58 protein-coding genes, 2 tRNA genes and 1 other RNA gene (2 of these 61 only partly in view) are annotated in these 54091 nt (G+C 71.2%); 35 read left to right on the top strand and 26 right to left on the bottom strand.

Annotation, left to right across the window (positions count from 1 at the left end; all coding sequences use genetic code 11):
• A protein-coding gene (locus ACGFIB_RS31360; protein ID WP_393376693.1) for an amino acid ABC transporter ATP-binding protein crosses the window boundary here: on the top strand, nt 1-154 show its 3' end. It extends 590 nt beyond the left edge of the window; only the last 154 of its 744 coding nucleotides appear in the window; its start codon lies off the left edge, out of view; it ends in the stop codon at nt 152-154.
• 2 nt (nt 155-156) lie between these two features.
• Here the strand turns inward: ACGFIB_RS31360 and ACGFIB_RS31355 are convergent, their stop codons facing one another.
• Nucleotides 157-1485: an MATE family efflux transporter gene (locus ACGFIB_RS31355; protein ID WP_393376691.1), complete on the bottom strand. Its 1329-nt coding sequence runs from the start codon at nt 1483-1485 to the stop codon at nt 157-159.
• Between the two features lie 336 nt (nt 1486-1821).
• Here ACGFIB_RS31355 and dnaB point away from each other — a divergent pair, with 336 nt between their 5' ends.
• Nucleotides 1822-3144 (top strand): replicative DNA helicase, encoded by a 1323-nt coding sequence (gene dnaB / locus ACGFIB_RS31350; protein WP_357238782.1) that lies wholly within the window; start codon nt 1822-1824, stop codon nt 3142-3144.
• Between the two features lie 20 nt (nt 3145-3164).
• Here dnaB and ACGFIB_RS31345 read toward each other — a convergent pair whose 3' ends face one another.
• Entirely contained in the window at nt 3165-3731 is a 567-nt protein-coding gene (locus ACGFIB_RS31345; RefSeq protein WP_357238468.1) for a PadR family transcriptional regulator, read from the bottom strand.
• A gap of 94 nt (nt 3732-3825) precedes the next feature.
• Between ACGFIB_RS31345 and ACGFIB_RS31340 the strand changes: the two genes are divergently transcribed.
• On the top strand, nt 3826-4383 hold the full coding sequence (locus ACGFIB_RS31340; RefSeq protein WP_393376689.1) for a hypothetical protein: 558 nt from the start codon (nt 3826-3828) through the stop codon (nt 4381-4383).
• Between the two features lie 14 nt (nt 4384-4397).
• Nucleotides 4398-5741, top strand: coding sequence for a carotenoid oxygenase family protein (locus tag ACGFIB_RS31335; protein WP_393376688.1), 1344 nt, complete (start codon nt 4398-4400; stop codon nt 5739-5741).
• Nucleotides 5742-5940: 199 nt separating this feature from the next.
• On the opposite strand, the gene ACGFIB_RS31330 is transcribed toward ACGFIB_RS31335, so the two are convergent.
• Nucleotides 5941-6312, bottom strand: coding sequence for a hypothetical protein (locus tag ACGFIB_RS31330; RefSeq protein ID WP_357238474.1), 372 nt, complete (start codon nt 6310-6312; stop codon nt 5941-5943).
• 38 nt (nt 6313-6350) lie between these two features.
• Here ACGFIB_RS31330 and ACGFIB_RS31325 point away from each other — a divergent pair, with 38 nt between their 5' ends.
• Nucleotides 6351-6938, top strand: coding sequence for a TetR/AcrR family transcriptional regulator (locus tag ACGFIB_RS31325; RefSeq protein WP_357238476.1), 588 nt, complete (start codon nt 6351-6353; stop codon nt 6936-6938).
• Nucleotides 6939-6954: 16 nt separating this feature from the next.
• Here the strand turns inward: ACGFIB_RS31325 and ACGFIB_RS31320 are convergent, their stop codons facing one another.
• The 5 genes from ACGFIB_RS31320 to ACGFIB_RS31300 all read right to left on the bottom strand — a co-directional run bounded on the left by ACGFIB_RS31320 (nt 6955) and on the right by ACGFIB_RS31300 (nt 10812).
• Complete coding sequence (locus tag ACGFIB_RS31320) at nt 6955-7689, bottom strand: metallophosphoesterase (protein WP_357263943.1); 735 nt, start codon at nt 7687-7689, stop codon at nt 6955-6957.
• A 62-nt stretch (nt 7690-7751) separates the two neighbouring features.
• Nucleotides 7752-8234 (bottom strand): SRPBCC family protein, encoded by a 483-nt coding sequence (locus ACGFIB_RS31315; RefSeq protein ID WP_393376686.1) that lies wholly within the window; start codon nt 8232-8234, stop codon nt 7752-7754.
• Between the two features lie 78 nt (nt 8235-8312).
• Nucleotides 8313-9104, bottom strand: a complete 792-nt coding sequence (locus ACGFIB_RS31310) for a helix-turn-helix domain-containing protein (protein WP_393376684.1) — start codon at nt 9102-9104, stop codon at nt 8313-8315.
• 74 nt (nt 9105-9178) lie between these two features.
• The gene (locus tag ACGFIB_RS31305; RefSeq protein WP_393376682.1) at nt 9179-9928 is read right to left on the bottom strand and encodes an ABC transporter permease; all 750 of its coding nucleotides are present in this window, start codon (nt 9926-9928) and stop codon (nt 9179-9181) included.
• Nucleotides 9925-10812, bottom strand: coding sequence for an ABC transporter ATP-binding protein (locus ACGFIB_RS31300; RefSeq protein ID WP_393376681.1), 888 nt, complete (start codon nt 10810-10812; stop codon nt 9925-9927). Before ACGFIB_RS31300 ends, ACGFIB_RS31305 begins: the two co-directional genes overlap by 4 nt.
• Nucleotides 10813-10944: 132 nt before the next feature.
• On the opposite strand from ACGFIB_RS31300, the gene ACGFIB_RS31295 reads away from it, so the two are divergent.
• From ACGFIB_RS31295 to dnaN, 3 genes are all read left to right on the top strand, one after another.
• A complete protein-coding gene (locus ACGFIB_RS31295; protein WP_393376679.1) occupies nt 10945-12444 on the top strand; it encodes a sensor histidine kinase in 1500 nt (499 codons plus the stop codon).
• Entirely contained in the window at nt 12435-13082 is a 648-nt protein-coding gene (locus ACGFIB_RS31290) for a response regulator transcription factor (RefSeq protein ID WP_142573445.1), read from the top strand. The genes ACGFIB_RS31295 and ACGFIB_RS31290 overlap by 10 nt, the downstream gene beginning before the upstream one ends.
• 82 nt (nt 13083-13164) lie before the next feature.
• Nucleotides 13165-14256, top strand: a complete 1092-nt coding sequence (dnaN, locus tag ACGFIB_RS31285; protein WP_357263961.1) for a DNA polymerase III subunit beta — start codon at nt 13165-13167, stop codon at nt 14254-14256.
• A gap of 96 nt (nt 14257-14352) precedes the next feature.
• Here dnaN and ACGFIB_RS31280 read toward each other — a convergent pair whose 3' ends face one another.
• From ACGFIB_RS31280 to upp, 6 genes are all read right to left on the bottom strand, one after another.
• Nucleotides 14353-15042, bottom strand: coding sequence for a FadR/GntR family transcriptional regulator (locus ACGFIB_RS31280; protein WP_142573449.1), 690 nt, complete (start codon nt 15040-15042; stop codon nt 14353-14355).
• Between the two features lie 96 nt (nt 15043-15138).
• Nucleotides 15139-16461, bottom strand: coding sequence for a helix-turn-helix domain-containing protein (locus ACGFIB_RS31275; RefSeq protein ID WP_357263964.1), 1323 nt, complete (start codon nt 16459-16461; stop codon nt 15139-15141).
• Between the two features lie 138 nt (nt 16462-16599).
• On the bottom strand, nt 16600-17130 hold the full coding sequence (locus ACGFIB_RS31270) for a PH domain-containing protein (RefSeq protein WP_142573453.1): 531 nt from the start codon (nt 17128-17130) through the stop codon (nt 16600-16602).
• A complete protein-coding gene (locus ACGFIB_RS31265) occupies nt 17127-17303 on the bottom strand; it encodes a hypothetical protein (protein ID WP_167748364.1) in 177 nt (58 codons plus the stop codon). The genes ACGFIB_RS31270 and ACGFIB_RS31265 overlap by 4 nt, the downstream gene beginning before the upstream one ends.
• 76 nt (nt 17304-17379) lie before the next feature.
• Nucleotides 17380-17598: a hypothetical protein gene (locus ACGFIB_RS31260; RefSeq protein ID WP_142573455.1), complete on the bottom strand. Its 219-nt coding sequence runs from the start codon at nt 17596-17598 to the stop codon at nt 17380-17382.
• Nucleotides 17599-17793: 195 nt separating this feature from the next.
• Nucleotides 17794-18432 (bottom strand): uracil phosphoribosyltransferase, encoded by a 639-nt coding sequence (gene upp, locus ACGFIB_RS31255; protein WP_393376676.1) that lies wholly within the window; start codon nt 18430-18432, stop codon nt 17794-17796.
• A 138-nt stretch (nt 18433-18570) separates the two neighbouring features.
• On the opposite strand from upp, the gene ACGFIB_RS31250 reads away from it, so the two are divergent.
• The 4 genes from ACGFIB_RS31250 (at nt 18571) to ACGFIB_RS31235 (ending at nt 20209) form a co-directional block, all read left to right on the top strand.
• Complete coding sequence (locus ACGFIB_RS31250) at nt 18571-19059, top strand: tRNA adenosine deaminase-associated protein (RefSeq protein WP_142573460.1); 489 nt, start codon at nt 18571-18573, stop codon at nt 19057-19059.
• 15 nt (nt 19060-19074) lie between these two features.
• A complete protein-coding gene (locus ACGFIB_RS31245; protein ID WP_142573461.1) occupies nt 19075-19557 on the top strand; it encodes a tRNA adenosine deaminase-associated protein in 483 nt (160 codons plus the stop codon).
• Nucleotides 19554-20060 (top strand): nucleoside deaminase, encoded by a 507-nt coding sequence (locus tag ACGFIB_RS31240; RefSeq protein WP_357263970.1) that lies wholly within the window; start codon nt 19554-19556, stop codon nt 20058-20060. The genes ACGFIB_RS31245 and ACGFIB_RS31240 overlap by 4 nt, the downstream gene beginning before the upstream one ends.
• 61 nt (nt 20061-20121) lie before the next feature.
• Nucleotides 20122-20209, top strand: a tRNA-Ser gene (locus tag ACGFIB_RS31235).
• 192 nt (nt 20210-20401) lie between these two features.
• On the opposite strand, the gene ACGFIB_RS31230 is transcribed toward ACGFIB_RS31235, so the two are convergent.
• Together ACGFIB_RS31230 and ypfJ are read right to left on the bottom strand one after the other, a co-directional pair.
• Nucleotides 20402-20698 carry a type II toxin-antitoxin system VapB family antitoxin gene (locus tag ACGFIB_RS31230; protein ID WP_142573463.1) on the bottom strand — a complete coding sequence of 99 codons (297 nt, stop codon included), beginning with the start codon at nt 20696-20698 and terminating at the stop codon, nt 20402-20404.
• Nucleotides 20699-20754: 56 nt separating this feature from the next.
• Complete coding sequence (gene ypfJ / locus ACGFIB_RS31225; RefSeq protein WP_142573465.1) at nt 20755-21615, bottom strand: KPN_02809 family neutral zinc metallopeptidase; 861 nt, start codon at nt 21613-21615, stop codon at nt 20755-20757.
• Between the two features lie 156 nt (nt 21616-21771).
• Here ypfJ and ACGFIB_RS31220 point away from each other — a divergent pair, with 156 nt between their 5' ends.
• A complete protein-coding gene (locus ACGFIB_RS31220) occupies nt 21772-23310 on the top strand; it encodes a dolichyl-phosphate-mannose--protein mannosyltransferase (RefSeq protein ID WP_393376674.1) in 1539 nt (512 codons plus the stop codon).
• A gap of 7 nt (nt 23311-23317) precedes the next feature.
• On the opposite strand, the gene ACGFIB_RS31215 is transcribed toward ACGFIB_RS31220, so the two are convergent.
• Nucleotides 23318-24175 carry an MBL fold metallo-hydrolase gene (locus tag ACGFIB_RS31215; protein WP_393376673.1) on the bottom strand — a complete coding sequence of 286 codons (858 nt, stop codon included), beginning with the start codon at nt 24173-24175 and terminating at the stop codon, nt 23318-23320.
• Between the two features lie 10 nt (nt 24176-24185).
• The gene (locus tag ACGFIB_RS31210; RefSeq protein ID WP_393376671.1) at nt 24186-25034 is read right to left on the bottom strand and encodes a LysR family transcriptional regulator; all 849 of its coding nucleotides are present in this window, start codon (nt 25032-25034) and stop codon (nt 24186-24188) included.
• Nucleotides 25035-25139: 105 nt separating this feature from the next.
• Here ACGFIB_RS31210 and ACGFIB_RS31205 point away from each other — a divergent pair, with 105 nt between their 5' ends.
• Nucleotides 25140-25865 (top strand): SDR family oxidoreductase, encoded by a 726-nt coding sequence (locus tag ACGFIB_RS31205; protein ID WP_393376669.1) that lies wholly within the window; start codon nt 25140-25142, stop codon nt 25863-25865.
• A 98-nt stretch (nt 25866-25963) separates the two neighbouring features.
• Here the strand turns inward: ACGFIB_RS31205 and ACGFIB_RS31200 are convergent.
• Nucleotides 25964-26049 (bottom strand) — tRNA-Ser (locus tag ACGFIB_RS31200).
• Between the two features lie 85 nt (nt 26050-26134).
• Here ACGFIB_RS31200 and ffs point away from each other — a divergent pair.
• The 7 genes from ffs (at nt 26135) to ACGFIB_RS31165 (ending at nt 32548) form a co-directional block, all read left to right on the top strand.
• Nucleotides 26135-26230, top strand: an RNA gene (gene ffs / locus ACGFIB_RS31195) — signal recognition particle sRNA small type.
• Between the two features lie 42 nt (nt 26231-26272).
• Complete coding sequence (locus ACGFIB_RS31190) at nt 26273-28459, top strand: DNA polymerase III subunit gamma and tau (protein WP_393376667.1); 2187 nt, start codon at nt 26273-26275, stop codon at nt 28457-28459.
• Between the two features lie 175 nt (nt 28460-28634).
• On the top strand, nt 28635-28985 hold the full coding sequence (locus ACGFIB_RS31185) for a YbaB/EbfC family nucleoid-associated protein (protein WP_191053132.1): 351 nt from the start codon (nt 28635-28637) through the stop codon (nt 28983-28985).
• A gap of 3 nt (nt 28986-28988) precedes the next feature.
• A complete protein-coding gene (recR, locus tag ACGFIB_RS31180) occupies nt 28989-29588 on the top strand; it encodes a recombination mediator RecR (RefSeq protein ID WP_142573477.1) in 600 nt (199 codons plus the stop codon).
• The gene (locus ACGFIB_RS31175; protein WP_142573480.1) at nt 29581-30111 is read left to right on the top strand and encodes a DUF5063 domain-containing protein; all 531 of its coding nucleotides are present in this window, start codon (nt 29581-29583) and stop codon (nt 30109-30111) included. Before recR ends, ACGFIB_RS31175 begins: the two co-directional genes overlap by 8 nt.
• Nucleotides 30112-30209: 98 nt before the next feature.
• Complete coding sequence (locus ACGFIB_RS31170) at nt 30210-31484, top strand: aspartate kinase (RefSeq protein ID WP_142573482.1); 1275 nt, start codon at nt 30210-30212, stop codon at nt 31482-31484.
• Nucleotides 31481-32548 carry an aspartate-semialdehyde dehydrogenase gene (locus ACGFIB_RS31165; RefSeq protein WP_142573484.1) on the top strand — a complete coding sequence of 356 codons (1068 nt, stop codon included), beginning with the start codon at nt 31481-31483 and terminating at the stop codon, nt 32546-32548. The genes ACGFIB_RS31170 and ACGFIB_RS31165 overlap by 4 nt, the downstream gene beginning before the upstream one ends.
• A 16-nt stretch (nt 32549-32564) precedes the next feature.
• On the opposite strand, the gene ACGFIB_RS31160 is transcribed toward ACGFIB_RS31165, so the two are convergent.
• Nucleotides 32565-33221: a hypothetical protein gene (locus ACGFIB_RS31160; RefSeq protein ID WP_393376666.1), complete on the bottom strand. Its 657-nt coding sequence runs from the start codon at nt 33219-33221 to the stop codon at nt 32565-32567.
• 153 nt (nt 33222-33374) lie between these two features.
• On the opposite strand from ACGFIB_RS31160, the gene ACGFIB_RS31155 reads away from it, so the two are divergent.
• The 9 genes from ACGFIB_RS31155 (at nt 33375) to ACGFIB_RS31115 (ending at nt 41380) form a co-directional block, all read left to right on the top strand.
• Entirely contained in the window at nt 33375-34022 is a 648-nt protein-coding gene (locus ACGFIB_RS31155; protein WP_229689485.1) for a TetR/AcrR family transcriptional regulator, read from the top strand.
• Between the two features lie 60 nt (nt 34023-34082).
• The gene (locus ACGFIB_RS31150) at nt 34083-35039 is read left to right on the top strand and encodes an LLM class F420-dependent oxidoreductase (protein WP_357238511.1); all 957 of its coding nucleotides are present in this window, start codon (nt 34083-34085) and stop codon (nt 35037-35039) included.
• Nucleotides 35040-35128: 89 nt separating this feature from the next.
• Entirely contained in the window at nt 35129-35464 is a 336-nt protein-coding gene (locus ACGFIB_RS31145; RefSeq protein WP_142573491.1) for a YkvA family protein, read from the top strand.
• 87 nt (nt 35465-35551) lie between these two features.
• Nucleotides 35552-36289, top strand: a complete 738-nt coding sequence (locus ACGFIB_RS31140; RefSeq protein WP_393376664.1) for a DUF1684 domain-containing protein — start codon at nt 35552-35554, stop codon at nt 36287-36289.
• A 71-nt stretch (nt 36290-36360) separates the two neighbouring features.
• Nucleotides 36361-37923, top strand: coding sequence for an ABC transporter substrate-binding protein (locus ACGFIB_RS31135; RefSeq protein WP_393376663.1), 1563 nt, complete (start codon nt 36361-36363; stop codon nt 37921-37923).
• Nucleotides 37924-37945: 22 nt separating this feature from the next.
• Nucleotides 37946-38923 carry an ABC transporter permease gene (locus ACGFIB_RS31130; protein ID WP_142573497.1) on the top strand — a complete coding sequence of 326 codons (978 nt, stop codon included), beginning with the start codon at nt 37946-37948 and terminating at the stop codon, nt 38921-38923.
• Nucleotides 38920-39765, top strand: coding sequence for an ABC transporter permease (locus ACGFIB_RS31125; protein ID WP_393376662.1), 846 nt, complete (start codon nt 38920-38922; stop codon nt 39763-39765). The genes ACGFIB_RS31130 and ACGFIB_RS31125 overlap by 4 nt, the downstream gene beginning before the upstream one ends.
• Nucleotides 39762-40610: an ABC transporter ATP-binding protein gene (locus ACGFIB_RS31120; RefSeq protein WP_393376660.1), complete on the top strand. Its 849-nt coding sequence runs from the start codon at nt 39762-39764 to the stop codon at nt 40608-40610. The genes ACGFIB_RS31125 and ACGFIB_RS31120 overlap by 4 nt, the downstream gene beginning before the upstream one ends.
• Nucleotides 40607-41380 carry an ABC transporter ATP-binding protein gene (locus ACGFIB_RS31115; protein WP_357238522.1) on the top strand — a complete coding sequence of 258 codons (774 nt, stop codon included), beginning with the start codon at nt 40607-40609 and terminating at the stop codon, nt 41378-41380. The genes ACGFIB_RS31120 and ACGFIB_RS31115 overlap by 4 nt, the downstream gene beginning before the upstream one ends.
• Here the strand turns inward: ACGFIB_RS31115 and ACGFIB_RS31110 are convergent, their stop codons facing one another.
• The 3 genes from ACGFIB_RS31110 to ACGFIB_RS31100 all read right to left on the bottom strand — a co-directional run bounded on the left by ACGFIB_RS31110 (nt 41381) and on the right by ACGFIB_RS31100 (nt 43919).
• Nucleotides 41381-42577, bottom strand: a complete 1197-nt coding sequence (locus ACGFIB_RS31110; protein ID WP_142573504.1) for an amidohydrolase family protein — start codon at nt 42575-42577, stop codon at nt 41381-41383.
• Between the two features lie 69 nt (nt 42578-42646).
• Nucleotides 42647-43432: an SURF1 family cytochrome oxidase biogenesis protein gene (locus ACGFIB_RS31105; RefSeq protein ID WP_357238524.1), complete on the bottom strand. Its 786-nt coding sequence runs from the start codon at nt 43430-43432 to the stop codon at nt 42647-42649.
• A 31-nt stretch (nt 43433-43463) separates the two neighbouring features.
• The gene (locus ACGFIB_RS31100; protein ID WP_223867871.1) at nt 43464-43919 is read right to left on the bottom strand and encodes a winged helix-turn-helix transcriptional regulator; all 456 of its coding nucleotides are present in this window, start codon (nt 43917-43919) and stop codon (nt 43464-43466) included.
• Nucleotides 43920-44115: 196 nt separating this feature from the next.
• Here ACGFIB_RS31100 and ACGFIB_RS31095 point away from each other — a divergent pair, with 196 nt between their 5' ends.
• Entirely contained in the window at nt 44116-44706 is a 591-nt protein-coding gene (locus ACGFIB_RS31095; RefSeq protein ID WP_142573507.1) for a TetR/AcrR family transcriptional regulator, read from the top strand.
• A 21-nt stretch (nt 44707-44727) separates the two neighbouring features.
• On the top strand, nt 44728-46206 hold the full coding sequence (locus tag ACGFIB_RS31090) for a DUF7059 domain-containing protein (RefSeq protein ID WP_393376771.1): 1479 nt from the start codon (nt 44728-44730) through the stop codon (nt 46204-46206).
• A 247-nt stretch (nt 46207-46453) separates the two neighbouring features.
• Here the strand turns inward: ACGFIB_RS31090 and ACGFIB_RS31085 are convergent, their stop codons facing one another.
• Complete coding sequence (locus ACGFIB_RS31085; RefSeq protein ID WP_393376658.1) at nt 46454-49450, bottom strand: AfsR/SARP family transcriptional regulator; 2997 nt, start codon at nt 49448-49450, stop codon at nt 46454-46456.
• 226 nt (nt 49451-49676) lie between these two features.
• Between ACGFIB_RS31085 and ACGFIB_RS31080 the strand changes: the two genes are divergently transcribed.
• Entirely contained in the window at nt 49677-50219 is a 543-nt protein-coding gene (locus tag ACGFIB_RS31080; RefSeq protein WP_357020557.1) for a hypothetical protein, read from the top strand.
• Nucleotides 50220-50296: 77 nt separating this feature from the next.
• On the opposite strand, the gene ACGFIB_RS31075 is transcribed toward ACGFIB_RS31080, so the two are convergent.
• Entirely contained in the window at nt 50297-50953 is a 657-nt protein-coding gene (locus ACGFIB_RS31075) for a GNAT family N-acetyltransferase (protein ID WP_142573513.1), read from the bottom strand.
• 182 nt (nt 50954-51135) lie between these two features.
• Nucleotides 51136-52701 carry an FAD-dependent oxidoreductase gene (locus tag ACGFIB_RS31070; RefSeq protein WP_393376657.1) on the bottom strand — a complete coding sequence of 522 codons (1566 nt, stop codon included), beginning with the start codon at nt 52699-52701 and terminating at the stop codon, nt 51136-51138.
• 73 nt (nt 52702-52774) lie between these two features.
• On the opposite strand from ACGFIB_RS31070, the gene ACGFIB_RS31065 reads away from it, so the two are divergent.
• Nucleotides 52775-53446: a TetR/AcrR family transcriptional regulator gene (locus tag ACGFIB_RS31065; protein WP_393376655.1), complete on the top strand. Its 672-nt coding sequence runs from the start codon at nt 52775-52777 to the stop codon at nt 53444-53446.
• 303 nt (nt 53447-53749) lie between these two features.
• Nucleotides 53750-54091, top strand: the 5' portion of a protein-coding gene (locus ACGFIB_RS31060) for an HNH endonuclease signature motif containing protein (protein WP_393376654.1). It continues 2568 nt past the right edge of the window; the window shows 342 of its 2910 coding nt (coding positions 1-342); its start codon is at nt 53750-53752; its stop codon lies beyond the right edge, outside the window.

Here is a 54091-nt window from a genome sequence, read left to right as displayed (position 1 = left end):
GATGGGCTTCGCCCGTGACATCGCCGACACCGTGTGCTTCCTCGAAGGCGGCGTGCTGCTGGAGAGCGGTCCGCCCGAGCAGATCTTCAGCGCGCCGGAGCACCCCCGCACCCAGGCGTTCCTCAAGCGCGTGCTGGAGGCCCGGCGCATGTGACGTCAGGCGGCGGTCCGCGAGGCGCCGGTGACCATCCAGGCGGTGCCGTACGCGCGAAGCGCGAGCGTGACGAGCCGGGCGGCCATCCAGGCGCCCAGCGCGAGCCACAGGCCGACCAGGCTGCCGGCGACGGCGGCGAACGGCAGGTAGGCCAGCGTCGTCCACAGCCCCGCCCAGGCCAGGTAGCGCTGGTCGCCCGCCCCGATGAGGACCCCGTCGAGGACGAACACGACGCCCGCGACCGGCTGCAGGAGCGCGACCGGCCACAGCACGGCGAGCAGCTCGGCGGCCATCTCGCCGTGCGCGTCGAACAGGGCGGGGACAAGGGGGCGCGCCAGCAGGACGGCCGCGCAGAACGCGACGCCGCACCCGACGCCCCACACGACCATGCGCCGGGTGGCCGCCCGAGTGCCCGCGGTGTCGCCCGAGCCCAGGGCGCGGCCCGTGATGGCCTGCCCCGCGATGGCGATGGCGTCGAGGGCGAAGGCGAGGAACGTCCAGATCCGGGTGGCGATCGTGTGCGCGCCGATCTGGTCGTCGCCCATCCGCGTCGCGAGCGAGGTGGCGACGAGCAGCACGGCCTGCAGGCATGCCGTACGGACGACCAGGGCGAACCCCGCGGCGCCGGCGGCCCGCACCCCGGCGAGGTCGGGCAGCAGCGAGGCGCCGTGCGCGCGGGCGGTCCGCACGACCAGCGCGAGGTAGGCCGCGGCGGCCAGGGACTGCGCGGCGACCGTGCCCCAGGCGGACCCGGCGATCCCCCAGCCGAGGCCGAGCACGAACCAGATGTTGAGCAGCGCGTTCAGCGTGAACGAGGCGACCGACACGGCCAGCGGCGTGCGGGTGTCCTGCAGCCCGCGCAGGACACCGGTGCCGGCGAGGACCAGCAGCATGCCGGGGATGCCGAGGAGGCTGATGCGCAGATAGGAGACCGCCTGCGCGGCGAGCTGGCCCGTCGCTCCGAACAGGTGTACGATAAATGGAGCAAGAGGCCAGCACGCCACACTGACGGCCAGGCCGATGATCGCGGCCAGCCACAGGCCGTCCATCCCCTGGCGCATCGCCTGCCTGACGTCCCCCGCCCCCAGCCTCCGCGCGACCGCGGCCGTGGTGGCGTACGCGAGGAACACGCACAGCCCGACGAGGGCCGACAGGGCGGCGCTGGCCACACCGAGAGCGCCGAGCGCAGGATCGGGGAGGCGGCCGACGATGACGGAGTCGGTGAGCAGGAAGAGCGGCTCGGCCACCAACGCCCCGAACGCCGGGATCGCGAGCCTGAGGATCTCCCTGTCGTGGGCACGGCCGTGTCCCGTTGCGGAGGTAAGTGGCATAAATCTAGTTTGCGGCTTACGGACCCATGCTCGATCGGTATCACGAATCTCCGGTGACTTTCTTTCCTCCACAGGCCGTGGATATCGAAATCCCAGGTGGGAGCGGGCTTTCCCGATGTTGTCACCTCGCTGTCCACAGGGTCGTCCCCAGGGTTTTCCCATGCCATGGGAGCGGACTGCACACGTTGTCCACAGGATTGTCCACCGGTCGAGTTGCCGTCCGGCCCTGGGGCCGAGGAGACTTGCGCACCGGGTTGGGGTTGCTGTGACCGCTGGGCAGGGGGTGTGAGGGTGAGCGTGCTCGACTTCCCGGGGGGACCGGGAGGCTCCGATTCGATGTTCGAGCGGACGCCGCCGCACAACATCGAGGCCGAGCAGTCGGTGCTGGGCGGCATGCTGCTGTCCAAGGACGCCATCGCCGACGTCATCGAGGTGCTGCGCGCCGACGACTTCTACCGGCCGGCCCACCAGATCGTCTTCGAGGTGATCACCGACCTGTACGGCCGGGGCGAGCCCGCCGACTCGGTGACCGTCTTCGACGAGTTGCAAAAGCGCGGCGAGGTCGCCCGGGTCGGTGGCGGCGCCTACCTGCACACGCTGACCGCGATCGTGCCCACCGCCGCGAACGCCGGCTACTACGCGAAGATCGTCCGCGAGCAGGCCGTCCTGCGCCGCCTCATCGAGGCCGGCACCCGCATCGTCTCCTACGGGTACGGCGGCCAGGGCGAGGAGGTCGACGACCTGGTCGACCGTGCGCAGGCCGAGATCTACAAGGTCACCGAGCGCCGCACGTCCGAGGACTACCTCCCGCTGTCGGAGATCATGCCGTCGGCGCTGGACGAGATCGAGGCCATCGGCAGCCGTAGCGGCCAGATGGTCGGCGTCCCGACCGGCTTCCAGGACCTCGACGCCCTGACCAACGGCCTCCACCCCGGCCAGATGATCGTCGTCGCCGCGCGTCCTGCAATCGGAAAAAGCACCCTTGGTCTAGATTTCGCCAGATCTGCGGCGATCAAGCATGGGATGACCACTGTCGTCTTCTCGCTGGAAATGTCGCGCAACGAGATCACCATGCGTCTGCTGTCGGCGGAGGCGCGGGTGGCGCTGCACACCATGCGCTCGGGCACGATGAGCGACGACGACTGGACGCGGATGGCCCGCCGGATGGGCGAGGTCGCCGAGGCGCCGCTGTTCATCGACGACTCCCCGAACATGTCGATGATGGAGATCCGGGCCAAGTGCCGCCGCCTCAAGCAGCGTCACGACCTGCGCTTCGTGATCGTCGACTATCTCCAGCTCATGAGCTCGCCCAAGAAGACCGAGAGCCGCCAGCAGGAGGTCTCGGAGCTGTCCCGGGCGCTGAAGCTGCTGGCCAAGGAGCTCGAGGTGCCGGTCATCGCGATCTCCCAGCTCAACCGTGGTCCCGAGCAGCGTACGGACAAGCGTCCGCAAGTGTCGGACCTGCGTGAATCGGGCTCGATCGAGCAGGACGCCGACATGGTCATCCTGCTGCATCGGGAGGACGCGTACGAGCGGGAGTCGCCGCGCGCGGGCGAGGCGGACCTGATCGTGGCCAAGCACCGAAACGGCCCCACGGCCACGGTCACGGTGGCCTTCCAGGGCCACTACAGCCGCTTCGTGGACATGGCCACTCACTGACGCTCCCCGGCCTGCCCGGCCTATTTCTGTTCCATTGCCTTCTCTTGCTCGGGTGCCTTCTCCCGCTCTAGGGCCGCCACCCGTCCGGCGGCCCACTCGGCCCACTCGCGCTGCGCGGCGGTCAGGCGCAGGCCCCACTCCAGCGCGATGTCGCCGTACAGCCGCAGCGCGTCGTCGCCCTGGCCGATGACGAACTCACGGATGCCGAGGAGCTGGTCGTGCTCGTGGACGGCACGCTCGGCGAGCCGCTCCAGGTAGCCGCGAGCGGCGCCGGTGCCGACCTGGTCGAGGAAGAAGACCCGAAGCAGCATGTCGCTGCGCCGGTTCACGGCCGGCGACACCTCGACCAGCCAGTGGCGCAGCTCGGCCCGGCCCTCCTCGGTGATCTCGTATTCCTTCCGCCCACGCGGGCCCTCCGCCGCGACCCGCACCAGTCCTTCCTGGGCCAGCCGGCCGAGCTCGGCGTAGAGCTGGCTCTGCGTCGCGGGCCAGACGTTCTCCAGCGACAGCTCGAAGGTCTTCAGCAGGTCGTAACCGCTCGCGGGCCCGGCCGACAGAAGGCCGAGCACGGCATGACGAAGGCTCATGGGCCGATCTTACATTCCTGTGTTGACATGTCGATAACGGACGTTCTACGTTCGACATGTCACTAATGGAATGTCGAGCCTAAGGAACCCCCCGGTGCTCCGCTACGTCCTCACCTTCCTCCCGTGGATCGCCTTCGCCGTTCTCAGCACGAACGGCGAGGCCAGAATCGGAGCCGCGGCCGCGCTCCTGGTGGCGATCGTGCTGCTCGCCGTCGACCGCAGGGCGGGGCGCGGCTGGGACGAGATGGTGATCGAGCTCAGCTCGGGGGCGTTCTTCACCGGTCTGACGCTCGCCGCGTTCACGGTCACGCCGGCGCCCTTCGGCGAGTACGGCCCGGCCGTCTCGGTGGCCTGGCTGGCTCTCACCGCCTGGGGGTCGCTGGCCATCGGCAAGCCGTTCACGCTGGGCATCGCCCGTAGGACGACCGCTCCCGAGGTGCACGCGACCCCGATGTTCCACCGCGTCAACGCCGTCATCACCGCCGTGTGGGCGGTGGGCTTCACCCTCAACGCCGTCGGCCTCGCCCTGTTGTTCGCCTTCGCCCCGCACGCCACCGCCGCGATCATCGCGGTGAAGGTCTGCGGCTTCGCGCTCCCCGCTCTGTTCACGGTCCGCTACCCCCGGATCGTCCGCGCCCGCTACGCCGCCTGAAGGGAATCACCGAGATGACCGCCTCCTACCTGACCGGCCGCCTCGCCCCCGTCCCCGACGAGATCGACGCCCTCGATCTGCCGATCGAGGGCGCGCTCCCGCCCGAGCTCACCGGCCGCTACTTCCGCAACGGCCCCAACCCCCGCCCGGGCGAGGACGGCGGGCACTGGTTCGTCGGCCACGGCATGATCCACGGCGTCCGGCTGCGTGACGGGCGGGCCCAGTGGTACCGCAACCGCTGGGTCCGCACCACGCGCCTGGCCGGCGCGCCGTACGTGCACGAGCGCGGCGTCGACCTCGCGGCCGTCCCCGCCAACACCCACGTGATCCGGCACGCCGACAGGATCCTCGCGCTTGTCGAGAACGGCCTGCCGTACGAGATGACGCCGGAGCTCGACACGGCCGGCCCCTGCGACTTCGGCGGGCGGCTGGCCACGGCGATGACCGCGCACCCGAAGGAGGACCCGATCACCGGGGAGCTGCACTTCTTCGGGTACGGCTGGGCCGAGCCCTACCTCACCTACCATCGTCTGTCGGCCGACGGCGAGCTGGTGGAGACCCGGCCGGTGGATGTGCCGGGTCCCACCATGGCCCACGACTTCGCGATCACCGAGCACCACGTGGTGTGGCTCGACCTGCCGGTCGTCTTCGATTTCGACCTGGTGGGCCGCGGCATGCCGTACCGGTGGGACGACGCGTACGGCGCGCGGCTGGGCGTGATGAGCCGCGGGACCGGTGACGTGCGGTGGTTCGAGATCGACCCCTGCTACGTCTTCCACGTGGGCAACGCGAGCGAGGACGAGCGCGGGCGCGTCGTCGTCGACGCGGTGCGCTACTCGCCGGGGGCGTTCTGCGGCTTCTGGCCGACGATCGGCGGCGCGGTCAACCCGGCCGCCTACACCGGGGGCGCGGCCCTGCACCGCTGGACGCTCGACCCCGCCACCGGAGTCGCGAAGGACGAGCCGCTCGACGACCTGGACGTCGAGTTCCCCACGATCAACGAGACGCGTACCGGTCTGACCAGCCGCTACATCTACGCGGTCAGCAAGGGCGCGATCGTGAAATACGACACGACGACCGGCACGAGCCGGGCGCACCAGACGGGCGAGCGCTCGCCGGGCGAGGCGGTGTTCGTCCCCGCCTCGGGCGCCGAGGCCGAGGACGAGGGCTGGCTGCTGTCGATCGCGGGCACCGAGCACGGCGCCGAGCTGCTCGTGCTCGACGCCGCCGACCTGGCCCAGGTGGCGTCCGTACGGCTGCCGCGCCGGGTGCCGGCCGGATTCCACGGCTCGTGGATTCCCGACGAGGTCTCCGGCGACATCCCCGGCGACATCCCCGGCGACATCCTCCGGGCGTGAGCCGTACGGACGCGCACTGGGGTCAGACCCGGGTGACCCGGACGGCGTCCGCCCCCAGTTGCCCGCGTGCCAGTGTCCTTCTCCCGCACCGCACCGTCTGCGTGATCTCGCCGTTCGATCCGCGGTAACCTCCCGCGGCGCGACAGCGACACCTCGGGCCTTGATTCCGAGGCCGAGCTGCTCGTAGACGGAGGGAGTGCTAGGCGGTGCGACCGAGCTGGTGGATGCGCCGCACCCGGCCGTCGTCGGCGACGTCACCGATCAGGATCCAGTCGATCACCACGTGTCCGCGCTTGCGGTGCTCTGTTATGAGGCAGCAGCGTGCGGCGAACTCATGGCCGTTGACGAACAGGTCGTCGATGCGCATCTCGATGGAGGTGACGTTCTTGCGTGCCGGGACCGCATGGCGGACCAATTGGTCGCGGGTGAGCGTTGTGCCGTCGGTTACCCAGACCGCGTCGGCGGTCATGGTGCGGTCCACGATCCGCTCGGGGTCTTCGTCGGAAAGGGCCATGTCGCGGGTGTAGTCGATCAGGAGACGGCGTGCCGCCTGCTCAGTTATCTCTGACATGGTTGTCAGCATTAGCGTTGCCCTTATGATTGTCAACCGTGTCAGAGATAAGGCGGCGGCGTCAGCGGGTGGAGGTCGCCCGCAACCGTGACGCGCTGGTGTCGGCGGCGATCCGGGTTCTCGCCCAGCACCCTGAGGCGAGCATGGCGGAGATCGCATCCGGGGCCGGTGTGACGCGGCAGACCGCGTATGTCCACTTCGGCACCCGCGAGGCGCTCCTTGCGGCGGTGCGTGACGAGCTGAGCCGCCGTGCGTTCGCCGTGCTGGACGCCGCTGATCTCGCGGCAGGTACCGCCACCGAAGCTCTCGGCCGTTTTCTCACCGCAGCCGGAACACTGCTGACCGAGCAGGCGGCAGTTGGTCATGGGGATGCCACCCAGGAGGAAGACGAGTCGCATCACCTGCTGGTCGAGGAGAGCTTGGAGAGCCTGATCCGTCGCGGCCGCGACAGTGGCGAGTTCGCGACTGATCTGGAGACCGGCTGGTTGGTCGCGGCGACGATCGCGCTCGGCCACGCCGCCGACCGTCACATCCGCGCCGGCCGCTTGGACGCACAGGGGGCGGCCAGGCATTTCCGGGCCTCGGTGATGCGCTTGTGCGGCGCCAACGATCCTGACCACATGTAACGCCGGGGGCACCTAGCTAGGGCACGGGCCGGAAGTGGGTGGTGACCCGGCCGTCGTCGAGCACGTGCAGGGCGATGGCCGGCGGCAGGTCGTAGTCGACCGGAGGGCGCGCCGAGGTCTCGGACGGCAGCAGCGCGGTGCTGACCACCCCCGGCGCGACCAGCAGCGGCAGCCCGGCGAACGTCGTCGCCGCCGCCGTGTGGGCGTGCCCGGCCAGCACCGCGATGGCGTGCGGGTGGCGGCCCAGGACCTCGGCCAGCCCCTCCGGCCGCCCGAGCCGGATGCCGTCCACGTACGGGATGCCGAGCGCGACGGGCGGGTGGTGCATGCCGACGAAGGCGGGGACGCCGGGCGTGGCGGCGAGCACGGAGTCGAGCCAGGCCAGGGTGTCGTCGTCCAGCGCGCCCTCGGGCCGGCCGGGGATGCTGGAGTCGCACAGCGCGATCGTCGCCTGGTCGAGGTTGAGCGCCTGGTTGACCGGGTGGTCGCCGTCCTGCTCCAGCAGGACCTTGCGGAGGTCGCCGCGGGTGTCGTGGTTGCCCGGGCACAGCACGAGCGGCACGTCGTCGCCGGCGATCAGCTCGCGGACGGTCTCGTACTCCTCCGTCGTGCCGTGGTCCGCCAGGTCGCCGGTGAGCACGATCGCGTCGGGGCGCAGCGACCGCGCGTAGGTGAGCGCGCGGGCGGCGCGCGAGGTGTTCCGCTCGCTTCCGTCGATGTGGATGTCACTGACGTGCGCCAGCACGAGCATGTGATGCCTCCGGGCGGATGGTGGGAGCTCCAGCTTCTCACGCGCGGCTTCGCTGGAGTCCTTCACGAACCGCGCGTGGACCGCCCGGACATCCGTTCGGCGAGGATCCGGGCCCGGGCGAGCTGCACCTTCCGCGCCTGGCCCGCCGCGAATCCCACCACGAGCCACGGCGCGCTCAGATCCAGCCGGTCGTCCACCCGTGTGCCGTCGGCCTCCGGGGACAGGTCGAACCGATAGCCCATCCGCACGCCGCCGGGGCTGTCCACCTGTCCCCGTACGGACAGCTTCTCGGCCAGGCGCTCGGTCAGCAGCGTGACGGCGATGGGGTTGTCGTACTTCAGGCCGAGGAAGCGGAACCGCTCGATCGAGGTGTAGCGCACCACCCCTGGCTCGGACCGGTCGACGTCCCGTACGGCGACCACGAGCGGCGACAGACCGATGTAGCTCTCGGGCGTCGTGAGGTGCTCGAAGACCTCCTCCGGCGCGGCGTCCACGTGGAACGTGTTGGTCAGCACCCGTGTGGGCACCTTGATCTCCCCCCCCACCCCGGCCTCCCCCTGATTCGGGCACGGCTCGATGGGGGAATCGTGGCAGGACCGGATCGCCGCGCGGACGCCGGATGATCACGATGAGGTGTCGCGCAGGAAGGTGGCGGTCGCGGGGTCGGCGGGGTAGAACGACTCGATGGCCAGCTCGGAGACCGTTACGTCGAGCGGGGTGCCGAAGGTCGCCACGATGCTGAAGAACGACAGCTCCCGCCCGGCCCGGCGCACCCGCAACGGCACGAGGATGTCTCCGGGGCCGGGCAGCTCCACCTCGGGCTCGGGCTGGTCGCAGGGGTAGCCGCGCAGCTCGGCGTACAGCTCGGCGAGCCGGGGGTCGGCGGTGAGCGTGATCTGCCGGCGCAGCCGGCCGAGCAGGTGCGCCCGCCACTCGCCCAGGTTGAGGATGTGGGGAGCCAGCCCCTCGGGGTGCAGGCTCGCCCGCAGCACGTTGCTCAGCAGGTCGGGGTCCACGCCCTCGGCCAGCAGCGCGATGCCCTCGTTGGCGTCGACGAGGTCCCAGGCGCGGTCCACCACCAGGGCCGGATAGGGGTCGTGGGCCGACAGCAGGCGCCGGATCGCCTCGCACACCGCCGCCATGCCCGGCGAGTCGAGGGGCGACTCGGTGTAGACGGGGGCGTATCCGGCGGCCAGCAGCAGGTGGTTGCGCTCGCGGAGCGGGAGGTCCAGGTGTTCGGAGAGGTGGAGCACCATGTCGCGGCTCGGGGTGGCCCGGCCGGTCTCCAGGAAGCTGATGTGCCGGGTGGAGATCTCCGCCTGGTTGGACAGTTCGAGCTGGCTCAGTCGCCGGTGCTCGCGCCACTGGCGCAGGAGCTCGCCGAACGGCCGCTGGTGAAGGATGGCGACGGTCACGTCCGCGACGCTATCGGCTCGCCGGGCGGCCCGGCGATTACCTGCCAGGTAGGCGCCGGGCGGCATCGGCCCGGCTACTGCCACCGGAACAGCCGGGCCGCGGCCAGACCGGCGGCCAGCGCCCAGCCCGCCAGTACGGCGAGGTGGAGCGGCTGGGGGGCGTGCCCGCCCAGGGCGTCCATCAGTCCCTGCCCGAAGGCGCCCGTGGGCGTGAAGTCGCTGATCCGGCGCAGGATCTCCGGCATGAGCGGACGGGGCAGCCACATCCCGGCGAGGAACAGCAGGGGGAACATGAGAGCCGAGCCCACTCCCTGCACGACCCGGGCGTTCGGCGCCACGGCGGCCAGCAGCAGGCCGATGGCGAGCATGGTGAGCGAACCGAGGACGAAGACCACGGCGAACGTCCCGGGCGAGCCGGGCAACGGCACCTCGAGGACGAGGTGACCCAGCACCAGCGTCAGCGTGGTGGCGACCACGGACACGACCACGTTGATCAGCAGCTGGGCCGCCAGCAGCGCGCTCGGACGCACCGGCGTGGTGGACAGCCGCCGCAGCACGCCGCGTTCCCGGTAGATGACCAGGCCGCCCGGCAGCACGCTGAGCGCGAGCGTCACGACCGACAGCAGCACCATCATCGCCGTGAAGGGCGCGTCCACGAGCCGCTGCCCGCCCAGCGACGGATCCGCGTCGCGGAAGCCGGGGATCGTCGTACCGAGCCCCAGCAGCAGCCCCACCGGCAGCACGATCGCGAAGAACACCGCCATCGGCTCGCGGAGGAAGAGCCGGGCCTCCACGGCCGCGAGCTTTCCGAAGGTCTTCGTCATGACTCCTCCTTGCCGGTGAGGGATTCGGCGGTGAGAACGAGGAACGCGTCGTCGAGGGTGGTGCGCTCCATGCGCAGGCCCCACGTCCTGGACGGGGGCACCACGGCGGCCACGGCGCTCAACAGGTCGCCGGTGCCGGTGACGGTGATCTCCGCGCCGTTCCTGTCGGCGACGGTGACGGACGCCACCTCGGGCAGCGCCCGCAGCCCGTCGACGGGATCGTCGGTGTGGAAGATCAGACGCTGCTCGCCGCCGGCGCGGGCGACCAGCCCGGCGGGGGTGTCCACCGCCCGCACCCGCCCCCGGGAGATGACCGCGACCCGGTCGCACAGGCGCTCCACCTCCTCCATGAAGTGGGTCACCAGCAGCACGGTCACGCCGCGTTCCCTGATCCGGGAGACCAGGTCCCACGTGTCGCGGCGGGCCTGCGGATCGAGGCCGGTGGTGAGCTCGTCGAGTATCGCGACGCGCGGGCTTCCGACCAGCGCGAGCGCGACCGACAGCCGCTGGCGCTGCCCGCCCGACAGCTTGCCGAAGGGCGCGCGGAGGTCGAGCCCGGCCTCCTCGGCCAGACCCCGCCAGCCGGCCGGACGGGAGTAGAACGAGGCGTAGAGCGCCAGCGCCTCCCCGACCCGGATCTTGTCGGGCAGCGAGCACTCCTGGAGCTGCACGCCGACCTGTTCCTTCAGGTCCGCGTCCACGGTGACGGTGCCCGCGGTGGGGGTGCGCAGCCCGGCGACGCACTCGACCGTCGTCGTCTTGCCCGCTCCGTTGCGGCCCACGATGCCGAAGACCTCGCCCTCCTCCACGGAGAACGACACGTCCTCGACCGCCACCTTCGTTCCGTACGCCTTGCGTAGGTGGTCCACACTGATGATTGCCATGGCCATGACGCTAGGAACCGGACGGTCCGCGGAGAATGCGGCTGCGGACCCGATGGGGGTGCACTTTCCTCCACCCCCATCGGGCGGCTTCGGTCACTGTGCCGGCCCGGCGGCGGCCTCCAGACTGAACTCATGACCTCGGCTCGCTCGACCCTCACCGCCCTGGCACGGAGCACCGCCCTCGCCGGCCTCGCTCTGGCGGGCCTGGCCGCCGGCCTGGTGATGCTGGCCGCGATGCTGCTCACCTTCCTGGTCGGCCTGGTGATCGTCTTTCCCCCGGCCGTACGGCTCGGGCGGGCCGTGACCCGGCTGCAACGCGAACTGGCCGCCCGCTGGTCGGGCATGCCGATCGACGACCCGTACCGGCCCGAGCCGCCCCCGCCGGTTCCGCAGGCCGACGGCTGGTATCGCGACGGCCGCACGCTGTACAAGCGGCCGACTATCCCGGCCTTCAACAAGCGGTGGAACTGGATGAGCAAGGACCCCGCCACCTGGCGGGACCTCGCCTTCCTGCTCTCCGCGCCGTTGGCCGGCGGATTCATGGCCGCCGCTCCGCTGCTGGCGGTCGCGTACGGCGTCGCGTGGGCGGCCGGAGGCAACCCGGTGGTGGGCGCGGCCTGGATCCTGCTCGCGGTGATCGGCGGGCGCTGGTACGCGCCGTGGGCCGTGCGCCTCCACGGCCAGGTCGCCGCCGCGCTGCTGGGGCCCACCGAGAAGGCCCGGCTGGCCCAGCGGGTCAGCCGTCTCGACGCCGCACGCACCGAGGCCGTCGACTCGCAGGCCGCGGAGCTGCGCCGGATCGAGCGCGACCTGCACGACGGCGCCCAGGCCCGCCTGGTGGCGATCGGCATGACCATCGGCGCGGCCGAGCAACTGCTGGAAAGCGACCCGCAGGCCGCCCGGGCGCTGCTCGGCAAGGCGAGGGAGGCCTCGGCGACCGCGCTGCAGGAGATCCGGCGGCTGGTGCGCGGCATCCACCCCCCGGTGCTGGCCGAGCGCGGCCTCGGCGACGCCGTACGCGCCCTCGCCCTGGACAGCCCGCTGCGCACCCACGTCACGATCGACCTGCCCGAGCGCGCCTCCGCGCCGCTGGAGTCGGCGGCCTACTTCGCGGTCAGCGAGCTGCTGGCCAACGCCGCCCGGCACGGCGACGCGACCGAGACGTGGGTGGATGTGAGCACGCAGGGTCCGGCGCTGCGCGTGACGGTGACCGACGACGGCCACGGCGGCGCGGACCCCGAGCGCGGCACCGGCCTGCGCGGCATCGAGCGCAGGCTCGGGGCGTTCGACGGCGTCCTCGCGGTCAGCAGCCCGGCGGGCGGCCCGACCACGGCCGTCATCGAGCTGCCCCGGGCGTTCCGGGTGCGGCCGGCGCCGCTGTCCCCGTGGCGCTACCTCGGCCGCCTCTGCTGGGCGCTGTGGCCGATCCCGCTGTTCCCGCAGGGGCTGGTCGCGATGGTGTTGAAGCTCATGGGATCGCCGGTGAAGTCCTGGTTCCTCGGCCTGCGCGTGCCCGAGCCCTTCCAGTGGCCGGTCATCATGGGCATGATTCTGCTCGGTGGCGGCCTGCTGGCCGTCGCGCTGGCGACGACGGCGCGAACCAGGGAAGCGGAGGGCGGCGCGTGCGGGTAGTGCTGGCCGAAGACCTGCACCTGCTGCGGGAGGGGCTGGTCGCTCTGCTGCGCGCCCACGGCTTCGAGGTCGTCGCGGCGGTCGAGTCCGGCCCCGAGTTGCTCGCCGCCCTGGTCGGCGAGCGCCCCGACGTGGCCGTCGTGGACGTGCGGCTCCCGCCGACCTTCACCGACGAGGGGCTGCAGGCCGCCCTGGCCGCGCGCCGGCAGGTGCCCGGCCTGCCGGTCCTCGTGCTCTCCCAGCACGTCGAGCAGCTGTACGCCAGGGAGTTGCTGGCCGACGGGTCCGGCGGCGTCGGCTACCTGCTGAAGGACCGGGTGTTCAACGGCGAGCAGTTCGTCGACGCCGTACGCCGGGTCGCGGCCGGCGGGACGGCCATGGACCCCGACGTCATCGCCCGGCTCCTGGCGAGCAACGCGCGCAACGAGCCGCTCGGCCGCCTCACCCCCCGGGAGCGTGAGGTGCTGGAACTGATGGCCGAGGGCAGGTCGAACGCCGCGATCGGCCAGCGGCTGTTCCTCAGCGACAGCGCGGTGGGCAAGCACACGGCGAGCATCTTCGCCAAGCTCGGCCTGGCGCCCTCCGACGACGACAACCGGCGCGTCCTCGCCGTGCTCGCCTTCCTCAACAGCAAGTAGGACCGGGAAGGCACTGTGGGGCCGGATTGTCGGTGCCGGGCGCTACTTTGGGAGCGAGTCGTGGCACAGGCAGGAGGTCGGGATGAAATTCCAGGTTGACCGCGATGTTCTGGCCGACGCGGTGGCGTGGGCGGCCCGGGTGCTGCCCGCCCGGCCCGCGGTGCCCGTTCTCGCGGGCCTGCTGCTGGAGGCGGGCGACGACCTGCGGGTGTCCGCCTTCGACTATGACGTCTCGGCCCGCGTCGACGTCGAGGCCGACATCGCCGAGCCGGGGCGGGTGCTGATCCCCGGGAAGGTCCTGGCCGAGGTCACCCGGAGCCTGCCCGCCCGGCCCGTCGAGATCGTCACGAGCGGGTCGGAGGCGGTGCTCACCTGCGGCAGCGCGGAGTTCGGGCTGATCACGATGCCGGACGAGGACTTTCCCGCGATGCCGCCGATGCCGCCGAAGGTGGGGGCCGTGGGCGGGGGCGCCTTCGCCACCGCGGTCGGGCAGGTGGCCGCCGCCGCGAGCCGCGACGACACGCTGCCCATGCTGACGGGCATCCGGGTGGACATCGAGGGCGTGCGGGTGTCGATGGCCGCCACCGACCGCTACCGCATCGCCGCCGCCGAGTTCCTGTGGCATCCCGAGCGGCAGGACGCGGGGCACGGCGTGGTCGTGCCGGCCCGGGTGCTGGTCGAGGTGGCCCGATCGCTGCGCGGCGGCGAGGTGGCGATCGGCCTGGGCGACAACGTGGCGGGTTTCGAGAGTCAGGGGCGCACGACGACCGTGCGGCTGCTGGACGACCAGTTCATCGACTACCGGTCCCGGCTGACCGCGCAGTGGACGATCCACGCGGACGTGGAGGTGGGACCGTTCGTGGAGGCCGTCAAGCGCGTTGCGCTGGTCGCCGAGCGCAACGCCGCGGTCCGCGTGTCGTTCTCCCAGGGACAGGCGCTGATCCAGGCCGGGGGCGGTGACATCGGCAGGGGCGCGGAGGTCGTCGACGCCGAGCTGAACGGCCCGGACATCCAGATCGCCTTCCAGCCCCATTTCCTGCTCGACGGGCTGGCGGGGGTCGAGACCGGGCGGGCGCGCATCCACATGGACTCGCCGACCCGCCCCGCGCTGATCACCGACGAGGGCGAGGATCCCGGCTTCCGCTACCTCGTCATGTCCCTGCGGCTCGGCTGAGCGTGCCCGCGCTCACCCGCTGACTGCGCTCACCTGAGCGGGCCCCGCGGGTGCCGTTCGCACGGACCCGCCGGGCGGTGGGTTCAGGGGCGCGGCTCAGGAGGTGAGGGTGGCGGAGTCGGTGAGGGCGATAAGGATGTGCTCCATGCACGCGTGACCGGCCCGCTCGGCCGCGGTGGCGTCGCCGGCGACGATCGCGCGCACGATCGCGTCGTGAGGGATGTAGTTCTGCTCCAGGGAGCCGCCGGCCGCCGCGATGCTCGCCCGCAGCGCCGCGGAGAAGTCGACATAGAGGTCGATCAGCACCCTGTTGTGCGTGGCCTCGACGACCGCCACGTGGAAGGCGAGGTCGGACTCGACGAACGCCTCGGGGTCGCCGTCCGACCATGCCTTCTCGCGTGCGGCCAGCGCCGCCTCGATGGACGCGACATCCGCGCCGGTCCGCCGCGTCGCCGCGAGCCGGGCCGCCTCGACCTCCAGGGCGCGCCGGACCTCCAGGATCTCCAGTTGCTCGGCCGCGCGCAGTCGCCTGGCCATCGCACCCGACAGCTCGCTGATGGCCCGTACGTACGTGCCGTCGCCCTGGCGACACTCAAGCAGCCCGGCGTGGGTCAACGCGCGGACCGCCTCACGGACCGTGTTCCTGCCGACTCCGAGGTGCTCGGCGAGCACCGTCTCGGTGGGAATCTTGGCATTCATCTGCCAGGAGCCGGAGGTGATCTGCTCCTTGAGCTGGTCGATCACCTGGTCCACGAGAGACGCCCGCTGCGCCGTCCGCAGGCTCACGTCAGCCTCCTCTGGGTTCCAATCATCCGATGATGGAATGAGTGGTAGACCCTCATTATTCCAGAGCCTCCAGAACAAGTCCGGAGCCCCAGGAGGCTATCGAGCGAGCACCGTCGTGGTCATGGAGCCCGGTATGTTCACGCGGATTCCGACCGCTTCCAGGGCTCTACGATATGCCCCCGACTGCCGGTCGAAGGCACCGGCCTGGCCCCACAGGTCACCGAGCATGCGCCAGGCCCGGGCGGTCTCCCGGTCGGGCGCCTCGCCGTCCAGCAGGTCGTGCGCCCGGTTGAGCGCGACAGCCGGATCCCCGGACCGTGCCAACGCGATCTCGGCAAGAACCAGGTTCGCCGTCGCCGCGGTGGTCCCGTTGGCGCCGTCCAACAGATCCAGTGCCCGATCGGCGAGTTCGGCTGCGGATTCCGCGTCTCCGGTCCGGAACCGTACGAAACTCAGCACTGTGAGGCTCCGTGCGTGCTCCTGCCGTTGGGCCGGGAACCCCGCGAAGACGTCCGCCGCGAACTGCGCGAGTTCGTTGGCTCGGTCCAAATCCGCGCCTTCGGGATCTGCCGCGGTGATGCGAGCCCAGTGCATCGCCATGCGGGCGCGACGCAGGACGATCCGGGTCGGACGACCCGCCGCGAGGGCGTCCTCGGCGAGCTGCACGGCCAGCGCCGAGTCCTCGCCTTCGGCCGCCGTCACGCTCGCCTGCCACAGTGCGAGGATCTCCGCGCTGCGGTCGTTCGCGCGTGCCGGGCCCGCGGCCGACAGCACCCGCTCGACGTACGGCAGGCCGGTCTCGGCCTCCACCAGCGCGAGCGCCAGCTCGACGGCCAGCTCGCCCTCGATCACGCCGAGGCGGTCGATCTGGCCGAGCGCGTGCGCGCCGAGGTCGCGCGCCCGCAGCCGGTCGCCGGCCCGCTGGTAACAGCGGCACAGCGCGACCGTCAGCGGCAGGTCGGCGAGGCGCTCGGGATGCGCGGAGGCCTCGCGGCGCAGCCGCTCGTACGCCTCGACGGCCCGGCCGACGCGGCCCTGGGCCTCCAACGCCCGCGCCACACCGAGGCGTGCGTGGGCGGCCAGCATGGCGTTGTCCTCGCCCGCCGCCTTGACGATCTCGCCGAAGCGGTCGGCCGCCACGACGGGATCGCCGTGATAAAGCTCGAGCTCGGCATGTCGCAGGCCGAGCTCGGTGTCGATGCGCTGCCGCGGTTCTATCCCGTGCAGCAGGAACTCGGTGGTGCATCCGAGCCGCTCGGCGAGCAACCGGGCGACGACCGGGGTAGGCGTCCGCTTTCCGGACTCAATCAGTGAGACGTAACTGTCGGACAGGTCAGGTCCGGCCAACTGGGCCTGTGACATGCGCCTGCTCAACCGCAATCCGCGGACGCGGTCGCCGATGGTTCCCTGACTCGGCATCTGGTCTCTCAGGGCGGGGGAAGGGTCAATAGTGTCGCCATAATGGCACGAAGCGGCCGAATCGTGTAACCCTCCGTCAAGAATCACGACGGTGAAGGTTCGATCACGGTGTCGAGATATCGGACGGGGGACCGCCGGTCAGTCGTCGTCCCCGTCCTTGCTGGGGAAGATCATCTGGCAGACCTCGAGGTACAAGGTCTCCGGGTAGGGGATGTGGGGAACCGTACGCAGGGCCTGATCCTGGCCGGCCGACTCCATGACGAACTCGCCGTAGCCGAGCATGCGGCCGAGGAGCGAGCGTTGGAAGCTCATGTCGGTGACCTTGCTCAGGGGCATCATCGCGACCTTGCGCGTGATGAGGCCCGTGGTGAGAAGCATGCGCTGGGAGGTGACGACGAAGTAGTCGACCGACCACTCCGCGACCTTCCAGACGAATCGAACCAGCAGGAGGAGCCAGGCCCACCAGACGATGGCGAGGGCCTGGCCGGCGCCGTTGTCGCTCAGGAACTTGCTGAGGATTCCGGCGAGGACGAGCCCGCCGAAGATCTCGGCGATCGGGCGCAGCAGGACGGCGGGGTGGCGCCGGACCATGATGACTTGGTGTTCGTGGGGGAGGAGGTAACGGTTGACCGACGACGGGGCCGAGTCCCCGTGGGTCACAAGTCTCATGTCAGGGTGGCGAAGAACTGCGCCATCGAGTCGGCCGCGCTGACGATTCCAGTGAAGGCCCCGTGGACCGTGTGGGCCGCGTCAGTCGGTCTCGTCAGCAGGTAGAAGCCTGCCGACACGATGAGCGTCCATTTGATGACTTTCTTCGCCTGCACCGCCGTCACCACTCCCATGACCAATACATTACCCAGACGCCCCGTTTGGTAAAGCGGCTAACCGCCAACGGGTTTTTCTTGATCGTGACGGCCGTCAGCCCCGCTCCGCCGCGGCGGTCGCGAGGACTCGCAGATGCTTGCGGGCGATGCGCTCGACCAGTGCGGGGTGCGCGTGGCCCGTGACCTCGATGGCGCCGTGGTGGGCGGCCTGAACGCATCGGGTCACCGTCGCGGGAGGATGCACCCCCGCGAACTCGTCCTTGAGCAGGGCCTCGAGCTGTTCGCAGTGCTCGTCGGCCGGATGCTGGATCATCGCTCTCCCTGGTGGCGCGCCGCTCGCGAGAGCGCGAGGTGACGTCGTCATCACACTGCGTACCCTACTGGGTGCGTAGTGTAACCAGTGGTGACATGGGGACGGACCACGCGGAAAGGAAGGGAAATCAGACCTCCGGGAATCGGACCGCCGGGAACGCGGGCCCCGGATGACGATCGCCGGACGGCAGGGAGATCAGACGACGCCGTACAGGCGGTCGCCGGCGTCCCCCAGGCCGGGCACGATGTAGCCGTTCTCGTTCAGCCGTTCGTCGAGGGCGGCCGTCACCACCCGGATCGGCCGGTCGCCGCCGCGGAACGCCTCGTCCAGATACGCGATGCCCTCGGGCGCGGCCAGCAGGCAGATGGCGGTGACGTCCCGGGCGCCGCGCTCGAACAGGAAGTTGATCGCCGCGGCGAGGGTCCCGCCCGTCGCGAGCATCGGGTCGAGCACGTAGCACTGGCGGCCGGACAGGTCCTCCGGCAGCCGCGTGGCGTAGGTCTGCGCCTTGAGCGTGGACTCGTCGCGGATCATCCCGAGGAAGCCCACCTCGGCGGTCGGCAGGAGCCGGGTCATCCCGTCGAGCATCCCCAGGCCCGCGCGCAGGATCGGCACCACCAGCGGCACGGGGCGCGCCAGCCGTACGCCGTGGGCGGGGGTGAGCGGCGTGTCGACCGTCACATCGGTGACCCGGACGTCCCTGGTGGCCTCGTAGGCGAGCAGCGTGACCAGCTCGTCGGCCAGGCGGCGGAACGTCGGCGAGTCGGTCCGCACGTCGCGGAGAGTGGTGAGCTTGTGGGCGACGAGCGGGTGGTCGACGACGAGGGTCTCCATGGGAAGAGAAGTTACCGTCTCCTGGGCAAACGCTCGACGCCGGCTGAGTCTTTGATCACGATTTGGAGCGAGCACCGTACGGTACGACTCCGATTCTGCGACGATTGCCTGCGTGAAGACCGTGCGGTGGGGAAGACGATGACAGACGTGGACACTCTTGACTTCGCCATCGTCGTCTATCGCGAGGAGGACCGCTGGGAAGCGGAGATGCTCCCGATGGCGCTTACCTCCGACCTGGACGGGCTCATTCACGCCCTCCGCCAGACCCCCAGCATGGGAACCACGATTGGCATGGTCGCCGTAGGGGATGACTTCTTCGTGGCGTTACGGGTCTTCGGCGAGCAGGTGGACGTCTTCCTCTCGGACATCACGGCCGCCTGGGAGTGGCCGCTGGCGCAGCAGGTCCTCGATTACCTCGACGTGCCCGTGCCCGAGGAGGAGGAGCTCGACAGCGTGCTTCCCGCCGGGGACCTGTCCATCTTCGCCGACCTCGGGCTCGACGAGATGGAGCTGGGCGCGCTGTCCGGCGACCTCGATCTGCTGCCCGACGAGGTCCTGTCCAGCATCGCCGCGCGGCTGGGTTTCTCCCAGCCGTTCGAACGCGCCGTCGACGCCGCCATCGGCTGACCTGGGGAGACGGCAATGCCCTCCAGATCCAACCTTTTCTCCGCCGGTTTCGCCCGCATCGACGGCCGCTGGGCCGGCGCGGAGGTCGATCTCGGTGAGGCCGAGATCGCCGACGACCTGAGCGACGCCCTGCAGGAGGCCCTCGGTCTCAGCGGCGACGAGCTCGCGCTGCTGTGCGTCGAGGTCGAGGACGAGTGGTTCGCGATCATCCGCTACGAGGACGACCTCGACCCCCGCGTGTTCATCTCCGACGCGCACGCCGTGCAGAACGACCCCCTGGGCGAGATCTTCGCCGAGCTGGCCGGCGTCGTGGTGGACAAGGACGCGCCCGACCTCGGCATCCGTCCGGTCGGCGAGCTGGAGCTGCTCGGCGACTTCTCGCTGAGCGCCGAGGAGCTCGTGGAGCTCAGCATGGAGGAGGGTGTGCTGCCCGCGGACATCCTCTCCCTCATCGCCGAACGGCTCGGCTTCGCCGACGAGCTCGACCGCCTGCGGTGACCGGCTCACCGCCGGACACGTACGAGGCCGCCATGCGGCTGGCGCTGGCGGAGGCCGTACGGGCGGGCGGGCGCGGTGAGGTGCCGGTCGGCGCCGTCGTGCTCGGCCCACCCGGATCCGGAGCGTCGTCGTCCGGAGTGTCGGGGCCGGGAGGGGTGCTGGCGGCTGCGGGCAACGACCGCGAGGCGAGCGCCGACCCCACGGCCCACGCCGAGGTGCTCGCCCTGCGCGCGGCGGCGGCGCGCGTCGGTGACTGGCGGCTGACGGGCTGCACGCTCGTCGTCACGCTGGAACCGTGCACGATGTGCGCGGGCGCCGCGGTCCTCGCCCGGGTGGACCGGGTCGTGTACGGCGCGGTGGACGAGAAGGCAGGGGCCGCCGGATCGCTGTGGGACGTCCTGCGGGACCGCAGGCTCAACCACCGGCCCGAGGTGGTCATGGGCGTGCTGGCCGACGAGTGCGCCGCCGTGCTGACCGAGTTCTTCTCGGGCCGCCGCGCCTGACTCGGCGGGCGGGCGGAAACGGATGTACGCGCAGTGGTGTTCGTCCGGTAAGCTGCTGCGCGGTGGAGTCGCCTAGTGGCCGAGGGCGCACGCCTCGAAAGCGTGTGTAGGGCAACCTACCGTGGGTTCAAATCCCACCTCCACCGCCACCGAAAAGAGCCGCGGACCTGCGTGAATAGGTCAGCGGCTCTTTTGCTTTTCCCCCAAGCATGGGGGGCGCCGGCCCAGGCACGGCCGGGCGGAGCGCGTCCGCCCACGCCTGCGGCCACCCGGATGCCGGTCAGTCCGGCATGGGCGGCGAGCGGCGTGAGGATCTCTCCTGGAGCGCGTCCGGTCCGCGTCTAGTCCTGCAGCTCCAGCACGCGGGCGTGCAGCACCGAGCGCTGGTGGAGGGCGGCGCGCAGGGCGCGGTGCAGGCCGTCCTCCAGGTACAGCTCGCCCTTCCACTGCACCACGTGCGGGAACAGGTCGCCGTAGAAGGTCGAGTCCTTGGCCAGCAACGAGTGCAGGTCCAGCACCGCCTTCGTGGTGGTCAGCGTGTCGAGCCGGACCTGCCGGGGCGGAATCTGCGCCCACTCGCGGGACGACAGTCCGTGCTCGGGATAGGGCCGTCCGTCACCGACCAACTTAAAGATCACGGTATGTAGTTTAGGAGACGACGCAAAGCTTCGCGCCCGAGGCCCTGCCGAGGGTCTCAGACGCTCCCGGAGAAGGTGTCGCAGCGTGCCGGGTCGCCGGAGGAGTAGCCGTTCGTGAACCACTTCTGTCGCTGTGCGGAGGTGCCGTGGGTGAACGCGTCCGGGTTGACCCTGCCCTGGGCCTGCTCCTGGATGTGGTCGTCGCCGACCGCCGCGGCGGCGTCGAGCGCCTCCTGGATGTCGGCGTCGGTGAACGGCTTGGCGTAGAAGCCGGTGTCCACCGCGTTCTTGGCCCACACGCCCGCGTAGCAGTCGGCCTGGAGTTCGAGCCGCACCGACCCGCTCTGCGCGCCCTGGTCCTGGCCGACGCGGTTCATGGTGCCGAGCAGGTCCTGCGCGTGGTGGCCGTACTCGTGGGCGATCACGTACGCCTGGGCGAACGGGCCGCCCTTGGCCCCGAACCGCGACTGCAGCTCGTCGAAGAACGACAGGTCCAGGTAGACGTGCTTGTCATTGGGGCAGTAGAAGGGGCCGACGGAGGAGTCCGCGGCGCCGCAGCCGGTCTGCACCCCGCCGGAGAACAGTGTGGTCTTCGCGCCGGTGTACCCGTCGACCTGCTCGCTCCAGTACTTCTGAATGCTGTTGACGACGCCCACGACCCGGCACTTGTCCGACTGGTCGGCGTCGGCGCCGGTCTTGCACTGCGCGCTCAGGTCGCTGCTCGGCTGCAGGCCGGCGGGCTCGTCGCCGCCGCCCGTGATGTCGCCGGGGTTGATGCCGAAGATCAGGGCCACGATGAGGGCGATGATGCCGGCGGCTCCGCCGCCGATGGCCAGACCTCCGCCGCGGAACCCGCCTCCACCGCCGACGTCCTCGACCTGCGAGGTGTCGAGTTGCGCTCGGTCATCGAAATCCATCTGCGACGCTCCCGATGGCGTTGCCGGCTGCGTGCCGGTGCTTGCCGGTTGCTGGCAAGGGGCCACTGCCCCGGGTAGCGGTGATCATGCCTGGTGCGCGCCATGCCGGATCCGTCTTGCCCTGATCTTCGCGTTTTGCCGGGTTAGGATCGCCGCGTGCCTCTGACCGCCTTACCCCGGCTGGTGCCGCCGATGCCGGGCGGGCGGGGGTGGCTCGGCCCGCTGGTCGTGGCCGCTCTCGGGGGGTTCCTCCGGTTCTACCGTCTCGACGTCCCGCACGCGCTCGTCTTCGACGAGGTCTACTACGCCAAGGACGCCTACTCGCTGATCAGGTTCGGCGTCGAGCGGCAGTTCGCCGACGGCGCCGACCAGGTGTTCACACGCGGCGGCACGGACGTGTTCAAGGCGTGCGGGACGCTCCAGGAGTGCGGCGCCTACGTCGCCCATCCCCCGCTCGGCAAATGGCTGATCGGCGCGGGAGAGTGGCTCTTCGGCACCACGCCCTTCGGGTGGCGGTGCGCCGCCGCGCTCGCGGGCACGCTCAGCGTGCTGGTCCTGGCGCGGACCGCCCGCCGGATGACCCGCTCGACCCTCCTCGGCTGCCTCGCGGGACTGCTGCTGGCCCTGGACGGCCTGCACCTCGTGCTGTCGCGCTCCGCGCTGCTCGACGTCTTCCTCGCGTTCTGGGTGCTCGCGGGCTTCGCCTGCCTGGCCGCCGACCGCGACGCGGCCCGCACCCGCCTGACGGAGTGGTATCGCACCTCCGCCCTGCACGGGCCCGCTCCCCGGCTCGGCCTGCGGCCCTGGCGGCTGGCGGCCGGGCTGTGCCTGGGCGCGGCCACGGCGACCAAGTGGACCGGCGTGCTGTTCGTGGTGGCGTTCGCGATCATGACGCTCATCTGGGACTGCGGGGCCAGGCGCGCCATCGGCCTGCGCCGGCCGTACCGGCAGGCGGCCCGTCTCGACTGGCCGCTGGGCCTCGCCTGGCTCGGCGCCGTACCGGCCGTGGTGTACGTCGCGTCGTTCGCCGGATGGTTCGCCTCGGCCGGCGGGTGGGGCCGCAACTGGGACCGCGCGACCTCGAACGGCTGGGCCTACTTCGTCTTCGACTCGCTTCGCTCGCTGGTGGACTACCAGCGCCAGGTGTTCGGCTTCCACCAGGGGCTGAGCACGCACCACGGCTCCCAGTCGGACCCGTGGACCTGGCCGCTGCTGCTGCGGCCGGTCGCGTTCTTCTACCGGTCGTCCCGCGGCACGTGCGGCGCGCCCGCCTGCTCGCAGGAGATCCTCGGGACCGGCACCCCGGTCATCTGGTACGGCGGGCTGCTCGCGCTGCTCGCGACGGTGGTCTGGTACGCGAGGACCCGCGACTGGCGGGCGGGCGCCGTCCTGCTCGCCTACGCGGCGGCATGGCTGCCGTGGTTCTACTTCGCGCTGGCCGACGACCGCACGATGTATCTGTTCTACGCACTCCCGGCGGTGCCGTTCATGGTCCTCGCGATCGTGCTGGCGTGCGGGCTCGTCCTCGGGCCGCCGGGCACGCCGGCCGCGCGGCGCTCCACGGGGGCGGCGGTGGTGGGCGCGTTCACGCTGCTCGCGCTGGTGAACTTCTGGTGGCTGGCGCCCGTGCTCACCGCCGTGCCGGTGCCGTACGACGCCTGGCTGAGCCGCATGCTGCTGCGCAGCTGGATCTGACGCGATCTTAGATATAGACGATGAAGTCGGGATAGACGTGGACGCCGGGCCGGCCTCCGATCTCCGCCATCGCGGCGCGGATCTGCCGCAGGTGCTCGACCGTCATCTGGAGCGGCGGCTCGTCCGGCTGATAGGTGGTGCGGATCGGGTAGTCCTCGCCCGGCACGCCGGTCATCTCGATGTGGCAACCGAGAACGTGGGTGACGGGCCGGGCCTCGGCGAACGTCACCAAGCGGTCGATGGTCTGCTCGAACGCCGGCCGGTCCGCGACGTACAGCCGCCCCGGGTACACGGTGTCGCCGGTCAGGAGCAGGCCGGTGGGCGGGTCGTAGAACGTCACCGCCGAGCTGTGATGCCCGGGGCTCGCCAGCACGTCGAGAACGCGGCCGCCCAGGTCGACGCTCCCGGGAACGTCGAGATCGTCGCCGAGCCCGAAGAACTCGCGCACGTGCTCCACGGCGGGGTCGACGACGACCGTGTCCGGGCGGCCGCGGAACTGGCCGTCCCCCGCGATGTGGTCGCCGTGGCCGTGCGTGTGGGCGACGAGGAGCCCGTAGCCGTCGCGGGGGTGGTCGGCCAGCCAACCGTCCACGATCTCGTCCACCGTCCGGCGCAGCGGGAAGTGGGCGGGTGACGCCGTCGCGCCGGTGTCGAGCAGCAGGGCCCGGGTGTTCCCGAACATCAGGAACATGAACGGCGCCTCGTAGTTGATCGCCTTGTTCTGGCGCAGGACGAACGTGTGCTCGTCATATCGGTGCACCTGGATGTCCGGGTCGGTGTTGTGCTTGGCCGACTCCGAGCCGTGGATCCACCGGACGTCGAGGTTCCCCGCCTTCACGATCGCCGGGAAGTCGATCTGTTTCATGCGCCCCAACCTAGAGGCGGGTCGCGGCCCGGACCAGCCCGGCGACTGCCTGCGACCGGCTGTGCGGCGGCCAAGCGATCACCGTCGTCACCGCCGGAGCGTCCAGCACCGGCACGGCGGCGAGGTCGCGGCGCAGCTGAGCCCGGGACGACTCCGGCAGGACAGCCGAGGCCCGGCCGAGCGCGATCAGCTGCAGAAGCTGCGCGTGGTCCCGGACCTCCGGACCGGGGCCGTCCGGGTAGGTGCCGTCGACGCGGGGCCAGCGCGGCATAGGCAGGCCGGACAGCGCGGTGACGTCGGCCATCCGCAGGTGGGCACGGCCGGCGAGGGGGTGCGCCGCGGGCAGCACCACGACCTGCCCCTCCGTGCACAACTCCTCGAAGTCGAACCCGACCGTCGAGTCGAACGGCCGGTGCAGCAGACCCACGTCGGCCCGGCCGTCGCGCAGCAGCCGCTCCTGCTCGCCGATCCCGCACAGGAGCACGTCGACGGCGGCCGCGCCCGGCTCGGCGGCGTACGCGTCGAGCAGCTTCGGCAGCAGCTCGCCGGAGGCCCCGGCCTTCGTGACGAGGACCAGGCCGGGCCGGCCGGTCGCGGCGAGGGCGGCGCGGCGGGTGCGGCGCTCGGCGGCCTCGACCGCGTCGAGGGCCGCCCTGCCCTCGCGCAGCAGCACCGACCCGGCCTCGGTCAGCGTGACGCTGCGACTCGTGCGGTCCAGCAGGGTCACCCCGAGCCGCCGTTCGAGCTGCCCGATCGCCCGCGACAGCGGCGGCTGAGCCATCCCGAGCCGCTGCGCGGCCCGCCCGAAGTGCAGTTCCTCGGCGACGGCGACGAAATACCGCAGCTCACGCGTCTCCATGTCGCCACGGTATCGCCGGAAGCGGGCGATCGATATCCGGGAGGTATCGATGCCCACCCAAACGGTGTTGGAGGTTCCGCAGTGGGCGCGGACAGGATGAGACCCATGAGCGAAGGAATGATCGCGCTGGTCACCGGCGCGAACAAGGGGATCGGGTATGAGATCGCGGCCGGCCTGGGCGCCCTCGGCTGGAGCGTCGGCGTCGGCGTCCGGGACGAAGGGCGCCGGGAGGGCGCGGTGGAGAAGCTGCGCGCGGCGGGCGTCGACGCGTTCGGCGTGCCGCTCGACGTGACGGACGACGCGAGCGTGGCCGCCGCCGCCGGGCTGATCGAGGAGCGTGCGGGCCGCCTCGACGTGCTCGTGAACAACGCCGGGATAACCGGCGGCATGCCGCAGACGCCCACCACGGTGGACCCCGCCACGATGCGGGCGGCCGTGGAGACCAACGTGATCGGCGTCATCCGCGTCACCAACGCGATGCTGCCGTTGCTGCGCCGCTCGGCGTCGCCGCGGATCGTGAACATGTCCAGCACCGTGGGCTCTCTCACCCGCCAGACCACTCCCGGCGCCGAAACGGGCCCGATCTCCGCCGCGTACGCGCCGTCGAAGACGTTCCTCAACGCCGTCACCGTGCAGTACGCCAAGGAGCTGAGCGACACGAACATTCTGATCAACGCCGGCTGCCCCGGCTTCTGCGCGACCGACCTCAACGGCTTCCGCGGGGTCCGTACGCCCGAACAGGGCGCGGCGATCGCGATCCGGCTCGCGACCCTGCCCGACGACGGCCCGACCGGTGGATTCTTCGACGACGCCGGGCCGGTGCCCTGGTGAGACACTCGCCGGCCACGACCGGCCGGTGACCCCAGAACGCGCGAAAGGCCCGGTTGGATGGACCGGGCCTTTCGCGTTTCTTGCTGCTCAACCAAGCGCGGAGGATAGGAGATTCGAACTCCTGAGGGGTTGCCCCCAACACGCTTTCCAAGCGTGCGCCCTAGGCCAACTAGGCGAATCCTCCGTCGGACAGCTTAGCCCACTTTCCGGTGTGGTTCGACTGTTGTCTCGACGGCCCGCGCACACCCGTCGAGTGGCTAGACTGTGCAGCGGACCCCTCGCGCGGCGTCATCCTGTGAACCTCCCCAGGGCCGGAAGGCAGCAAGGATAAGCGGGCTCTGGCGGGTGTGCGAGGGGTCTCTCAGTTAGCGGGTACGCCGGCCGGGTCGACCCTCCGAGGAGGCGGCATGAGTCTTGCGCTGTACCGCAAGTACAGGCCCGGGACGTTCGCCGAGGTCAAGGGGCAGGAGCACGTCACCGATCCACTGCGCCAGGCGTTGCGCAGCGGCCGCATCAACCACGCCTATCTCTTCAGCGGCCCGCGTGGCTGCGGCAAGACCTCCAGCGCCCGCATCCTCGCCCGGTCCCTCAACTGCGCGAAGGGCCCGACGCCCGACCCCTGCGGAGAGTGCGAGTCCTGTGTCGCGCTGGCCCCCACCGGGCCGGGGCACCTCGACGTCATCGAGATCGACGCGGCGTCGCACGGCGGCGTGGACGACGCCCGCGATCTGCGTGAGCGGGCCTTCTTCGCCCCCGTCTCGGCGCGCTACAAGATCTACATCATCGACGAGGCCCACATGGTCACCCGTGAGGGCTTCAACGCGCTGCTGAAGCTGGTGGAGGAGCCGCCGCCGCACCTCAAGTTCATCTTCGCCACCACCGAGCCGGAGAAGGTCATCGGGACGATCAAGTCCCGCACCCACCACTACCCCTTCCGGCTGATGCCGCCCGCGACCCTGCGCCGGCTCATGGAGGAGATCCTCGGCTCCGAGTCCGTGCCGTACGAGCCGGCGGCGTTACCGCTCGTCGTACGGGCGGGCGCCGGATCGGCCCGGGACACGCTGTCGATCCTCGACCAGCTTCTGGCGGGAGCCGACGAGTCCGGCATCACCTACCAGCGGGCGGTGTCCCTGCTCGGCTACACCGACGGCGACCTGCTGGACGAGGTGGTCGACGCGTTCGCCAAGCGGGACGGCGCGGCCGTGTTCCAGGCCGTGCACCGGGTGATCGAGGGCGGTCACGACCCGCGGCGCTTCGCGACGGACCTGCTCGAACGCTTCCGCGACCTGGTGATCCTGTCCAACGTTCCCGAGGCCGCGGGCAGCGGCCTGCTCGACCGGCCGGCCGACGAACTGGAGCGTCTGCAGGCGCAGGCGGCGTCGATGGGGCCGGCCGAGCTGACCCGGGCGGCCGAGGTCTTCAACGCGGGGCTGACCGAGATGCGTGGCGCGACCTCTCCTCGCCTGCTGCTGGAGCTGATGTGCGCTCGCGTGCTGCTGCCCGGGGCCGATCAGGGCGAGGCCGGGCTGCTGACCCGGCTCGAACGGCTGGAGCGCGGCATCGCGGCCGGGACCCACGCCGCCGCGCCGCACGCCCCCGCCGTTCCCCAGCCCGCTCCCGCCGTTCCGGCTGCGGCTGTGACTCCCGCTGCGGCTCCGGTGGCGGCTCCGGTGGCGGCTCCGCAGGTTCAGGTCGCTCCGGCGGCCGAGCGGAGCGCCGACGACTGGCCCACCCCCGTACGGCCCGGCTCCGGGGCGTCGCCTCCGTCGCCTCCGTCGCCTCCGCAGGCGCAGCAGGCCCAGGCTCCCGCCGCCGGCGGGGGACCGGTGCAGCAGGCCTGGCCGCGGGTGCTCGAAGCGATCAAGGGCCGCCAGCGGGTGGCCTGGATGATCCTCAACGCCCAGGGCAGGCTGCTCGGCGTCGAGGGCAACGTCGTGACCGTCGGCTTCGAGAAGCCGGGCGACGTGCAGGGCTTCCTCAAGGGCAAGCGCGACGAGGTGGTGGCCGCAGCGCTCGGCGACGTGCTCGGCGGCACCTGGCGCGTCGATGTCGTCGTCGGCGGCTCGGGTCCAGGCCCGGCGGGCCCCACCACCCGTGGGCCGTCCGGTCCGCCGACACCCACACCGGCGCCTACGCCGGCACCGCCTCCCGCGCCCACGGCTCCACCGGCCGAGCCCGCCACGCCGGCTCCTGCGGCCATGCCGCCCACGGGGGCCACGCCCGTGCCGGCCGCGCCCCCGTCGTCGGGCACGTCGTCGGGCACGTCGTCGGGCACGTCGTCCGGCGGGACGACCGACGAGTCGTGGCCCGACGCCCCGTCCGACGAGGACGACGCCCCGTCACCGCGATCCGCGCCGAGCCCCGGCCTGGCCGCGGCGCGGTCGGCGGCGAGATCGGCGGCGCGGGCCGCCGCCCAGACGAACTCCCGGCAGGCGTGGCCGGAGACGGTGCCCGGCCGTAAGGGCGGGGCCTCCCGCCCGGACGACGACGTGGACCCGCTCAACGACGACGAGGACGTCAGCGAGCTGTCCGGCATGGCGCTGATCCAGCGTGAGCTGGGCGGCCGCGTCATCGAGGAGATCGATCACTCCTAGTGCCTTCCCCGCCCGAGGGACTGCCGCCGCATGGACGGAGACTGGTGGGGTAACCGGTGTCCGTCCGCCCGCGACCGGCGCGGAACACGCATGCCGCTCCGGTGCGGAAACCGGGGCGGACGCCGTAGGCTCGTCGCGACGAACATGTCGCTGGACGCTGAGGAGCGCAACCATCGTGAATCCAGGGGATGTCAACCTCCAGCAGTTGCTGGAGCAGGCTCAGCTGATGCAGCAGCAGCTCGTCTCCGCGCAGCAGGAGCTCAGCGACGCCGAGGTCGAGGGCAGCGCAGGAGGCGGCATGGTCGTCGCCACCGTGAACGGCAGCGGCGAGCTTCTCGAGCTCGAGATCAGCCCGCTGGCCATCGACGCGAGCGACCCGGAGGAGACCGCGCAGACGATCGCGGACCTCGTGCTCGCCGCCGTGCGGGACGCCGTACGCGCCGCAGGGGAGCTCCAGCAGGAGAAACTGGGCCCGCTCGCGCAGGGACTCGGGGGCGGCCTCGGCGGCCAGCTGCCGGGGTTCTAGAGCATGTACGAAGGGGTCGTCCAGAACCTGATCGACGAGCTCGGGCTGCTGCCCGGCGTCGGTCCCAAGAGCGCGCAGCGGATCGCGTTCCACCTCCTCGCGGCCGACCCGGCCGACGTCAAGCGGCTCGCGCACGCGCTGCTCGAAGTGAAGGAGAAGGTGCGCTTCTGCCGCGTCTGCGGAAACGTGGCCGAAGAGGACCAGTGCCGGATCTGCCGGGACCAGCGGCGTGATCCGCACGTCATCTGCGTGGTCGAGGAGTCGAAGGACGTGGTGGCGATCGAGCGGACCCGTGAGTTCCGCGGTCGCTACCACGTGCTCGGCGGGGCGATCAGCCCGATCGACGGCATCGGCCCGGACGACCTGAAGATCCGCGAGCTGATGACCAGGCTGGCCGACGGCCAGGTGACCGAGCTGATCCTCGCGACCGACCCGAACCTCGAGGGCGAGGCGACGGCCACCTACCTGGCCAGGCTCGTCAAGCCCCTGGAATTGAAAGTGACCCGACTGGCCAGCGGTCTGCCTGTGGGCGGTGATCTCGAGTACGCCGACGAGGTCACTTTGGGCCGCGCTTTCGAAGGACGGAGGCTGCTGGATGTCTGACGAGTGGAACGACCTGGCCGCACGTGTCGCCGGACACGCGCAGAACTTCATCGACGGCCTCACCCGCCTGGCCGGCGGTGAGGGCGGCGACGCGACGCTGCCGCTGCTCCTGGTGGAGGTGGCCCAGGTCAGCCTCGCGGGCACCCAGCTCGGGGCCGCGCAGGACGTGATCCTGCAGGGCAACGTCGAGCCCGCGCTGAGCGAGGACCCCGACATCGACCCCCTCCGTACGGCTCTCGCCGCCCGCCTCGGCCCGGTGGACGACTACGCCGAGGTGTTCGACCCCTACAAGGACACCGTGGTCACCCCCTACCGGCTGTCGGACGACCTCACGGCGGTGGCGGCCGACCTCATCCACGGGCTGCGCCACTACCAGGCGGGCCGTCCGCTGGAGGCGCTGTGGTGGTGGCAGTACTCCTACTTCAACACGTGGGGCAACCACGCGGGCGCGGCGCTGCGGGCGCTGCAGGCGCTGGTCGCGCACACCCGGCTCGACGTGGTCGAAGAGGGCACCGCGGTCTGATCGGACGGCGGGGCGTCCATATGCTGGTCGGTGCCGGTCTCGGTTTAGGACGTCCAAGTACACTGTGAGCTCCACGTCCTGATTCGTTGGAGATTCCAGTGGCGCTCGTTGTGCAGAAGTACGGTGGTTCCTCCGTAGCCGACGCGTCCTGCATCAAGCGGGTCGCCCAGCGGATCGTCGCGACGAAAAAAGCGGGCAACGACGTCGTGGTGGTGGTCTCCGCGATGGGCGACACCACCGACGAGCTGCTCGACCTGGCCCAGCAGGTGTCGCCGCTGCCGCCCGGCCGCGAGCTCGACATGCTGCTGACCTCGGGTGAGCGGATCTCGATGGCGCTGCTCGCGATGGCGATCGCCAACCTCGGTCACGAGGCGCGCAGCTTCACCGGCTCGCAGGCCGGCGTCATCACCGACTCGACGCACGGCAAGGCGCGCATCATCGACGTGACGCCCGGCCGCATCCAGGAGGCCGTCGTCTCCGGCCAGATCGCGATCGTGGCCGGGTTCCAGGGCGTCTCGCAGGACAGCAAGGACATCACGACGCTGGGCCGGGGTGGTTCGGACACCACGGCCGTCGCGCTCGCGGCGGCGCTGGGCGCGGACGTCTGCGAGATCTACACCGACGTGGACGGCATCTACACCGCCGATCCCCGGATCGTCCGCAACGCGCAGCAGATCCCGCGGATCTCCTACGAGGAGGCCATGGAGATGGCGGCGTGCGGGGCGAAGATCCTGCACCTGCGCTGCGTGGAGTACGCCCGCAGGTTCAACCTGCCCATCCACGTCAGAAGCTCGTTCAGCACGAAGGAAGGCACCTGGGTCGTCTCCGACCCCTACAGCGAAGGAACCGAAGTGGAGCAGCCCATCATCTCCGGGGTCGCGCACGACCGGAGCGAGGCCAAGATCACTGTGGTCGGGGTGCCCGACAAGGTCGGCGAGGCCGCCGCCATCTTCCGCACGCTGGCGGACGCGGAGATCAACATCGACATGATCGTGCAGAACGTGTCGGCCGCGGCGACCGGGCGCACCGACATCTCCTTCACGCTCCCGGCCAACGACAGCCAGACGGCCCTCACGGCGCTGAAGAAGATCCAGAACCAGGTCGCCTTCGAGTCCCTGCTGTACGACGACCAGATCGGCAAGGTCTCCCTGATCGGCGCGGGCATGCGCTCGCACCCGGGTGTCACCGCCAAGTTCTTCGGCGCGCTGGCCGACGCCGGGGTGAACATCGAGATGATCTCGACCTCGGAGATCCGCATCTCCGTCGTCGTGGGGCAGAACGAGGTGGACACCGCGGTCGCCGCCGCCCACCGCGCGTTCGACCTCGACGCCGACCAGGTCGAGGCCGTCGTTTACGGAGGTACCGGACGATGAGCCGCAAGCCCACCCTCGCCGTCGTCGGCGCGACCGGTGCCGTCGGCACCGTCATGCTCGACATCCTGACCACCCGCACCGACCTTTCCGACGCGTACGGCGAGATCCGGCTGATCGCCTCGCCGCGCTCGGCGGGCAAGGTGCTGAGCGTGCGCGGGGAGGACGTCGTCGTCCAGGCGCTGTCGCCGGAGGCGTTCGACGGCGTCGACATCGCGATGTTCGACGTGCCGGACGAGGTCTCCGCCGAGTGGGCGCCGATCGCCGCCTCGCGCGGCGCGGTGGCCGTGGACAATTCCGGCGCCTTCCGGATGGACCCGGACGTGCCGCTCGTGGTGCCCGAGTGCAACCCGGAGCAGGCCCGCAACCGGCCCAAGGGGATCATCTCGAACCCCAACTGCACCACGCTGTCGATGATGGCCGCGATGGGCGCCCTGCACCGCGAGTGGGGCCTGCGCGAGCTGATCGTCGCCTCCTACCAGGCGGTTTCCGGCGCCGGGGTGGCCGGCCCCGAGCGGCTGTACGCCGAGATCGAGGCCGTCGCCGGCGACCGGACGATGGGCACCGTGGCGGGTGACGTGCGCAAGGCGGTGCCGGACCTGGCCGACTCGCCGTTCCCGGCTCCGCTGGTGCTCAACGTGGTGCCGATGGCGGGCTCGCTCAAGGACGGCGGCTGGACGTCGGAGGAGCTGAAGGTCCGCAACGAGTCGCGCAAGATCCTCGGCATCCCCGACCTGAAGGTCTCGGCGACCTGCGTCCGCGTCCCGGTGGTGACCACCCACTCGCTGGCCGTCCACGCGACGTTCGAGCGGGAGGTCACGGTCGAGGGCGCCCGGGCGGTCCTGGACGCCGCGCCGACCGTGGTGGTGCTCGACGACCCCGCGAACGGCGTGTTCCCCACGCCGGCGGACGTCGTGGGCACCGACCCGACCTACGTCGGCCGGATCCGTCAGGCGCTCGACTTCCCGAACACGCTCGACCTGTTCGTGTGCGGCGACAACCTGCGCAAGGGCGCCGCGCTCAACACCGCCGAGATCGCCGCGCTGGTGGCCACCGAGTTCGCGTAGGGGTTTCGTGTAGGGGTCACCTGAACAGCACGTCCCAGTGGGTGGGCTCGTCCGCCCACACGTCGGCCCTTACGTCGGCCCTCACGTCGGACGGCGCGGCGTGGTACAGCGCCGCGCCGTCCCCGCGTATGCGCCAGTAGCGGTAGGACCGGGTGACGTACGCGTCGAGGCACCGGTTGTGCGCGAGGTCCACCTTGTAGCCCTCGCCATGGCTGTAGCGGCCGTCGGCGTGCCCGGTCTCGGTGCCGCCGGTGACCGTCACCGGGCAGCCGCTGCCCCGCCGCAGGTCGATGGTGCGCATCAGCGTGCCGTACCGGATGGCCTCCAGCGACGTGCAGTAGGGACGGCGGCGGTCGGCGCAGTCTCCGGTTGACTTCCAGCGCACCCCGGCGTCCAGCAGCAGTCCGGCCGCCCGCGCGTGGCCGATCCGCTCGCCCGCCGCCGTGGTGTCCCAGGTCTTCACCGTGGCGGTGAACGTGCCGGCCAGCAGCGGCGGCAGGGAGACCTCCCCCCTCACCTCGGCGCCCCTCACCTCGGCGCCGGGATCCGCCGCGGGCGGCGGGGACGGCGAGGACGGCGGCGGGGCGGGGTCCCTGACATGCTGCATGGGCAGGGAGATCAGTACGGCGGTGCCGATGCCGGCCAGCCCCCGGCATGACGGGCGGACGTCCACGTGCCTCGTTTCCTCACTCGACGACGGGGGCTGAGGTCTTCAATGCCACACGCGGGGGCCGGTCGCCCGCTGCCACGAGGCGGTTTGCCACGACCCGTGGATCATCTTGTCGGTTCATGACCGGACGCGGGCCCGAGCCGTACAGTGACGATCGTGGCCGAGAGTACACGGGAGCAGATCGTCGAGACGGCCCTCCGGTTGTTCAGGGATCGGGGGTACGAGGCGACCACGATGCGTGCCATCGCCGCGGAGGCGGGCGTGTCGGTGGGCAACGCCTACTACTACTTCAGGTCCAAAGAGCAGCTGATCCAGGCGTACTACGACCGGGCGCAGGAGACGCACGAGGCGGCCTGCCATGAGGTGTTCGCCGCCGAGCGGTCGTTCGCCGGGCGTCTGGGAGGTGTGCTGCGGGAATGGGTGCGGATCTCCGAGCCCTACCACGAGTTCGCGGTGAAGTTCTTCAAGCATGCGGCGGAGCCCAGCAACCCCCTGAGCCCGTTCAGCGCCGAGTCGGCGCCCGCCCGCGAGTCGGCCATCGCGCTCTATCGGGAGGTGGTCGAGGGATCTGCCGGGCGCATGGACGAGGAGCTGCGCGAGGAGCTTCCCGAGCTGCTCTGGCTGCTGTGGATGGGTGTCGTGTTGTTCTGGGTCCACGACAGCTCCCCCGGCTGCGCGCGCACCTACCGGCTGATCGACCGGGTCGTCCCGCTCGTCGACCGGCTGGTCGGCCTGTCGCACCTGCCCGGCATCAAGGGTGTGGCCAGGGAGGTCATCGAGGTGGTCCACGAACTTCGGGCGTGACCGCGACTCCATACCGGCCGGTTGGTATGGTCGGGGTCCGAGACCTTGGAAGGGGTGGCCGTGGACCGCTGGGGCATGACGATTCCGTTCTTCGGGCAGACGCCGGTCGAGTCGAAGGAGCTCGTCACCGAGTTGCCCGCGCTGGGCTACACCGACGCCTGGTCGGCCGAGGTGGGCGGCACCGACGGGTTCGTCCCGCTGGCGCTGGCGGCCGAGTGGGCGCCGTCCCTGCGCCTGGGCACCGCGATCGTCCCCGTCTACACCCGCGGCCCGGCCCTGCTGGCCATGTCGGCGGCCACGCTGGCCGACCTCGCCCCCGGCAGGTTCGTGCTGGGCATCGGCGCGTCGTCCCCGGTGATCGTGGGCAACTGGAACGCCGGCGAGTTCGACAAGCCGTACGCGCGGGTCCGCGACACCCTGCGGTTCCTGCGCGCGGCGCTGGCCGGGGAGAAGGTCACCGAGAGCTACGAGACCTTCGCCGTAAAGGGCTTCCGGCTGGAGAAGGCCCCCGCGACACCGCCGAAGATCGTGCTCGCCGCGCTGCGGCCCGGGATGCTCCGCCTGGCCGCCCGCGAGGCAGACGGCGCCATCACCAACTGGCTGTCGCCCGGGGACGTGCGGAAGGTGCGGGCCGAGCTGGGACCGCAGACCGAGCTGACCGCGCGCCTGTTCGTCGTGATGACCGAGGACGCGGCGAAGGCGCGTGAGATCGGCCGCAGGCTGCTGGCCGCCTACCTCACCGTGCCGGTGTACGCGGCGTTCCACGAGTGGCTGGGCCGGGGTGAGCCGCTGCGGCCCATGCAGGAGGCGTGGGCGGCCGGAGACCGCAAGGGCGCGCTGAAGGCGATCCCCGACGAGGTGGTGGACGATCTCGTCGTGCACGGCGACGCGCAGACCTGCCGGGCCCGGGTGCGGGAGTACGTGGCCGCCGGGCTGGACACGCCCGTGCTCGCCCCGCTGCCGGGTGGTGATCTGCCGCTCGCCGACACAGTACGCGCGCTCGCGCCCGGCGCCTGACGGAACCGGCCGGGCACCGCCGTACGTTAACCAGCCGTACGTTAACCAAAGGGCAAAGCGGGCAGAGGCGTTCCCCTGGAGGTGTCCTCATGGTGAAGGCAGGACGTGCGGCGGCCACCTGGCGCGCCTACCGCGAGGTCTCCAAGGCCGGCTCGCCGGGATTGCGGGCCCGGCTGCGGGCGGTGCCCCGGATGCTCCGCGCCGCGGTCAAGGGCGACTACCCCGGCCTGACCAAGGGGAAGATCGCCATGCTCGGCATGGCCGTGGCCTACATCGTGTCGCCCATCGACGTGGTCCCCGACTTCCTCCTCGGCATCGGCGTGGTCGACGACTTCGGCGTGTTCCTGTGGCTGGCGACCGCGCTGCTCGGCGAGAGCGGCCAGTTCGTCGAGTGGGAGAGGAACCCGCGCGCCACGGTGAAGTGATCAATTGGTCATAATCCTACCGAATATGTAGGGTAATGCTCAAACATCACCAATGGTGCTGATCTTCCCGAAATGAGCGTTACCTCCATGTCTTCACGCGCCTCCGCAGCCACGATCGAAGCCGCCCGCGCCGGGTGGGACGCGTGGCGGGCTGAGCGGGTGGCCTCCGTACGGGCCCCGCAGGGCAACCTGGCTCTGGTGGAGACCCTGTGGCCGGCTCCGGGCGAGGAGGTGTCCCTGGAGGAGGCCCTCGCCGGCCGGCCGCCCGGCAGCACAGGAACACGCGTAACGGCGACGCGGATCGAGCGGGCCCACATCACGACCGGCGAGCCCGAGCACGGCATCCGGCTGTGGGACGCGGACGCGCCCGCCATCCGCCACTTCGAGACCATCGACGCCTTCCCGTTCGCCCCCGAGTGGGTGATCGAGGCCGTCTTCACGCCGGTGTCCGACGAGCGGCTGCTGCCCTTCGAGCACCTCCGGGACGCCGGCGGCACCCGTGACCGCGCCGTCCCGGGCGACATCACCTTCACGCTCGACGGCACGCCGTACAACCTGGCCGCCTTCGACGACGAGGGAACGCTGCTCCTGGTCGTGGGCGACCACACCAACGGTTCGGCGACGTACGGCGGCGGGCGGTTCCTGACGGTGGAGCCCGAGCCCGGTGGCCGCGTCGTCCTGGACTTCAACCGCGCCTTCGCGCCGCCGTGCGCCTTCTCGCCCTTCTACAACTGTCCGCTGCCGCCGCCGCGGAACCGGCTGGACGTGCCCGTCGAGGCGGGGGAGAAGCTTCCCGTCTTCCGCGACGGCTTCCTGCCGCACTGACAGCTTGACGGCCCCCCGCCTCACCTGAAGCACCAACCAGGTGGCCGCATGGCCGCCCATCAGGAGAAACAGTGAACAGCAAGACGACGTCGCTGATCGGCGCCGCACTCGTGCTCGCGCTCGCCCTCGCCGGGTGCGGATCGGGCTCCTCCGGCTCGGCAGGGTCCTCCGGTTCGGCAGGGTCCGGCTCGAACGGCGCCGGGGCGACGGCGGCGTACGACCCGGACGCGACGGTCGAGGTCGGGTCGCTCTACGAGCCGCAGAACCTCGACAACACGGCCGGGGGCGGACAGGGTGTGACGGAGGCGTTCAACGGCAACGTCTACGAGGGACTGTTCCGGCTCACCGACGACGGCAAGGTCGAGAGCCTGCTGGCCGAGGACCACATGGTGAGCAAGGACGGCCTCACGTACACCTTCACGCTGAGGAGCGGCGTGAAGTTCCACTCGGGCAAGCCGCTCACCTCGGCCGACGTCAAGTACAGCATCGAGAAGGTCATCGCTCCCGACTCCCAGTCGGCCCGCAAGAGCAGCCTCGAAGTGATCAAGAGCATCGAGACGCCGGACGATTCCACGGTCACGGTGAAGCTCTCCGGCAAGTCGATCTCGCTCGTCTACAACCTCAGCTACGTGTGGATCGTCAACTCCCAGGCCAAGAACCTGACGACCACCGAGGACGGCACCGGTCCCTACACGCTGGGAACGTGGAAGCGCGGCTCCGCGCTCACCCTTGAGCGCTTCCCCGGCTACTGGGGCACCCCGGCGACCAACAAGCAGGTCGTGTTCCACTACTTCACCGACGCGACCGCGCTGAACAACGCGCTGCTGACCAAGGCGGTCGACGTCGTGACCAGCGAGCAGAGCCCCGACGCGCTGGCGAACTTCACGGACAACGGGGACTACAAGGTCAACAACGGCCAGTCGACGACCAAGCTGCTGCTGGCGTTCAACGACCGCAAGGCGCCGTTCGACAAGGTGCTCGTCCGCAAGGCGATCACCTCGGCCATCGACAACAAGAAGCTGCTCAACTCGATCTGGGGCGAATACGGCACGCTGATCGGCTCGATGGTGCCGCCCACCGACCCCTGGTACGAGGACCTCACCTCGGTCAACCCGTACGACCCGAACCTGGCCAAGAAGGAGCTCGCCGAGGCGGGCTACGGGAGCGGCTTCTCCTTCACGCTCGACACCCCGAACTACGACCCGCACCCCACCGTCGCGACGTTCCTGAAGTCGGAGCTGGCGAAGGTCGGGATCACCGTGAACATCAACGTCATCACCGCGGACGAGTGGTACACCAAGGTGTACAAGAACCACGACTTCGCGGCGACGCTGCAGGAGCACGTCAACGACCGCGACGTGGTCTGGTACGGCAACCCCGACTTCTACTGGGGCTACGACAACCCGCAGGTCGCCAAGTGGGTCGAGCAGGCCGAGCAGTCCGACACGGCCGACGGGCAGACGGAGCTGCTCAAGAAGGTCAACCAGCAGATCGCGGCCGACGCGGCCAGCGACTGGCTCTACCTCTACCCGCAGATCGTCGTGGCGTCCTCGTCGCTGTCGGGCTACCCCGTGAACGGCCTGAACTCCCAGTTCTACGCGTACGGCATCAAGAAGAGCGGCGGCCGGGGCTGACGCCCTCGCCGGTGACGTCCTCATGACCGCCTACCTGCTGCGCCGGACGGCGTTCCTCGTCGTCTCGCTGTTCCTGGCCGCCGTGGTGCTGTTCCTGCTGCTGCGCCTGATTCCCGGCGACCCCGCCAACGCGCTGCTGTCGGTCGGGGCCAGCCCGGATCAGGTCGCCGCCGCCCGGCACCTGATCGGGACGGACCGGCCGCTGCCCGAGCAGTTCGTCTCGTGGCTCGGCGAGATGTCGAGGCTGGACCTCGGCTCCTCGTTCGTCAGCACGCTTCCCGTGGGCCCCGAGATCGCCGCCCGCCTCGTGGTGACGGTTCCGCTGACCCTGCTCGCGTTCCTCCTGGCCGTCGTGATCGCCGTACCGGTCGGTTTCCTGGCGGCCTACCGGGCGGGCACCTGGTACGGCTCGGTGCTCAGCGCGCTGTCGCAACTCGGCATCGCGGTGCCCGTCTTCTGGGTCGGCATGCTGCTGATCACGGTGTTCTCGCTCCACCTCGGCGTGCTGCCGGCCGGAGGGTTCCCGCAGGACGACTGGGCGGACCCGGGTGACGCGCTCACCTCGCTGACGCTGCCCGTCGTCACGGTCGCCCTGGTCATGTCGGCCTCGCTGATCCGCTACGTGCGGTCGGCCACCCTCGACGTGCTGGGCAGCGACTACCTGCGTACGGCGCGGGCGCTCGGCTCGTCGTTCATCGGGGCGATGTGGCGGCACGGCCTGCGCAACGCGGTGGTCCCGGTCGTCTCGATCCTGGGCATCGAGCTCGCCACCACCTTCCTCGGCGCGGTCGTGGTGGAGAGCGTGTTCGCGCTGCCGGGGCTCGGCGGCATGCTCGTGAAGGGCTTCGCCCAGCACGACTACCCGGTCATCCAGGGGATCCTGGTGGTGAGCACGTTCACGGTGCTGCTCATCGGTTTCGCGGCCGACCTCGTCCAGCGGCTCATCGATCCGCGGCTGCGCCGCTCCCTCGGCGGGAACCTCTCCGGGGACGGCGCATGACACTCCCTGCGTCAACCTCAGGCCGCCGCGTCCCCCGGTCGGCGACGCTGGTCGCCGGCTGCGTCCTCGCCGGTCTCGTCCTCGCCGTGGCCGTCGTGTCGTTCTTCTGGCTGCCGTTTCCGCCGGACGACACCTCGGGCGACCGGCTGATGCCACCGGGCCTGCCCCACCTGCTCGGGACCGACAAGCTCGGCAGGGACCTGCTCACCCAGCTCATGATCGGTGCGAGGGTCGCCCTGGAGGCGGGAGCGGGGTCGGTGCTGATCGGCGGGCTCGTGGGCCTCGCGGGCGGCCTCGCCGCCGGCTTCGCCACCCGCTGGCTCGACGACACGATCTCGGCCCTCCTCGACATCCTCATCGCGTTCCCGACCGTGCTCCTGGCCATGCTGGTGACCGCCGCGCGGGAGGCGTCGCTCGGCTCGGCGGTCATCGCGATCGGGCTGGCGATGTCGGCGATCGTGGCCCGGCTGACCCGGGTGCTGGTCAAGCGCGTCCTGGCGCAGGACTTCATCACGGCCTCGCGCACGTCGGGGACGTCCTGGCCCCGGGTCGTCGTCGAACACGTGCTGCCGAACATCTGGCCGACGCTGTCGGTCAACATCGCGCTGCAGTTCGGCCTCGCCGTCCTGGCGGAGGCGAGCCTGTCCTATCTCGGCCTGGGCGCGCCGCCCCCGAACGCCTCCTGGGGGCGGATGCTCCAGGAGGCCCAGGCGAGCGTGTTCATCGCCCCGGCAGGGGTGATCGCCCCCGGCGTCCTGCTCGTCGTCCTCGTCGTCGGCGTCAACCTCATCGCCGACGGCGTGCGCGACGTGGCCGACCCGACCAGGAGGAGGACGAGGTGACCCTTCTCACCGTGGCGGGACTTCACGTGCGCAGCCCCGAGGGCCGCGACCTCGTCTCGGACGTGTCGTTCACGCTCGACGCGGGCGAGAGGCTGGGCCTGATCGGTGAGTCGGGGTCGGGCAAGTCCATGACCGCTCTGGCGATCATGGGTCTCACGCCTCCCGGGATGACCGTCTCGGGCAGTGTCGTGTTCGACGTGCCCAGCCTCGACCGCCGCCTCGACCGCATCGAGGTCGTGGGGGCGGGAGAGCGGCGGCTCACCTCGCTGCGCGGCCGGGCGACGAGCACGGTCTTCCAGGAGCCGCTCACCGCCCTCGACCCGCTCATGCGGGTGGGCCGCCAGGTGGCCGAGCCGCTCCGGCGTAGGAGGGGGCTGCGCGGACGGGCCCTGCGTGCGGCGGTGACGGCCGCGCTTGAGGAGGTGCGGCTGGCCGATCCCGAGCGGATCGCCCGGGCCTACCCCCACGAGATCTCCGGCGGCCAGCGTCAGCGGGTGGCGATCGCCATGGCCATCGCCTGCGACCCCGCTCTGCTCATCGCGGACGAGCCCACGACCGCCCTGGACGTCACCGTGCAGGCCGACGTCCTGGCGCTGCTCGACGGCCTGGTGGAGGAACGGGGGATGGCACTGCTGTTCATCAGCCACGACCTGGCGGTCGTCTCGCGCATCGCCGAGCGCGTCATCGTCCTCAAGGACGGCGCGGCGGTGGAGTCCGGGAGCGCCGGCGAGGTCGTCAACGCGCCGCGCCACCCGTACACGAGGGACCTGGTGGGCAGCGCGCGGCGGCTCGACGGCGCTCTCGACGGTGCTCTCGACGGCGCCGTCGACTGGAGGACGCCATGACCCGGCCCATCCTGGAGGTGCGGGGCGCGCACTTCGCCTACGGCCGCTCGGCCCCCGTGCTCACGGACGTCTCGGTCGCCGTCACGCCCGGACGCAGCCTCGCGCTGGTGGGAGAGTCGGGTGCGGGCAAGACCACGCTGCTGCGCCTGCTGCTCGGGCTGGCCAGGCCGACGAGCGGACAGGTCCTCTACGAGGGGAAGGAGCTCGCGCCGCGTGACCGGTCCCTGATGCGGGAGTTCCGGCGCGGCGTGCAGACGGTGTTCCAGGACCCGTACTCGTCGCTCGACCCCCGGCAGCGGGTGGGCAGGATCGTGTCGGAGCCGCTCCGTTCGCTGGGCCTCAGGGAGAACATGACCGCTCGCGTCGCGGCGGCCCTGGACGCGGTCGGACTTCCCGAGGACGCCGCGAGCCGCTACCCGCAGGAGTTCTCGGGCGGGCAGCGGCAGCGCATCGCCATCGCGCGGGCGATCGTGTGCGAGCCCCGCGTGCTGCTCGCGGACGAGCCGGTCAGCGCGCTCGACGTCTCCACCCGCGTACGCGTCGTCGACCTGCTGCGGGAGCTTCGGGAGACCCGTGCGCTGACGGTCGTGATGGTGTCGCACGATCTGGCCGTGGTGGCCGCCCTCTGCCAGGAGGTGGCCGTGCTGGAGCGGGGCCGGATCGTCGAGCGGGGGGACACCGCCCAGGTGCTCGGCGCTCCTCGCCACGCCTACACGCGACGACTGATCGACAGCGTCCCCCGGCTGCCCCCGCCCGCGTCCGCGTCCTAGCTAGAGCTGCTCCTGCCGCAGCCAGGCCCGCGAGGGCAGCGGGTGGCCGAACAGGCGGGCGGCGTTGCCGTAGGAGACCCTGGCGATGTCGGCGGGAGGCAGGCTGCCGAGGTTGCGGGCCACCGCGCGCTGGGTGTCGGGCCAGGTCGACTCCGCGCGCGGGTAGCCGGCCTCAAGCAGCACGTGCTCCATGCCCACCGCGAGCCGCACCGAGCTCAGCGCGCTGTCGTCGAGCGTGCCGAAGAAGAAGTTGCGCCGGAGCACCTCGCTGGGCTTGAGGCCGCCCTCCCAGCTCGGCTCGCCGGCCACAGGGTGGTCGAGCGCGTAGTCGGCCCGCTCGGCCAGCATCGGCAGCCACCCCACGCCGCCCTCCACGATGAGGATGCGCAGCTTGGGGAAGCGCAGCGCCACCCCCGACCACAGCCAGTCGGCGCAGGCGAACATCGCACTCGCCGGGATCAGCGTGGTGATCGCCTCGACCGGGGTGTCGGGGGAGGGCACCGGCGCCCAGGAGGACGCGCCGGTGTGCAGGCACACGACCGTCCCAGTCTCCTCGCAGGCGGCGAAGAACGGGTCCCAGTGGCGGCTGTGGATGGACGGCAGCCGCAGCCGGGTGGGGAACTCGGGGAACACGACGGCCTTGAAACCGCGTGAGGCGTTGGCCCTGACCTCCTTCGCCGCGATCTCGGGATCGGGGAGCCAGGGGAGCTGGAGCGCGATCATGCGCTCGGGGTAGGTGCCGGCCCACACGTCGACGTGCCAGTCGTTCCAGGCCTGCACGAGCGCGAGCCCGAGATCCTGGTCGCGGGTGCGGCCGAACGCCACCCCCGCCTGGTTCGCCAGCATGCCGGGGAAGCACAGGGCCGCCCAGATCCCGGCGCGGTCCATGTCGCCGATCCGGGCCTCGATGTCGTAGCAGCCCGGCCGCATGTCCTCGAACCGCACGGGGTCGAGCGTCCACTGCTCCTTGGGCAGGCCCGCGCCCACGTCCAGCCCCGCGCAGGGATAGGTGGCGCCGCTGTATCGCCACACCTGATGGCCCGAGTCGGTCTCCACGACCTTGGGGGCGAGGTCTTTGTACTTCTCCGGCAGGCGGTCCTCGAAGAGGTCGGCCGGCTCGATCAGATGATCATCGACCGAGATGATCACGTAGTCCCGCCGCCTCGGCTCTGGGTCGGGATGCAGCGGCGTAGTCACGGTAGTAAACGGTAGGGCCAAGGGATAACCCGGTACAAGCTGCGAGGTCTCCGGTTGGTATCCGTTCGCTCACATTGCGGCGCCTGCGGTCACCGCCTGTGACGCCCGCTCCTCCCGGAGGTCGCGGGCCTCCCTGCGCAGCAGCAGCACCCAGCCGCCCACCGCGATCCCGATGAACAGCCACCACTGCACGGCGTACGCCAGGTTGAGCCCGCCTCCGGCGCCCACGTCGGGCGGGGGCAGGAGCTCGGGCGAGGCGCCGCCCTGCGGCTGCTGTGCGGTGAGCTCCACGAACCCGCCGAAGACCGCGTACGGCAGGCCCTCGGCGATCCGGGGCGTGTCGATCAGCAGGATCTGGCCGGACGGCAGCCCGGACCTGGTCCTGATGCCGGTGTTGTCCCGCGTCTCCGCCGGGCGGAGCCGTCCGGTGACCGTCACCTGTCCCGTGGGCGGGGCGGGCACCTGCGGCGAGGCGTCGGCGGTCGCCCCGGCCGGGACCCAGCCCCGGTTCACCAGCACGGCGCCCTGGGGCGTGACGAGCGGAGTGACCACGTAGAAGCCGACGCGGCTGTTGAGGGTGCGCCTGCGCACCACGAGCTGGTGGGCGGTGTCGTATCGGCCGGTGGCGGTGACGAGGCGATACCTGTCCCCGTACGGCACGGACGCGCCGGCCCGGTCCAGCCGGTCGACCGGCACGGGCGCGGCGGCGAGGTTGGCGGTGATCCTCGTGCTGTCGGCCGACCGCTCCTCGAACCGCCCCCACTGCCACCTTCCCAGGAAGAAGAAGGTGGGAATCAGCACGAGCACGAGCAGGTGCAGCCCGACCCAGCGGCGTGAGAGGAGGAACCGGTACACGTGACCAGCCTAGGCAGGGGGGTGAGTGCTCTCACCCCCGGGCACCGGGGCCGGGGCTGGGGGTGACCTCGAGTGGGCCGCCGGCCTCGTGGCCCTCCTCGCACATCAGGTGCAGCGTGACGGGCGCGCCGCAGTCGCGGTGGGTCACCACGACCGGCGGTCCCTCGGGTTCGGCCAGATAGCGGTCGCCCCAGTGCATGAGCGCGATCATGATCGGGTAGAGGTCGAGGCCCTTCTGGGTGAGCCGGTACTCGTCGCGCTGGCGCTGGCCGGGCTCCTGGTAGGGCACCTTGCGCAGCAGGCCCTCGTCCACGAGCCGGGACAGCCGGGCGCTCAGCACCTGCCGGGGCGCGCCGGTGCGCGTCTGAAGGTCGGCGAACCGCCGGACGCCGTTGAACGCCTCCCGCAGGACCAGGAACGTCCACTTCTCGCCGAGCACGGCGAGGGTTCGCTCGATGGAGCAGTTGTCCACCCGATAACGCCGCATGTCGCGCATCGTAGCCACAACGTCCTCCCGCATCTAAGTCTCGTTGACGGACTCAGCGGGCCCGGGAGCGGCGGGCTCTGTCCATGGTGCGCAGGGCCCGGCCCTCTGCCACAATCGACAGATAGGGCACATCCGTCGAGATCAAAGCCCGCCTCGCATTTGCAGAACAAGGTTCTGTTGGTTCACCATTGACTATGTGAAGAACGCGAAGAGCGGGCGAGACGGCAGGGCCAGGATCATCGAGGGCGCCCTGCGCAGGTTCAGCCAGAGCGGGGTGTCGGCGACCACCCTGGCCAGCCTCCGGCAGGAGAGCGGCGTCAGCGTCGGCAGCTTCTATCACCACTTCACGAGCAAGGAACACGTCTTCGGCGTGCTCTACGCCGAGATCCTGGACATGTACCAGGACGCCTTCGTGCGCGAGCTCGTCCGCCACGAGGACGCCCGCGCCGGCATCGAGGCCATCGTCGCGATGCACATGGCCTGGTGCGGTGAGCACCCCGAACGCGCCCGCCTGCTGATCAGCGAGCGCCCGCCCCGGCGCAACGAGCCCGGCGGGCCCGAGGTCGCCGAGTCGAGGCGCGAGTTCTTCCGGCAGGTCGCCGACTGGTGGCGGCCGCACATGAAGGACGACGTGCTCCGCCCCGTCCCCGCCACCATGTGCTACGTGCTGTGGCTCGGCCCGGCGCAGGAGATGTGCCGCCTGTGGTTCAGCGGCGCCCACCAGCCCACCGAGGAGGAGATCCGCGAGCTGGGCGAAGCCGCCTGGAACAGCCTCAAGATGCCCTAGCGGTGTCTGGCCCCGCGATAGATTCGAGACGTGGACGCCCCTTCTGACCTGGTCCGGCGGCTTCGCGACAGATTCGTGGAGGCCGGCTACACGATCGACGGCGTGCGTGAGCGGCTGGGCGACATGGCCGCCTCCGCCCTCGCCCGTGAGGAGATCGTGCCCGCGCTGCGCGCCACAAGGGACGCCGACCCCCTCGCCACGCTGATCCGGCTGTGGTGGCTGGGCGCCCCGGTCAGCACGGCCGCCGCCGACCTCCCGCTGCAGGGGCTCATCGAGGCCGGGCTGCTGGTGCGCCTGGGCGACACCGTTCAGGCCACCGTGCACCTCCAGCCGTGGGACACAGGGACGGGCGACCCGGCGTACGTGGTGTCCGACCGCAAGGTGCGGCCCGGCGACCCCTCCCTGCGGGCCGACCACGTGGTCGGAGCGGGCGGCGCCTCGGCCAACCTCGCCCAGCTCGGCTGGACCGCCCCGGTCGGCCGGGCCCTCGACCTCGGCACCGGCTGCGGCGTGCAGGCGCTGCACCTGGCGCCCAGGGCGGAGCACGTCGTCGCGACCGACGTGAACCGCAGAGCCCTGCGGCTGGCCCGCCTCAGCTGGGGCCTGTCCGGCATGACCGGCGTCGAGGCGCGCGAGGGCTCGATGTACGACCCGGTGGACGGCGAGCGCTTCGACCTCGTGGTGTCCAACCCGCCGTTCGTCATCGCGCCCGAGGCCAGGTACACCTACCGGGAGGCCGGGCGGCGCGGCGACGAGTTCTGCCGCGACCTCGTACGGCGCACGCCCCGGCACCTCGCCCAGGGCGGCCGGGCCCGTTTCCTCGCCAACTGGCTGCACGTCAAGGGCGAGGACTGGCAGGACAGGGTGGGCGGCTGGCTCGCCGAGACCGGCTGCGACGGCTGGGCCGTGCAGCGCGATGTGCAGGACCCGGCCGAGTACGTCGAGCTGTGGCTGCGGGACTCCGCCGAGCACGGCACCTCGGCCTACCGGGAGCGTTACGACGAGTGGCTCGGCTGGTTCGAGTCGATGGACGTGACCGGCGTCGGCTTCGGCTGGATCGCCCTGCACGACTCCGGCTCGCTGAGCCCGCTCGTGCGGGTGGAGGAGATGACCCAGCCGGTCGAGCCCCCGTCCGGCGCGCTGGTCGACAAGGTCCTGCGTGCGGCGCGCGCCGCTCACGAGCTGTCCGACGAGGACCTGCTCGACGCGCGGCTGAAGGTGGCCGAGGGCGTCGTGGAGGAGCGCGTCGGCCCGCCCGGCGCCGACGACCCCTCCCGCATCGCCCTGCGGCAGACCCGGGGCGCGCGCCGTACGGCCGCCGTGGGGACCGTGGAGGCCGCCCTGGCGGGGGTGTGCGACGGTGATCTGCCCACGCGCCCGCTGCTCGCCGCGATCGCCGAGCTGACCGATGAGGACCCCGACGCGGTGCTCCGCGACGCCCCGGCGGTGCTGCGCCCCCTGATCGCGGACGGTTTCCTGACGGTTGCAAGCCTCCGTTGATCGGAGTTTGAACGGCCGGGCGGACAGTGGTCCTGAGCGGGCTTCGGGGGGGTTCGGAGCCCGCGCACACAGCCCGGCCGGTCGCCGACGTGAGGCGGCGAGTCGTCACGGGGCGCACCGGTGCGGATCCGGGCCCCCTGCACGTCCCAGTGACGACGGGCGGCCGGCCGGGCGTCCAGCCTCCACACGCGAAGATGGGGTGTTCGGTGTGATCAACCACGTCCGGATGAGCCGGCTCGACGACGACCTACGTCTCGACCTGTTCGCGCAGGAGGGCACGGATGTCGTCGGCCTCGGGCGAACCGAGCCGGGTGAAGACGTCGAGGGCCTTGACCAGGGCCTGCCTGCCCCGGCCGGTCTCCCCGAGGCCCGCCAGGGCCTTGCCGAGGGCGGCGAGTGACTGCGCCTCGCCGTACGGGTGGGTGATCTCGCGGCTCACGGTCAGCGCCTGCTCGGCGTGCCGGGCGGCCTCCGCGAACCGCCCGGCGGCGATGAAGGTGGCGGCGAGCCGGTAGCAGACCCGCTGCTCCCAGACCCGCTGGTTGCTCGCGCGGAAGAAGGCCAGGCACTCGGCGTGGTGGACGACGGCCTCGTTGAGCCGCCCGACATGGGACAGCACGTTGCCGAGGTGGTAGCGGGCGCGGGCCATCCCCGCGCCGCTGCCGATCTCGGAGAAGACCGCCAGCCCGCGCTCGGCCGCGGCGATGGCGTCGTGCGGCCGCCCGAGGCCCAGGTGGTCGCGGGCGGAGTAACACGACGCCAGCGCCTCGCCCGCGGGGTTGCCCGTCTCCCGGTGGACCGCCGTCGCCCGGTCGAACCATTCGAGCGCCTCGGTGTGGCGGCGCCGCCGTCCGGCGACGACCGCCAGCGCGTTGCACGTCTCGCCCAGCACGATGTGGTCGCCGGTCTCCTCGCCGAGCGTCCGCGCGGCGAGGAAGTGGGCTTCGGCCTCGGCCAGCCGGTTCGCGCCGAACAGCACCCGGCCCAGCACGTAGCGGCAGCGCAGCTCGCCGCCCCGCTCGCCGGCCCTGCCGGCCGCCGTCAGCAGGGCCGAGGTGCGCTGCTCGAAGTCTCGCTGGTTGGTGCCCGACTCCAGCAGCGGCTCCAGCGCCAGCAGCAGGTCCGCCGCGGTGAGCAGGTCCTGGCCGGACGCGCCCTCGGCCCCGGCCACCTGCGCGATGGCGCCGAACATGTCCTCGGCCTCCGCCGACAACCAGGCCACGGCCTCGTCGGCCGAGGAGAAGGAATGGCCGCGCGCTCCCAGGTCCGTGAGGTTGTCGGCGATCGCGCTGCCCTCGTACGCCAACCGGTGGGCCGCGCCCGCCGACGCCAGGTAGAAGCCCAGCAGCCGCCGCAGGGCGAGCGCGCGGGCCGAGGGCTCCTCGGCGTCCTCCGCCTGCCGCCGGGCGAACAGCTTGAGCAGGTCGTGGAAGCGGTAGCGGCCCGGGGCGGGCGCCTCCAGCAGGCTGGCGTCGACCAGCGACTCGATCACGTCCTCGGCCTCGGCCGGGGTGAGGTCGAGCACGGCCGCCGCCGCGAAGGCCGAGATGCCCGAGCCCGCCGGCAGCGACAGCAGCCGGAACGCCCGCGCCTGCCGGGCGTCGAGCTGGCCGTACCCGAGGGCGAACGTCGCCGAGACCGCCAGGTTGCCGATCTTCATCTCGTCGAGGCGGCGGCGCTCGTCGGCGAGCCGGGGGACGAGCGAGGCCACCGTCCAGGACGGGCGGGAGGCGAGCCTGGCCGCGACGATCCGCACGGCCAGCGGCAGGAAGCCGCAGGCGGCGACCACGTCCATCGCGGCGGCCCGTTCCGCCGCCACCCTCTCGGGTCCCGCGACCGCCGCCAGCAGAGACAGCGCCTCCTCGGGCTCCATCACGTCGAGGTCGACGAGCCGGGCCGCGGGCAGGTCGGCCAGTTTGCCCCGGCTGGTGATGATCGCGGCGCAGCCGGCCGAGCCGGGCAGCAGGTGCTCGACCTGCTCGGCGTCGCGGGCGTTGTCGAGCAGCACCAGCATCCTGCGGTCGGCGAGCAGCGAACGGAACAGCGCGGAGCGCTCGGCCAGGCCGTCGGGGATGACGTCCATCGGGATGCCGAGGGCGCGCAGGAACGCGACCAGCGCCGTCTCGGGCGCGGTGGGCTCGGCGCTGTATCCCCGCAGGTCGGCGTAGAGCTGGCCGGCGGGGAACAGGTCCCCCGCGAGGTGGGCCACATGGACGGCCAGGGTCGTCTTGCCCACGCCGCCGATGCCCGACATCGCCGCGATCGGCACGCCCTCTCCCGCCCCTTCCGCGCGGAGCAGCGTGAGCAGCCGCTGCACCAGGCCGGTGCGTCCGGTGAAGTCGGGCACGGCCGCGGGGAGCTGCGCCGGTCTCGGCATCACGATCGCCGGGCCGGCCTCCGCCGCGGTGTCGTCATCGTGGACATCCTGGGGCGAGAGCCGTACGGGAGGGGGTGTGGGGGCGAGGGAGGGGTCGGCGGCGAGGATCCGCCGGTGCAGGGCGGTCAGATCGGCGCCGGGCTCGATGCCGAGCTCCTCGACGAGCGCGTGCCGGGTCTCGGTGAAGACCGACAGCGCCTCGGCCTGCCTGCCGCAGCGGTAGTAGGCCAGCATGAGCTGGGCGCGTAACCGCTCGCGCAGCGGGTGTTCCCCGGCGAGCGCGACCAGCTCGGAGACGATCTCCGCGTGCCGGCCCAGCTCCAGGTCGAGCTCTATGAGCGTCTCGACCGCGCTCATCCGGCGCTCGGCCAGCCGGTCGCGCTGGTGTTCGGCGTACGGGCCGACCGCGCCGGCCAGCGGCTCGCCGGCCCACAGGCGCAGGGCCCCGCGCAGCCGCCGCGCGGACTCCCCGGCCCTGCCCGTACGGCGGTCGGACTCGGCGGCGGCGCACTCGCGCTCGAAGACGGCAAGGTCGAAGCGGGCGGGGCCGAGCCGCAGCGCGTATCCCCGGCCGACGGAGGTCAGCAGCCGCGGCGGGGTCCTCGGGGAGCGGTCCGGCTCCAGGACGGTGCGCAGACGGGAGACGTAGGTGCGCAACGCGCCGAGCGCGCGCGGCGGCGCGTCCCCGCCCCACACGCCGTCGATCATCTCGTCCGGCGTGACCGCGTGCCCCTCCCGCAGCAGGAGCATCGCGAGGATGGAGCGTTGCAAGGGTGTGCCGAGGTCGAGTTCGACGCCGTCGCGCCAGGCCAGGACGGGTCCCAGCACGGCGAAGCGCAGGCCGTCCGCGGTGGCGTGATCAGGCATGTCACCTGTCTCCCAATGGCAAGATTTCCGACCAAATGATAGATCGTGTGGCGCGGCGGCAGTAGGACCGGACGCGCTGGTTCAGTGTGCGTTCAGGTGCTTGAAAGCGGCCTGCAAACCATCGTGAGAGCACTGAAAGCAGGTTGCAGGCGGGCGGGCCTATCACTGAGGTGCAACCCCGACAGCACCTCGCATCGGGGGATCGTCCTCGAACAGGAGAACCGAAATGCGTCGCTCCATCACCCTCGGTCTCGCCGCAGCCACCGCCGTCGCCGCCCTCGGGCTGCCGGCCCTCGCGACCGCCGCCTCCGCCGCTCCCGCCTCCGCCGCCTCCGCCGCCTCCGCGCCCCACCACGACGACTGGGACTACGACGGCTGGTGGGGCACCTACTGGTCGTCCAACCACCTCGCCAAGGCCAAGGGCTACGTCGACGTGAACTACGACCACGAGGAGTCGAACCGGGTCCACGTCACCGGCAAGCTGTACGACAACGACCACCGCACCTACAGCCACGGCGGCAAGTGCGCGTACATCAAGTTCCGCGTGTCGTCCTGGGACGACGACGAGGACGACTGGGCCTCCAGCGTCAAGTCGTACAAGTACTGCGGCGCCGGCGGCTACAAGCAGATCAACTTCTGGCGCTACGACGTCGCCCAGGTCCAGGCGAAGGTCTGCCAGATCGGTCTGCACAGCAACTACCCGGTCAACTGCGGCTCGTGGCGCGACGTCTACAACGCCTACGAGGACGACTTCGGCTACGACGCCTGACGACCGTCCGCCCTCCAGCACCCATCGCATGACGCGGCCCGTCCCTTCCGGGACGGGCCGCTCTTCTTATCGGGTGATCACGCTGCTTCCGACGCCGTTTCCAGGAGACCCAGCCGCATGCGGAGACGATCGCGCACGGTGGGCCACTCGGGACTCAGGATCGAGTAGTACGCGGTATCTCGGACCGTGTCGTCGGCGCCTCGGCTGTCCGCTCGCCGCACACCGTCGAGGTGCGCGCCGAGGGCCTCGATGGCGACCCGGGATCGGGTGTTGCGTACGTCTGCCTTGAGGGTGATCCGGTGAACCTGCCAGGTCTCGAAGGCCAGGGAGAGCAGCAGATACTTGCTCTCCCGGTTGACACCGGTGCCCTGGGCCGACGCGGCGAGCCAGGTGTACCCGATGTCCGCGACGGACGGGACCTCGCCCACCGCGCCTTTCGTGCCCGGTGGCCAGGGCATCGGGCCCTGCCAGTACTCCAGGTTCATCAGACGGGTGGCACCGACCACGCGGTCGGTGTGCAGCCACCGGATGGCGAAGGGCAGAGTGCGGCCCTCCGCCTGCTCAGCCAAGGCGGCCTCCACGTAGGAGGCCATCTCATCCCGGCCAACGGGAACGCGAGTGAAGGAGTACGTGGAACGGTCTTCACACGCCGCGGCGACGAGGTCGTCGAGCGCCGCGAGGCTGAGCGGTTCCAGGCGCACGAAGCGCCCAGACAGGGTGACAAAAGCGGGCATGAGCACATGATGGGGGCTGATGACCACGGCTGATACCAAATGACACGAGACATCTTGGCGGGGTACGGGTTAAGGGGGGTGACCGGAGGAGAAACCGCAGGTCAGGACGCTGATTTGGGGCCCGTGCGGCGGGCGGCTCGGGTAAAGATTTGGTCAATGATCGGCGATGTCCGGGGAACAGTTCAGCGGAGGGCGGCGGGGACGCCCGCGGGCGTGCCGAACCAGGTCTCCAGCGCGTTCGCGAGCCCCTCGGAATCGGTGGTGCCGGGGTCCTGCGCCCACGCGACGACGCCGTCCGGGCGGACGAGCAGCGCGCCAGGAAAGTGCGGGTCGCCTCCCGCCGTCGTGACGGTGGCGACCCGGTCTCCGTAGCCGTCCGCCGCCGTGCCGTCGAGCCCGGATCCGCTCCGGCGGACGAGCAGGCCGCGACCGTCGTGGAGGTGGTCGGCCAGCCGCGAGCCGTCCTCGAACTCGTAGTCGGGCACGCTGCGTCCCACCAACGGGTGCCCGCCGCCGCCGGGCATGTCGTACCGCTGCCAGACGCCGGAGATCTTCTTCACGAAGTAGGTGGTGCCGGTGACGGTCCCGATCAGATCGGCGACCACCGCCCGCGCCGCCCGGGCGTGGGCGTCGGGACGCATCAGGGCGATCTGGGCACGCGTCCAGTCGAGCACCCAGGCGCCGATCGGGTGCCGCTCCCGCGTGTAGGTGTCGAGGAGCCCTTCCGGCGCCTGTCCGCGTACGACCGCCGCGAGCTTCCAGCCGAGGTTCACGGCGTCGCCCAGCCCCAGGTTCAGCCCCTGGCCGCCGAAGGGCGAGTGGACGTGCGCGGCGTCGCCGGCCAGCAGCACCCGGCCGAGCCGGTAGGTCGCCGCCTGCCGCGCGTTGTCCGTGAACCGGGTGACCGATGTGATCTCCCTGACGACCACGTCGGAGCCCGTGACGTGCCTGACCGCCTCCTGCAGTTCCTCCGTCGTCACCGGTGTGGTCTTGCCGTCCCTGCCGGGCGCGCCGCCGTCGAAGCGCGCGACGAGGATGCGCCCCGGCACCGGCCCGTAGCAGTAGATCCCGGTGGGAGTGGCGTGCCAGCCCACGCCGAGGTGCTCGGTGCCCTCCATCTTCGCGATGGCCTGGTAGGCGGTGATCTCCGGGTCCGTCCCGGGGAACTCGAAGCCGGCCGGCTTGCGCACCGTGCTCCTGCCGCCGTCGCAGCCCACCAGCCAGCGGCCGTGCACCGGGCCGCCGGTCGTGGTGACCGTGACCTGCTCGCCGTCGTCGGTGAAGCCGGTCACCTCCACGCCGCGCCGCACCTCGACTCCCAGCTCGGCGGCGCGTACGGCGAGGATCTGTTCGAGCTGCTGCTGGGGCACCAGGCCGATCTGGGCGGCCGGTCCACGACCGGACAGGTCAGGGTCGTTGGCGTCCAGCAGATCGGCGCTCAGCATGATCCCGGCGAAGTGGCCGGCGAACCTGGGCGGAATCCGGCGCGGCCCTTCCGCGGAGGCGTGTTCGCGCATGAAGGTCTTCATGAGCTCCATCGCCCGCTCCTGCACCTCCTGCAGTGCGGGCAGCAGACCCCGCCGGTAGAGCGCCTCCACGCTGGGCGTCGTGAGCGCGCCCGCTTTGATTGTCGGATCGATCTCGGTCAGCCGTTCGAGCACCACGACCGATGCCCCGCCCAGCCGCAGCTCGCAGGCCAGCATCAGGCCGACCGGACCCCCGCCGGCCACGACGACGTCGTACGACATGTGTTCCTCCCCGTGGTTACCTTCGCTATAAAGTTACTGTCGCTATAAGTTTTTAGCAACTAGAGTGCGGAGAGTGGAGACCCTGGGACTGCGGGAGCGGAAGAAGCGGCAGACTCGCTCGCTCATCTCGGACGTGGCCTCGGGCCTGTTCATGCAGCGCGGGTTCGACAACGTCACGGTCGCCGAGGTCGCCGAGGCGGCCGGAGTCTCGACCAAGACCGTCTTCAACTACTTCCCCCGCAAGGAGGACCTGTTCCTCGACCGCTATCCCGAGGCGGTCGAGCTGGTCACCCAGGCCGTACGGGAGCGTGCCGAAGGGGAGAGCCCTCTCGCCGCGCTGCGCCGGCTGTTCCTCGGCATGCTCAGGGAAGGCCACCCGCTCGGCGGGATCGCCCCCGGATACGAGGTGTTCTGGCAGGTGATCCTGGACTCGCCCGCGCTCAGGGCGCGGGCCAGGGAACTGGTCGAGGAGTTCGAGGGCGTGCTCGCCGGTCTGTTCGCCGAGGCGGCCGGAAGCGGCACGGCCGACCGTGCCGACCGTGCCGACCCCGCCGGCCCTGTCGACCCTGCCGATCCGGCCCCGAGGCTGGCGGCCGCCCTGGTGGTCGCCGCTTACCGCGCCGTGTACGTCACCAGCATCGACAGGATTCGCGCCGGCGATCCCGTGCACGACGTGATCGCCGACCGCATGGTCCTGCTCGACCGCGCCCTGCTGGCCGTGGAACGCGCCGTCGCCGCTTTCTGAGCAGCGCTTATCCGAGTAGAGCCCTTCTGCGTAGCACCCTTCTGCGTAGCGCCCTTCTGGACAGCGCCCTTCTCAGTAGTGCCTTCTGAGTCGCGCCTTCTGCAGCGGCGTCGAGTGCCGCCGTGCACGCCGGGCCGGTGCTGCAGCGCCTTCTCAGTAGCTGTCGTCGTCGTATGCCGTGTACCGCCTTCGGCGCTTTCCAAGTAGCCCCATCGGCGTCTCCGTGTAGCGCCTTCGGCGTATTCGGGTCTGACCTGCTGCTCCAACTATTCGCTTCTGTCGGTTGCTCAGAGTGACGAGCAGATGAAAGAATTCACACAAGAGTTCGAATCAAGCGAGGAGGGTGCAGTGGATCTGTTAGATCTGGATTCCGGCCACCGTCGTCGTTCGAACGATGCCGACAGAGACTGGTGGGATCGGCTGACCGCTGATTCCCCTCTGTGGTCGTCGGAAGGTTCACTCGCCCGCGAGCACTTTCCGATCGCCGACCCCCAGCCGGCGCGGCACGCGAGCCGCACCAAGGCTGACACCAGCATCAACAGCACCAAGAGCACCGGCAGCGGGCTCACCGACGGTGAGGGCGCCGGCGACGACGCGCCCGGTGCCACGAGCGGCGACAGCGCCGACAGCGCCGACAGCGCTGGT

The sequence above is a fragment of the Microbispora bryophytorum genome (genome assembly GCF_043197435.1).
In the GTDB taxonomy this organism is placed as follows: domain Bacteria; phylum Actinomycetota; class Actinomycetes; order Streptosporangiales; family Streptosporangiaceae; genus Microbispora; species Microbispora bryophytorum.
The sequence above is the reverse complement of the archived record's forward strand: the minus strand, read 5'-3'. Positions and strand labels throughout refer to the sequence as shown.

Excerpts from the sequence above, each read along its gene's own strand:
- ACGFIB_RS31335 (WP_393376688.1), top strand. The coding sequence starts at position 4,398 with ATGACCGCCTCCTACCTGACCGGCCGCCTCGCCCCCGTCCCCGACGAG.
- ACGFIB_RS31355 (WP_393376691.1), bottom strand. The coding sequence starts at position 1,485 with ATGCCACTTACCTCCGCAACGGGACACGGCCGTGCCCACGACAGGGAG.
- ACGFIB_RS31130 (WP_142573497.1), top strand. The coding sequence starts at position 37,946 with ATGACCGCCTACCTGCTGCGCCGGACGGCGTTCCTCGTCGTCTCGCTG.
- ACGFIB_RS31265 (WP_167748364.1), bottom strand. The coding sequence starts at position 17,303 with ATGGGAGTGGTGACGGCGGTGCAGGCGAAGAAAGTCATCAAATGGACG.
- ACGFIB_RS31115 (WP_357238522.1), top strand. The coding sequence starts at position 40,607 with ATGACCCGGCCCATCCTGGAGGTGCGGGGCGCGCACTTCGCCTACGGC.
- ACGFIB_RS31070 (WP_393376657.1), bottom strand. The coding sequence starts at position 52,701 with ATGTCGTACGACGTCGTCGTGGCCGGCGGGGGTCCGGTCGGCCTGATG.
- ACGFIB_RS31075 (WP_142573513.1), bottom strand. The coding sequence starts at position 50,953 with ATGCCCGCTTTTGTCACCCTGTCTGGGCGCTTCGTGCGCCTGGAACCG.
- ACGFIB_RS31330 (WP_357238474.1), bottom strand. The coding sequence starts at position 6,312 with ATGTCAGAGATAACTGAGCAGGCGGCACGCCGTCTCCTGATCGACTAC.
- ACGFIB_RS31305 (WP_393376682.1), bottom strand. The coding sequence starts at position 9,928 with ATGACGAAGACCTTCGGAAAGCTCGCGGCCGTGGAGGCCCGGCTCTTC.
- ACGFIB_RS31205 (WP_393376669.1), top strand. The coding sequence starts at position 25,140 with ATGAGCGAAGGAATGATCGCGCTGGTCACCGGCGCGAACAAGGGGATC.
- ACGFIB_RS31145 (WP_142573491.1), top strand. The coding sequence starts at position 35,129 with ATGGTGAAGGCAGGACGTGCGGCGGCCACCTGGCGCGCCTACCGCGAG.
- ACGFIB_RS31100 (WP_223867871.1), bottom strand. The coding sequence starts at position 43,919 with ATGCGGCGTTATCGGGTGGACAACTGCTCCATCGAGCGAACCCTCGCC.
- ACGFIB_RS31260 (WP_142573455.1), bottom strand. The coding sequence starts at position 17,598 with ATGATCCAGCATCCGGCCGACGAGCACTGCGAACAGCTCGAGGCCCTG.
- ACGFIB_RS31300 (WP_393376681.1), bottom strand. The coding sequence starts at position 10,812 with ATGGCAATCATCAGTGTGGACCACCTACGCAAGGCGTACGGAACGAAG.
- ACGFIB_RS31250 (WP_142573460.1), top strand. The coding sequence starts at position 18,571 with ATGACAGACGTGGACACTCTTGACTTCGCCATCGTCGTCTATCGCGAG.
- ACGFIB_RS31175 (WP_142573480.1), top strand. The coding sequence starts at position 29,581 with ATGTCTGACGAGTGGAACGACCTGGCCGCACGTGTCGCCGGACACGCG.
- recR (WP_142573477.1), top strand. The coding sequence starts at position 28,989 with ATGTACGAAGGGGTCGTCCAGAACCTGATCGACGAGCTCGGGCTGCTG.
- ACGFIB_RS31190 (WP_393376667.1), top strand. The coding sequence starts at position 26,273 with ATGAGTCTTGCGCTGTACCGCAAGTACAGGCCCGGGACGTTCGCCGAG.
- ACGFIB_RS31140 (WP_393376664.1), top strand. The coding sequence starts at position 35,552 with ATGTCTTCACGCGCCTCCGCAGCCACGATCGAAGCCGCCCGCGCCGGG.
- ACGFIB_RS31295 (WP_393376679.1), top strand. The coding sequence starts at position 10,945 with ATGACCTCGGCTCGCTCGACCCTCACCGCCCTGGCACGGAGCACCGCC.
- ACGFIB_RS31125 (WP_393376662.1), top strand. The coding sequence starts at position 38,920 with ATGACACTCCCTGCGTCAACCTCAGGCCGCCGCGTCCCCCGGTCGGCG.
- ACGFIB_RS31080 (WP_357020557.1), top strand. The coding sequence starts at position 49,677 with ATGCGTCGCTCCATCACCCTCGGTCTCGCCGCAGCCACCGCCGTCGCC.
- dnaB (WP_357238782.1), top strand. The coding sequence starts at position 1,822 with ATGTTCGAGCGGACGCCGCCGCACAACATCGAGGCCGAGCAGTCGGTG.
- ypfJ (WP_142573465.1), bottom strand. The coding sequence starts at position 21,615 with ATGGATTTCGATGACCGAGCGCAACTCGACACCTCGCAGGTCGAGGAC.
- ACGFIB_RS31270 (WP_142573453.1), bottom strand. The coding sequence starts at position 17,130 with ATGAGACTTGTGACCCACGGGGACTCGGCCCCGTCGTCGGTCAACCGT.
- ACGFIB_RS31210 (WP_393376671.1), bottom strand. The coding sequence starts at position 25,034 with ATGGAGACGCGTGAGCTGCGGTATTTCGTCGCCGTCGCCGAGGAACTG.
- ACGFIB_RS31345 (WP_357238468.1), bottom strand. The coding sequence starts at position 3,731 with ATGAGCCTTCGTCATGCCGTGCTCGGCCTTCTGTCGGCCGGGCCCGCG.
- ACGFIB_RS31320 (WP_357263943.1), bottom strand. The coding sequence starts at position 7,689 with ATGCTCGTGCTGGCGCACGTCAGTGACATCCACATCGACGGAAGCGAG.
- ACGFIB_RS31275 (WP_357263964.1), bottom strand. The coding sequence starts at position 16,461 with ATGCCGAGTCAGGGAACCATCGGCGACCGCGTCCGCGGATTGCGGTTG.
- upp (WP_393376676.1), bottom strand. The coding sequence starts at position 18,432 with ATGGAGACCCTCGTCGTCGACCACCCGCTCGTCGCCCACAAGCTCACC.
- ACGFIB_RS31165 (WP_142573484.1), top strand. The coding sequence starts at position 31,481 with ATGAGCCGCAAGCCCACCCTCGCCGTCGTCGGCGCGACCGGTGCCGTC.
- ACGFIB_RS31245 (WP_142573461.1), top strand. The coding sequence starts at position 19,075 with ATGCCCTCCAGATCCAACCTTTTCTCCGCCGGTTTCGCCCGCATCGAC.
- ACGFIB_RS31215 (WP_393376673.1), bottom strand. The coding sequence starts at position 24,175 with ATGAAACAGATCGACTTCCCGGCGATCGTGAAGGCGGGGAACCTCGAC.
- ACGFIB_RS31085 (WP_393376658.1), bottom strand. The coding sequence starts at position 49,450 with ATGCCTGATCACGCCACCGCGGACGGCCTGCGCTTCGCCGTGCTGGGA.
- dnaN (WP_357263961.1), top strand. The coding sequence starts at position 13,165 with ATGAAATTCCAGGTTGACCGCGATGTTCTGGCCGACGCGGTGGCGTGG.